Source organism: Coprococcus sp. TM115-187 (assembly GCF_027679115.1).
Classification (GTDB): Bacteria; Bacillota; Clostridia; order Lachnospirales; family Lachnospiraceae; genus Allocoprococcus; species Allocoprococcus comes.
Genome location: NZ_JAQEKS010000016.1, coordinates 1 through 57,671, shown reverse-complemented (window position 1 = coordinate 57,671; position 57,671 = coordinate 1). Strand labels below are relative to the sequence as shown.

At 42.4% G+C, this 57,671-nt stretch carries 49 protein-coding genes; 11 read left to right on the top strand and 38 right to left on the bottom strand.

The genetic code is table 11. The features are described from left to right. Nucleotides 1-47: 47 nt before the first annotated feature. The 7 genes from yihA to PGW42_RS10970 form a co-directional block, all read right to left on the bottom strand. Nucleotides 48-650 (bottom strand): ribosome biogenesis GTP-binding protein YihA/YsxC, encoded by a 603-nt coding sequence (yihA, locus tag PGW42_RS11000; protein WP_008374529.1) that lies wholly within the window; start codon nt 648-650, stop codon nt 48-50. Beyond that, nucleotides 640-2,979 (bottom strand): endopeptidase La, encoded by a 2,340-nt coding sequence (gene lon / locus PGW42_RS10995; RefSeq protein ID WP_270203593.1) that lies wholly within the window; start codon nt 2,977-2,979, stop codon nt 640-642. The genes yihA and lon overlap by 11 nt, the downstream gene beginning before the upstream one ends. A 79-nt stretch (nt 2,980-3,058) precedes the next feature. Continuing rightward, nucleotides 3,059-4,309: an ATP-dependent Clp protease ATP-binding subunit ClpX gene (clpX, locus tag PGW42_RS10990; protein ID WP_008374524.1), complete on the bottom strand. Its 1,251-nt coding sequence runs from the start codon at nt 4,307-4,309 to the stop codon at nt 3,059-3,061. Between the two features lie 64 nt (nt 4,310-4,373). Beyond that, the gene (gene clpP, locus PGW42_RS10985; protein ID WP_008374523.1) at nt 4,374-4,958 is read right to left on the bottom strand and encodes an ATP-dependent Clp endopeptidase proteolytic subunit ClpP; all 585 of its coding nucleotides are present in this window, start codon (nt 4,956-4,958) and stop codon (nt 4,374-4,376) included. Between the two features lie 40 nt (nt 4,959-4,998). Further along, nucleotides 4,999-6,285, bottom strand: coding sequence for a trigger factor (tig, locus tag PGW42_RS10980; RefSeq protein WP_055246719.1), 1,287 nt, complete (start codon nt 6,283-6,285; stop codon nt 4,999-5,001). Nucleotides 6,286-6,368: 83 nt separating this feature from the next. Then, on the bottom strand, nt 6,369-7,049 hold the full coding sequence (locus tag PGW42_RS10975; protein WP_117556967.1) for a hypothetical protein: 681 nt from the start codon (nt 7,047-7,049) through the stop codon (nt 6,369-6,371). Then, nucleotides 7,039-7,590 (bottom strand): DJ-1 family glyoxalase III, encoded by a 552-nt coding sequence (locus PGW42_RS10970; protein WP_117557029.1) that lies wholly within the window; start codon nt 7,588-7,590, stop codon nt 7,039-7,041. The genes PGW42_RS10975 and PGW42_RS10970 overlap by 11 nt, the downstream gene beginning before the upstream one ends. A gap of 132 nt (nt 7,591-7,722) precedes the next feature. On the opposite strand from PGW42_RS10970, the gene PGW42_RS10965 reads away from it, so the two are divergent. Then, entirely contained in the window at nt 7,723-8,172 is a 450-nt protein-coding gene (locus PGW42_RS10965; RefSeq protein ID WP_117556965.1) for a CYTH domain-containing protein, read from the top strand. A 68-nt stretch (nt 8,173-8,240) separates the two neighbouring features. Here the strand turns inward: PGW42_RS10965 and PGW42_RS10960 are convergent, their stop codons facing one another. The 11 genes from PGW42_RS10960 to PGW42_RS10910 form a co-directional block, all read right to left on the bottom strand. Next, nucleotides 8,241-9,449 carry an aspartate kinase gene (locus PGW42_RS10960; protein WP_173687649.1) on the bottom strand — a complete coding sequence of 403 codons (1,209 nt, stop codon included), beginning with the start codon at nt 9,447-9,449 and terminating at the stop codon, nt 8,241-8,243. Between the two features lie 26 nt (nt 9,450-9,475). Then, nucleotides 9,476-10,693 (bottom strand): homoserine dehydrogenase, encoded by a 1,218-nt coding sequence (locus PGW42_RS10955; protein ID WP_117835643.1) that lies wholly within the window; start codon nt 10,691-10,693, stop codon nt 9,476-9,478. Between the two features lie 8 nt (nt 10,694-10,701). After that, nucleotides 10,702-11,142, bottom strand: a complete 441-nt coding sequence (locus PGW42_RS10950) for an ACT domain-containing protein (RefSeq protein ID WP_008374505.1) — start codon at nt 11,140-11,142, stop codon at nt 10,702-10,704. After that, nucleotides 11,135-12,245, bottom strand: a protein-coding gene (prfB, locus tag PGW42_RS10945) for a peptide chain release factor 2 (protein ID WP_117556961.1) whose coding sequence is annotated in 2 segments (ribosomal slippage) — nt 11,135-12,169 and nt 12,171-12,245 — 1,110 coding nt in all. Because the reading frame shifts where the segments join, the coding sequence is not laid out codon by codon here. Before prfB ends, PGW42_RS10950 begins: the two co-directional genes overlap by 8 nt. A gap of 50 nt (nt 12,246-12,295) precedes the next feature. Continuing rightward, nucleotides 12,296-14,863 carry a preprotein translocase subunit SecA gene (secA, locus tag PGW42_RS10940; RefSeq protein ID WP_022220283.1) on the bottom strand — a complete coding sequence of 856 codons (2,568 nt, stop codon included), beginning with the start codon at nt 14,861-14,863 and terminating at the stop codon, nt 12,296-12,298. A 115-nt stretch (nt 14,864-14,978) separates the two neighbouring features. Then, on the bottom strand, nt 14,979-15,752 hold the full coding sequence (gene hisA / locus PGW42_RS10935) for a phosphoribosylformimino-5-aminoimidazole carboxamide ribotide isomerase (protein WP_117824292.1): 774 nt from the start codon (nt 15,750-15,752) through the stop codon (nt 14,979-14,981). Nucleotides 15,753-15,877: 125 nt separating this feature from the next. After that, nucleotides 15,878-16,150 (bottom strand): hypothetical protein, encoded by a 273-nt coding sequence (locus tag PGW42_RS10930; protein ID WP_270203592.1) that lies wholly within the window; start codon nt 16,148-16,150, stop codon nt 15,878-15,880. Nucleotides 16,151-16,312: 162 nt separating this feature from the next. Then, nucleotides 16,313-18,265, bottom strand: a complete 1,953-nt coding sequence (locus PGW42_RS10925; RefSeq protein ID WP_270203591.1) for a fructose-1,6-bisphosphatase — start codon at nt 18,263-18,265, stop codon at nt 16,313-16,315. A gap of 34 nt (nt 18,266-18,299) precedes the next feature. Beyond that, nucleotides 18,300-19,058: a 4-hydroxy-tetrahydrodipicolinate reductase gene (gene dapB / locus PGW42_RS10920; protein WP_022220287.1), complete on the bottom strand. Its 759-nt coding sequence runs from the start codon at nt 19,056-19,058 to the stop codon at nt 18,300-18,302. Between the two features lie 119 nt (nt 19,059-19,177). Continuing rightward, a complete protein-coding gene (dapA, locus tag PGW42_RS10915; protein WP_270203590.1) occupies nt 19,178-20,068 on the bottom strand; it encodes a 4-hydroxy-tetrahydrodipicolinate synthase in 891 nt (296 codons plus the stop codon). 56 nt (nt 20,069-20,124) lie between these two features. Next, nucleotides 20,125-20,769 carry a single-stranded DNA-binding protein gene (locus tag PGW42_RS10910; RefSeq protein WP_117556951.1) on the bottom strand — a complete coding sequence of 215 codons (645 nt, stop codon included), beginning with the start codon at nt 20,767-20,769 and terminating at the stop codon, nt 20,125-20,127. Between the two features lie 218 nt (nt 20,770-20,987). Here PGW42_RS10910 and typA point away from each other — a divergent pair, with 218 nt between their 5' ends. From typA to hpf, 3 genes are all read left to right on the top strand, one after another. Further along, entirely contained in the window at nt 20,988-22,814 is a 1,827-nt protein-coding gene (typA, locus tag PGW42_RS10905) for a translational GTPase TypA (RefSeq protein ID WP_117556949.1), read from the top strand. Between the two features lie 78 nt (nt 22,815-22,892). Next, nucleotides 22,893-23,504 (top strand): transporter, encoded by a 612-nt coding sequence (locus tag PGW42_RS10900; protein WP_008374483.1) that lies wholly within the window; start codon nt 22,893-22,895, stop codon nt 23,502-23,504. 209 nt (nt 23,505-23,713) lie between these two features. Then, nucleotides 23,714-24,250, top strand: coding sequence for a ribosome hibernation-promoting factor, HPF/YfiA family (gene hpf, locus PGW42_RS10895; RefSeq protein WP_270203589.1), 537 nt, complete (start codon nt 23,714-23,716; stop codon nt 24,248-24,250). Nucleotides 24,251-24,364: 114 nt separating this feature from the next. On the opposite strand, the gene PGW42_RS10890 is transcribed toward hpf, so the two are convergent. After that, entirely contained in the window at nt 24,365-25,021 is a 657-nt protein-coding gene (locus tag PGW42_RS10890) for a YigZ family protein (RefSeq protein WP_008374480.1), read from the bottom strand. A gap of 216 nt (nt 25,022-25,237) precedes the next feature. Here PGW42_RS10890 and PGW42_RS10885 point away from each other — a divergent pair, with 216 nt between their 5' ends. Beyond that, nucleotides 25,238-27,874, top strand: coding sequence for a transglycosylase domain-containing protein (locus tag PGW42_RS10885; protein ID WP_270203588.1), 2,637 nt, complete (start codon nt 25,238-25,240; stop codon nt 27,872-27,874). A gap of 85 nt (nt 27,875-27,959) precedes the next feature. On the opposite strand, the gene PGW42_RS10880 is transcribed toward PGW42_RS10885, so the two are convergent. The 12 genes from PGW42_RS10880 to ftsH all read right to left on the bottom strand — a co-directional run bounded on the left by PGW42_RS10880 (nt 27,960) and on the right by ftsH (nt 42,844). After that, nucleotides 27,960-29,117 carry an amidohydrolase family protein gene (locus PGW42_RS10880; protein WP_270203587.1) on the bottom strand — a complete coding sequence of 386 codons (1,158 nt, stop codon included), beginning with the start codon at nt 29,115-29,117 and terminating at the stop codon, nt 27,960-27,962. Then, complete coding sequence (locus tag PGW42_RS10875) at nt 29,117-30,187, bottom strand: amidohydrolase family protein (RefSeq protein WP_270203586.1); 1,071 nt, start codon at nt 30,185-30,187, stop codon at nt 29,117-29,119. Before PGW42_RS10875 ends, PGW42_RS10880 begins: the two co-directional genes overlap by 1 nt. Before the next feature lie 101 nt (nt 30,188-30,288). Beyond that, the gene (locus PGW42_RS10870) at nt 30,289-31,977 is read right to left on the bottom strand and encodes a peptide ABC transporter substrate-binding protein (protein ID WP_270203585.1); all 1,689 of its coding nucleotides are present in this window, start codon (nt 31,975-31,977) and stop codon (nt 30,289-30,291) included. 27 nt (nt 31,978-32,004) lie between these two features. Next, nucleotides 32,005-32,994, bottom strand: a complete 990-nt coding sequence (locus PGW42_RS10865; RefSeq protein ID WP_270203584.1) for an ABC transporter ATP-binding protein — start codon at nt 32,992-32,994, stop codon at nt 32,005-32,007. 2 nt (nt 32,995-32,996) lie between these two features. Continuing rightward, on the bottom strand, nt 32,997-34,022 hold the full coding sequence (locus tag PGW42_RS10860) for an ABC transporter ATP-binding protein (protein WP_270203583.1): 1,026 nt from the start codon (nt 34,020-34,022) through the stop codon (nt 32,997-32,999). Between the two features lie 16 nt (nt 34,023-34,038). Further along, the gene (locus PGW42_RS10855; RefSeq protein WP_270203582.1) at nt 34,039-34,983 is read right to left on the bottom strand and encodes an ABC transporter permease; all 945 of its coding nucleotides are present in this window, start codon (nt 34,981-34,983) and stop codon (nt 34,039-34,041) included. Between the two features lie 11 nt (nt 34,984-34,994). Then, on the bottom strand, nt 34,995-35,930 hold the full coding sequence (locus PGW42_RS10850) for an ABC transporter permease (protein ID WP_270203581.1): 936 nt from the start codon (nt 35,928-35,930) through the stop codon (nt 34,995-34,997). Between the two features lie 4 nt (nt 35,931-35,934). After that, nucleotides 35,935-36,597 carry a GntR family transcriptional regulator gene (locus PGW42_RS10845; protein WP_178413730.1) on the bottom strand — a complete coding sequence of 221 codons (663 nt, stop codon included), beginning with the start codon at nt 36,595-36,597 and terminating at the stop codon, nt 35,935-35,937. A 192-nt stretch (nt 36,598-36,789) separates the two neighbouring features. Continuing rightward, a complete protein-coding gene (locus PGW42_RS10840) occupies nt 36,790-37,728 on the bottom strand; it encodes an ROK family glucokinase (RefSeq protein WP_117556939.1) in 939 nt (312 codons plus the stop codon). 14 nt (nt 37,729-37,742) lie between these two features. Further along, nucleotides 37,743-38,666, bottom strand: coding sequence for an HPr(Ser) kinase/phosphatase (hprK, locus tag PGW42_RS10835; RefSeq protein ID WP_117835624.1), 924 nt, complete (start codon nt 38,664-38,666; stop codon nt 37,743-37,745). A 14-nt stretch (nt 38,667-38,680) separates the two neighbouring features. After that, complete coding sequence (uvrC, locus tag PGW42_RS10830) at nt 38,681-40,576, bottom strand: excinuclease ABC subunit UvrC (RefSeq protein WP_117824783.1); 1,896 nt, start codon at nt 40,574-40,576, stop codon at nt 38,681-38,683. A 120-nt stretch (nt 40,577-40,696) separates the two neighbouring features. Then, the gene (gene ftsH, locus PGW42_RS10825; protein ID WP_270203580.1) at nt 40,697-42,844 is read right to left on the bottom strand and encodes an ATP-dependent zinc metalloprotease FtsH; all 2,148 of its coding nucleotides are present in this window, start codon (nt 42,842-42,844) and stop codon (nt 40,697-40,699) included. 159 nt (nt 42,845-43,003) lie between these two features. Here ftsH and PGW42_RS10820 point away from each other — a divergent pair, with 159 nt between their 5' ends. Further along, complete coding sequence (locus PGW42_RS10820) at nt 43,004-44,482, top strand: DUF1846 domain-containing protein (RefSeq protein ID WP_270203579.1); 1,479 nt, start codon at nt 43,004-43,006, stop codon at nt 44,480-44,482. A gap of 292 nt (nt 44,483-44,774) precedes the next feature. Next, complete coding sequence (locus PGW42_RS10815; RefSeq protein ID WP_270203578.1) at nt 44,775-46,385, top strand: CTP synthase; 1,611 nt, start codon at nt 44,775-44,777, stop codon at nt 46,383-46,385. A 279-nt stretch (nt 46,386-46,664) separates the two neighbouring features. Here the strand turns inward: PGW42_RS10815 and PGW42_RS10810 are convergent, their stop codons facing one another. The 5 genes from PGW42_RS10810 to PGW42_RS10790 all read right to left on the bottom strand — a co-directional run bounded on the left by PGW42_RS10810 (nt 46,665) and on the right by PGW42_RS10790 (nt 51,284). Beyond that, nucleotides 46,665-47,705, bottom strand: coding sequence for a D-alanine--D-alanine ligase family protein (locus tag PGW42_RS10810; RefSeq protein ID WP_270203577.1), 1,041 nt, complete (start codon nt 47,703-47,705; stop codon nt 46,665-46,667). Between the two features lie 119 nt (nt 47,706-47,824). Next, nucleotides 47,825-48,547 carry an HAD family hydrolase gene (locus tag PGW42_RS10805; protein ID WP_055156476.1) on the bottom strand — a complete coding sequence of 241 codons (723 nt, stop codon included), beginning with the start codon at nt 48,545-48,547 and terminating at the stop codon, nt 47,825-47,827. Then, nucleotides 48,547-49,212 carry a DUF1847 domain-containing protein gene (locus tag PGW42_RS10800; RefSeq protein WP_055156474.1) on the bottom strand — a complete coding sequence of 222 codons (666 nt, stop codon included), beginning with the start codon at nt 49,210-49,212 and terminating at the stop codon, nt 48,547-48,549. Before PGW42_RS10800 ends, PGW42_RS10805 begins: the two co-directional genes overlap by 1 nt. 171 nt (nt 49,213-49,383) lie before the next feature. Next, the gene (locus PGW42_RS10795) at nt 49,384-50,019 is read right to left on the bottom strand and encodes a DUF5052 family protein (protein ID WP_008374432.1); all 636 of its coding nucleotides are present in this window, start codon (nt 50,017-50,019) and stop codon (nt 49,384-49,386) included. Between the two features lie 47 nt (nt 50,020-50,066). Next, entirely contained in the window at nt 50,067-51,284 is a 1,218-nt protein-coding gene (locus tag PGW42_RS10790) for a hypothetical protein (protein WP_055156470.1), read from the bottom strand. A gap of 234 nt (nt 51,285-51,518) precedes the next feature. On the opposite strand from PGW42_RS10790, the gene PGW42_RS10785 reads away from it, so the two are divergent. Genes PGW42_RS10785 through PGW42_RS10770 form a run of 4 tightly spaced genes read left to right on the top strand, consistent with a single transcriptional unit; the run spans nt 51,519 to nt 55,119 of the window. Beyond that, nucleotides 51,519-52,784, top strand: coding sequence for an extracellular solute-binding protein (locus PGW42_RS10785; protein ID WP_008374424.1), 1,266 nt, complete (start codon nt 51,519-51,521; stop codon nt 52,782-52,784). Nucleotides 52,785-52,810: 26 nt separating this feature from the next. Beyond that, entirely contained in the window at nt 52,811-53,668 is an 858-nt protein-coding gene (locus PGW42_RS10780; RefSeq protein WP_008374422.1) for a carbohydrate ABC transporter permease, read from the top strand. Next, on the top strand, nt 53,661-54,437 hold the full coding sequence (locus PGW42_RS10775; RefSeq protein WP_022220100.1) for a carbohydrate ABC transporter permease: 777 nt from the start codon (nt 53,661-53,663) through the stop codon (nt 54,435-54,437). The genes PGW42_RS10780 and PGW42_RS10775 overlap by 8 nt, the downstream gene beginning before the upstream one ends. 4 nt (nt 54,438-54,441) lie before the next feature. Next, a complete protein-coding gene (locus tag PGW42_RS10770; protein ID WP_008374417.1) occupies nt 54,442-55,119 on the top strand; it encodes a hypothetical protein in 678 nt (225 codons plus the stop codon). Nucleotides 55,120-55,193: 74 nt separating this feature from the next. On the opposite strand, the gene PGW42_RS10765 is transcribed toward PGW42_RS10770, so the two are convergent. Together PGW42_RS10765 and PGW42_RS10760 are read right to left on the bottom strand one after the other, a co-directional pair. Further along, a complete protein-coding gene (locus PGW42_RS10765; RefSeq protein ID WP_270203576.1) occupies nt 55,194-56,726 on the bottom strand; it encodes an AAA family ATPase in 1,533 nt (510 codons plus the stop codon). A 78-nt stretch (nt 56,727-56,804) separates the two neighbouring features. Further along, complete coding sequence (locus tag PGW42_RS10760; protein WP_270203575.1) at nt 56,805-57,275, bottom strand: hypothetical protein; 471 nt, start codon at nt 57,273-57,275, stop codon at nt 56,805-56,807. Nucleotides 57,276-57,671: the final 396 nt, after the last annotated feature.

Below are 57,671 nucleotides of genomic sequence, written 5' to 3'. Positions count from 1 at the left end.
TCCACAATCATAATCCGAAAACTGATAATGCAATGGATTTTTCAAGGTTATTCCTCTGTTCCTTTTCCCAGGAATTCTGTGTCTACAAGATTCCAGATCTCATCCCGTCCCTGCTTTGTCTCTGCTGAGAAAGGAATCACAACAGTTCCCGGAAGCAGCTTCAGTCCGGTCTTAATTGCCTTTACCTGCTTCTGTACCTGACTTCTCTTCAGCTTATCAAGCTTTGTCGCGATAATGATCGGATTGAATCCCTGATCCACGATCCAATCATACATCATCTTATCATTCGCAGATGGATCATGACGGATATCGATCAGAAGGAAGACGGCTCGCAGCTGTTTAGAGCCATGAAGATAACGCTCGATCAGCTTTCCCCACTGTGCCTTCTCCTGCTCGGAAACCTTTGCATAACCGTATCCCGGAAGGTCCACCAGATACATTTCTTCGTTGATATTGTAAAAGTTGATGGTCTGTGTTTTTCCAGGTTTTGCCGAAGTTCTGGCAAGCGCCTTCCGGTTCATCAGTGCATTGATCAGAGAAGATTTACCGACATTGGATTTTCCGGCAAATGCGATCTCCGGCAAAGTGTGATCCGGCAATTTACTTGTAATTCCACAGACTGTTTCCAGATTTACATTCTTAATTACCATCTTTTTTCCTCCGTGTGCGTATAAGTGCGATTTTCAGAACCTCTTCCATCTGCGATACCGGAATAATCTCCAGTCCCTTTGTGATCTCAGAAGAAAGTTCATCCACATCTTTTTTGTTCTCCCGCGGTACAAGTACCGTCCTGATTCCGGCATTCTTTGCCGCCAGGAGCTTCTCTTTCAGTCCTCCGATCGGAAGTACTCTTCCCCGCAGCGTAATCTCACCCGTCATGGCAAGATCGGCACGCACTTTCTTGTCTGTAATTGCAGAGAGCATCGCAGTCGCCATCGTAATACCGGCTGAAGGTCCATCTTTCGGAACTGCCCCTTCCGGAATATGGATATGGATATCATGTTTTTCAAAGAAATCTTCAGCAACCTTATATTTACTGCTGATTGACCGGATATAACTGATTCCTGCCTGCGCAGATTCTTTCATCACATCGCCAAGCTGTCCCGTCAGAATAATCTCACCCTTTCCTGGCATTACATTCACTTCAATCTGCAGGGTATCTCCTCCTACACTGGTCCATGCCAGACCACGGACGATTCCCACCTCATCCTCGGCATTTGCCATCTGATAGGTGTACTTTTCTTTTCCAAGATACTTTTCAATATTCCGCTCTGTTACCTGAACTCTCTTTTTATCATGTTCATAGATCTCTCTGGCAGCCTTCCTGCAGATATTACCGATTTCACGCTCCATCTGACGCACACCGGCTTCCTTGGTGTAGTTCTGCGCAATTTTCCAGATCACGCCCTTACTGATCGTAAGCTGTTCTTTTGTTAGTCCATGTCTTTCCAACTGCTTTGGAATCAGATGTTCTGTCGCAATATGCAGCTTTTCGTTCTCCGTATAACTGCTGACCTCAATTACTTCCATACGGTCAAGAAGTGGTCGGGGGATTGTCTGCAGCGAGTTAGCCGTCGTTACAAATGTCACCTCAGACAGATCGACCGGAACTTCCAGATAATGATCACGGAAACGATTGTTCTGTTCACTGTCCAACACCTCCAGAAGCGCAGAAAAAGTATCTCCCTTATAGTCTGTGCTGACTTTATCAATCTCATCCAGAAGGAGCAGTGGGTTCTTTACCCCGGCGCTCTTAATACCGTTTGCGATCCGTCCCGGCATTGCACCAACATAAGTTTTTCTGTGTCCACGGATTTCAGCCTCATCACGGACACCGCCAAGAGAAATTCTCACATACGGTTTTTTCAGTGCTTTTGCAAGTGATCTTGCAATGGATGTCTTTCCAGTTCCCGGAGGACCTACCAGACACAGGATCGGGCTGTCACCCTTTTTCGTAAGAGCACGTACTGCCAGAAACTCCAGCACACGTTCTTTCACCTCTTCCAGTCCGTAATGTTCTGCTTCCAGAAGCTCTTTCGCATATGCAATGTCTGTAAAATCCTCAGCCCGCTTATTCCATGGCATTTCCAGCATGGTTTCAATATATGTACGGATCACGCCCGCTTCTGCCGGACTCTGCATGGAATTTTTAAATCTGCTGATCTCTTTTTTCAGCTTTTCTTTTACCTCATCCGGTGCATCCAGCGCTTCTGTCTTCTGTGCAAATTCCTCCGCATCGGAAATTGTAGTATCCTCACCAAGCTCTTCTCGGATCAGCTTCAACTGTTCGCGCAGGATATATTCTCTCTGATGCTTATCCACACGCTCTTTCACCTTCATCTGGATCTCATCGCGGATGTTCATGATCTGCATCTCATTGACCAACTTAAAGGAAATAAGCTCATAACGTCTGTCAAAATCAAGTTCTTCCAGGATTTCCTGCAATTCCCGGTAATCCAGAGGCATATTCGCTGCCACCTGATTCACCATCTTTTTCAATTCCGTGATCTCTTTGATCTGGTTTACCATATCTTTTGTGATCTTCGGCATTCTCGCCGCATAATCCAGATACAGATCCCGAAGTCCCCGCATCATCGCTTCCCGGTTGATCTCGCCTGCGATATCCGGATCACTCTCTTCCGGGATCGTAATATTTGCCCGAAGATACGGATCTGCAAATTCTATTGTATTTAAAACCGCCCGCTCTTCTGCAGATACAAGCACCCGCAGAATCTGCTTTGGCAGTTTGATGATCTGTTTTACTGTCGCAACTGTTCCCACACGGTAGAGATCTGCTTCTCCCGGATTTTCCACTTCCACATCTTTCTGTGTCAGCAAAAAAATCTTCTGGTCGCTTGCCATCGCTTCCTGAACCGCTTCAATCGAGCGTTCCCGGCTGATGTCAAAATGTGCCACCATCTCCGGCAGAATTGTCATTCCCCGCAGGGCAACCATTGGCAGACTTTCTGTTCTGTTCATATAGTTTTTTCTCCTGTTAAATAAAAATGGATGCTTCTGGCCTTAACCGTCAGCACCCATTTCCATACGTCTGATTTTCTTATGCACTTTCCGGTCTTGCTTCGATCTTTTCTGTACTCGGTGCTTTCTCCCCAAGTACTGCCTCTTTTGTCACAAGACAGTATTTCAGATTCTCATCAGACGGTGCTTTATACATGATATCCATCATTACATTTTCCATGATCGCACGGAGTCCTCTGGCTCCTGTCTTACGCTTCAGGGAAGTCTCAGCAATCGCCTCCAGCGCCTCTTTGTCGAATTCCAGTTCCACATCATCCAGCTCCAGAAGCTTCTGGTACTGTTTTACGATCGCATTCTTCGGTTCCGTCAGAATGCGGATCAGGTCTTCTTTATCCAGAAGTTCCAGGGATACAGTTACCGGCACACGTCCTACAAGTTCCGGGATCAGTCCGAACTTCACAAGATCCTGTGGAAGGATCTGCTGCAGAAGCCGGTCGATATCTTCCTCATGCCGCTGCGCGATCTGTGCCTCAAATCCAATGGATTTCTTATCTATTCTGTTCTCTATGATCTTATCTATTCCCTCAAACGCTCCACCGCAGATAAATAAAATATTGGTGGTATCGATCTGGATCATCTCCTGCTGCGGATGCTTACGTCCACCCTGTGGCGGTACATTTGCGATTGTACCTTCCAGGATCTTCAGAAGTGCCTGCTGAACACCTTCTCCTGATACATCACGGGTAATCGACGGATTCTCAGATTTTCTTGTGATTTTGTCAATCTCATCGATATAAATGATTCCGTGCTCTGCACGTTCAATATCACCATCTGCTGCCTGAATGATCTTAAGAAGAATATTCTCTACATCTTCTCCGACATATCCTGCCTCTGTAAGCGCAGTTGCATCTGCAATTGCAAACGGTACATTCAGAATTTTTGCGAGAGACTGTGCCAGAAAAGTCTTACCACATCCTGTCGGTCCTACCATCAGGATATTACTCTTCTGAAGCTCCACGCCCAGATCTTTTTCTGCCATAATACGCTTATAGTGATTATATACCGCAACAGAAAGTACTTTCTTTGCTTCGTCCTGTCCGATCACATAATCATCCAGAAATGCCTTGATTTCTTCCGGTTTCAGAAGATTGATATCATCATATGCATTTTCTTCTTCATAACCAAGTTCATCTTCAATGATCTCAGTACATACATCCACACACTGGTCACAGATAAACACCCCATTTGGTCCGGCGATCATCTTGCGTACCTGACTCTGTGGTTTATTGCAAAAAGAACATCTTACGATTTCTTCATATTTTCCTGCCATATTCTTACCTCGCACTTTTTTACACGTAAAGGGAATGTCCCAATAAGGACATTCCCTTTTCCCGTTAACGGCTTGTAATAACCTTATCAATCAATCCATATGCCAAAGCTTCTTCGGCAGTCTTCCAGTTATCTCTTTCCGTATCTGCACAAATTGTCTCATAACTCTGACCTGTATTTGCAGCCATCAATCTGTTCATTCTTTCTCTGATCTTCAGAATATGCTGTGCATTGATCTCAATCTCGGTTGCCTGACCCTGTGCACCGCCTGAAGGCTGGTGAATCATAATCTCTGCATTCGGAAGGGCATATCTCTTTCCCTTTGCTCCGCCTGCGAGAAGGAAGGCTCCCATACTTGCAGCCATTCCCATACACATCGTAGAGACGTCACATTTGATGTAATTCATAGTGTCGTAGATCGACATACCTGCTGAAATTGATCCGCCAGGACTGTTAATATAAAACTGGATATCCTTTTCCGGATCTTCTGCTTCCAGAAACAGCAGCTGCGCTACGATCAGGCTCGCTGATGCATCATTCACTTCAGTATCCAGGAAAATGATTCTGTCTTTTAAAAGTCTTGAATAAATGTCGTAAGAGCGTTCTCCACGGCTTGTCTGTTCAACGACATAAGGTACTAAACTACTCATGTAACACTCCTCCTGCTATATTAAAGTATGAAACAGATACTTATTTTTCTACGGCATTGTCAACTACAAATGTAATTGCTTCCTGAACTGCCATATCCTGCTTCATCTGTTCTTTTTCTTTGTCGCCCATAAAGCTCTTAAGCTTGTCAGCTTCCATCTGGTAAGCTTCTGCCATCTTAGCGATCTCTTCGTCTAATTTTTCATCTGTGATTTCGATGTTTTCTGCTTTTGCAATTGCTTCAAGAACAAGTCTTGTCTTGATTCTCTTCTCAGCCTGCGGACGAAGTTCATCCATCATCTTGTCAGCTGTCATGCCTGTGAACTGCATGTACTGGTCAAGAGTCAGTCCCTGCTGCTGCATTCTCTGAGCGAATTCATCAAGCATCTGTCTTGCCTGTGTATCAACCATAGCTTCCGGAAGATCCATCTTAGCTGATTCGATGATCGCATCTACAGCTGCATCTTCCTGTGCTCTCTTGCCATCGTTTACTTTCTGCTCTTTGATCTTAGCTTTGATATCAGCTTTTAATTCATCAAGAGTATCGAATTCTGATACTTCTGAAGCAAATTCATCATCAAGCTCCGGAAGTTCTTTTGCTTTGATTTCATGAACTGTGCATTTGAATACAGCTTCTTTTCCTTTGAGGTCTTCTGCATGGTAATCTTCCGGGAATGTAACCTTAACTTCAACTTCTTTTTCTGGTTCTGCACCGATCAGCTGTTCTTCAAATCCCGGAATGAAAGATCCTGAACCGATCGTCAGCGGATAGTTTTCTCCCTTTCCGCCTTCAAAAGCTTCTCCATCTACAAATCCTTCAAAATCAAGGACAACTTCGTCTTTATCCTGTACCGGACGTCCTTCTACTGTGATTGTTCTTGCGTTCTTAAGCTGTTCTTCCTCAAGCTTAGCGTCGATTTCTTTCTGTGTTACGCGGTTAGAATATTTCGGAACTTCGATTCCTTTGTATTCGCCAAGTTCTACTTCCGGCTTTGTAGCTACTTCAGCTGTGAAGATGAACGGTTTTCCTTTTTCGATCTGTGTTACATCGATCTTCGGCTGAGATACGATCTCAAGTCCGCTTTCATCGTATGCTTTTGAATATGCTTCCGGAATCAGAGCGTTTGCTGCATCATCATAGAAGATTTCCGGTCCGTACATCTTTTCGATGAGTTGGCGCGGAACTTTTCCTTTACGGAATCCAGGAACATTAATTCTGCTTTTCTGTTTCTGATATGCTTTCTGAAGTGCTCCTTCTAATTCTTCTGCTGAAACTTCGATTGTGAGTTTCGCCATATTGTGTTCTAACTGTTCAACTTGTAAACTCATTACCATTTCCTCCTAAATTTACATATGCAAAAAGTCGACAGACTTATCTACATTACAATCATTTTACAAGTATAGCACAACTTCTACAGTTTATCAAGCTCTAAAATTCGTTCTATAAAGCCATTTAATTCCTCATCACCGATCGACCAGGTATTCCGCCCTTTTTGCGTCACGGTAAAGGTATATTCCTGCTTCTCTCCATACTGCATATCAAGATAAGAACTTCTTAAAAGGCTGTATGCACCGGTCATGTAATCCAACACCATTGCCTCTTTGATTTCTTCATCTGTTCCGCTGTACTTTCCTGCATCTTTGTCTGCCTGGATCTTCTCGGACTCTTCCTTCAGCTTCGGCATGAAGCGGGTAAATACATCCACCGGCTGGTACTTTACCGTCACCTCACAGGTCTTACTCCCTGTCTTTTTTACACCACTTACCTGATAACGGACAGAACTAAAGATCTCTTTGATCAATACACCATATGTCTCAGAAAAGTCATTTTCCGTCTCCACACCATTTAGCAGACAGTCCTGGACAAAAGCATTGATCCCGTTCTCATAGACCTTTTTCAGATCACTGTCTGATGCTCCGAGGATTTCTTTTGCTTCCTGGGTTTGTCCCTGAAAAGTCAGATCCAGGTTCGCCTGCACATATTTTTCCGCCTTTCCTTCATTGATCCCACATCCGGCAAGCAGTGTAGTCAAAAGCAACACTGCCAGAAACACACTGCCTGCTTTTCTCTTTTTCCAGAAACTACCGTTCATAGACTACCTGCTTTGAAATGGTATCTGCGCTTTCTTTATCCCGCAGCTCGCTGATCAGCGCAAGTGCAAAATCGATCGCGGTTCCAAGTCCCCGGCTGGTTGTGATATGTCCATCTGTCACTGCCGGCTGACAGGTAACTTCCGCTCCGGTAAGTCCTTCTTCCATTCCCGGATAGCAGATTGCCTTCTTTCCTTTCAGGATTCCCATTCCGCCAAATACGGTCGGTGCCGCACAGATTGCAGCCAGATATTTTTTTTCTTCATTATGTTTTAAGATCAGCTTTTCAAGACCTTTGTGTTCTTTTAAATGGATTGTTCCCGGCATCCCCCCCGGAAGCACCAGCATCTTCACCTCTGAAAAATCTGTATTTTCAAACAAGCTGTCTGCTTTTACTATAATTCCGTGTGCCCCCTGGATCTCTTCCTGTCCCATGATGGAAACGGTTCTGGTCTCGATCCCGGCTCTTCTTAAAAGATCAACGACCGTAAGACCTTCAATTTCTTCAAATCCATCTGCAAGAAATACACATACTTCACTCATAATCTTGTCCATCCTTTCTTTTTCCTGATGTTCCCCATTGTAACAGAAGCCTGCAAAAATGGCAACTTTCTGCCTTGTCTCCCCCGAAAAACTCCGCTATACTGTTAATGAATGTATAAGGAGGGCTTTCCCATGGAAATTGAACGCAAATATCTGATTCATAAGCTTCCAGATCACCTTGAAGCTTATCCGCACCGCACACTTGAGCAGGCTTATCTCTGCACCGAACCGGTTGTCCGTGTCCGCAGGGATGCTGATGACTACATCCTGACCTACAAATCCAAAGGTCTGATGATTCGTGAAGAACATAATCTTCCTCTTACCGAGGAAGCCTACTGCCATCTGCGCGAAAAGGCAGACGGGCGCATTATCACAAAAGAACGCTACTGCATCCCTTACGGAGATCATCTCACGATCGAGCTTGATGTCTTCGCCGGTGATCTCGCCCCACTTCTCCTTGCCGAAGTCGAATTCTCTTCCGAAGAAGAGGCAAATTCCTTTACCCCGCCGGATTGGTTTGGTGAGGATGTCACCTTTTCCAGCAAATATCATAACAGTACACTGAGTCAGAAAAAGGATTGAGAAATTTCCCAATCCTTTTTTCTTCCGCAAATGCGCCATCCGGTACATTTGCGACCACATTCTTTTTATTAGTCTTCCAGACCAAATCCGTCATGGATTGCAACCAGTGCACGGTCTGCATCTTTTTCATCGATCAGAACCGTGATACGGATCTCTGATGTAGAAATCATATTGATATTGATATTGGAATTGCTAAGTGATTCAAACATGGTCGCAGCAACGCCCGGATTGCTGAGCATTCCGGCTCCTACGATCGATACCTTTGCTACTTTTTCGTTGTAATTCATCTCTCTGATCGTAAGGGCTTCTTTTCTGGCTTCCAGAACTTCCATTGCCTCTTTAAGATCATCCTGTGATACAGTAAATGTAATGTCTTTTGTTCCGTCACGTCCAACTGACTGAAGAATAATATCTACGTTGATATTATGCTTTGCAAGTGTATTGAAAATCTTAAACGCAGTACCTGGTTTGTCTTCTACACCCATTACTGAAATTCTCGCTGTATTTTTATCTGCCGCAACGCCGGTAATTAACATTTTTTCCACCTTTGCTACCTCCTTGACCAGGGTTCCTTCTTCTGTGTTCAGGCTGGAACGTACAACCAGCTCAACCCCGTATTTTTTCGCCATCTCTACAGAACGATTATGTAAAACCTTTGCCCCTGATGTTGCAAGCTCCAGCATCTCATCATAGGTGATCTCTTCGATCTTGCGCGCATTCGGTACCACTCTCGGGTCTGCAGTGTAAACACCGTCTACGTCTGTATAGATCTCGCATTTGTCTGCATGCATTGCAGCCGCAAGTGCCACAGCTGTCGTATCGGATCCACCTCTTCCAAGTGTGGTATAGTCTCCATAATGGTTGACTCCCTGGAATCCGGTTACGATCACGACCTTACGGTTCTCCAGTTCGTGGGTGATACGGTCTGTATCCACTCTTTTAAATCTTGCATTTCCGTTCCGCGCCGTAGAATGCATCTTTACCTGGAATGCATTCAGCGAGATTGCCGGAACATTCAAAAACTGAAGTGCCATTGCCATCAGTGCCACAGATACCTGTTCTCCCGTGGTAAGGAGCATATCAAGTTCTCGTTTCGATGGATACGGATTGATCTCGGCTGCCTTCTCAAGCAGTTCATCTGTTGTATCTCCCATTGCAGAGAGAACAACGATCACATCATTCCCCATCTGATACTCTTCTGCGCAGCGTCTTGCCACATTAAAGATCCTCTCTTTATCTGCAACCGAACTGCCGCCAAATTTCTTAACTACCAGCATAATTTCCTCCTACAGTTCCTGCATTTTTATACTTCTTCTTCTACTCTTATCATATGCAGAATTTCCGGATAAGCTTTTGCTTTTTCCTCATATTCTCCCTCGGTCATCACCGGTGTGACAAAACCGAATTCTCCATTGACTCCTGCCTCTACAAATCTTACTTCACCAAAATCATTGCCGATTCGTTCTTTGAGCGCATCCTCATTTCCACGGATTCGCACCAGGAACTTCTTGCTGGTCTTGCTTCTGTCTTCCAATGTAAGCTTTTCTTCGCTCCAGAAATTCATGATATCTCTGCCCTGATTCTGTACAACTGCCACAATGTCAGCCACAACCGCACTTGCAGTCGGAAGCTTTCCTGCCCCACTTCCGTAGAACATCGCATCTCCCAGCATATTCCCCTTTACAAATACGGCATTAAATACACCATTCACACTGTAAAGCGGATGTTCTGCATGAAGAAGCACCGGTGCAACTCCCGCATAAAGAGTTCCGTCCACATGCTTACACTCAGCAAGAAGTTTGATATTCATTCCCAGAGCCTTTGCATACTGCATATCTTCTGTTGTGATCTTTGTAATACCTTCGGTATAAATTTCTTCAAAATCCACATATTTTCCTGAGATGATCGATGCAAGGATCGCGATCTTCCGGCATGCATCCTGTCCTTCCACATCAGCAGTCGGATCTGCCTCTGCAAATCCATTCTTCTGTGCTTCACGGAGAACCTCTTCATAGTTCGCTCCCTCGTAGAACATCCTGGTCATCATGTAATTGGTTGTTCCGTTCAGGATTCCTGCGATTTCTTCGATCTCATCACCTGTCAGGGATGATCCAAGTGCCCGGAGGATTGGAATCCCCCCTCCCACACTTGCTTCAAAAAGGAAATTCACATTCTTTTCCCGTGCTGTTTTAAGAAGTGCGGATCCATGCTTGGCAACCAACGCCTTATTGGATGTCACAACACTTTTTCCTGCTTCCAGTGCTTTTCTGACAAAGGTATTCGCCGGTTCCACACCGCCCATCACTTCTACTACAATTCCAATCTCCGGATCATTCAGGATAATCTCATAATCATGAACAATCTTTTCCTGGATCTTATCTCCCGGGAAATTTCTCAGATCCAACACATATTTTACTTCAATTTTTTCTTTTGCCCGTGACGCGATCAGCTTCTGATTTACATCCAGAACTTCTACCACACCAGAACCTACGGTACCATAACCCAATACTGCAATCTTCATCTTTTTGTCTACTCCCTGCCTACGATTTTCAAATAATGCACACCTGAATGCTGTTCAATCTCTTCCACCATCTCCGACAGATTCTTCGTTGTCTGCAGCACCTCCACACTGAGTGTCAGTGTTGCCACCCCGTTGATCGGAATACTCTGGTGAATAGTCAGGATATTCGCCTGATACCTTGCCACCGCGTTTAAAAGCTCTGCCATAACCCCCGGTGTATCATCAAGCTGAATAACCATCGTAACAGTCCTTCCTTTTTCATTTTCGTGAAATGGGAAAATGTCATCCTTATATTTATAGAAAGAACTTCTGCTGATACCGATCTCTTCTGTCGCTTCCTGAATAGTCATTCCACGTCTGGTTGCGAGCAGTCTCTTTGTCTCGACAACCTTTATGAGTACCTCCGGCACTGCTTTTTTCTTTACCACATAGTACTTTGTATTATCCATTGTTACTCCTCTGTTTCAGATAAGCATTGATAAATGGATCCAGCTCCCCATCCAGAACTGCACTTACATTTCCGGTCTCTTCACCGGTACGGTGATCCTTGACCAGATTGTAGGGATGTAAAATATAGGATCGGATCTGGCTTCCAAAATTGATATCCTGAACTTCCCCCCGGATACCGGATACCTTTTCTTCCTGCTCCTGCTTTTTCAAAAGATACAGCTTGGCTTTCAACATCTGCATCGCTTTGTCCTTATTAAAAAGCTGCGAACGTTCATTCTGGCACTGCACTACGATTCCTGTCGGAAGATGCGTGATCCGCACCGCAGACGAAGTCTTGTTGATATGCTGTCCTCCGGCTCCGCTCGAACGGTAGGTATCGATCCGCAGGTCGTCGTCATTCAGCTCAATGTCAATATCATCTTCAATATCCGGTATCACATCACAGGATGCAAAAGATGTCTGCCTCTTGCCTGCTGAATTGAACGGAGAAATACGCACCAGACGGTGCACTCCCTTTTCTGACTGAAAATAGCCATATGCATTATCTCCCGTTACTTCAAACGTGATTCCTTTCAGTCCGGTAATATCTCCGTCCTGATAGTCCAACACGGTTATCTGAAATCCTTTTGACTGTGCATATCTTGTATACATACGATACAGCATATTTGCCCAGTCACAGCTGTCTGTTCCTCCGGCTCCTGCATGCAGTGTCACGATTGCATTGCAGGAATCATATTCTCCCGAAAGAAGCGTCCGGATCCTGAGATCTTCAAATTCTTTTTCAAATTTAGCGATCTCACGCTGGATCTCTTTGATCATCTCCCGGTCTTCTTCCTCTTCCGTAAGTTCGATCAGTGCATTGATATCTTCATATGAACTTTCCAGATCCCGGACCTCCTTCACACAGTCCTGCATTTTCCGGAGTTCTTTCATGATCCTCTGCGAAAGCTCTGTCTTGTCCCAGAACCCCGGTTCTTCTATCTTTCTTTCCAGCTCTTCAATCCGTTTTTCTTTGCCTGCCAGGTCAAAGTGAATCCCTCATTTCCTTCAGGGGTTCTTCATACGCATTTAATGTCTGCTTAAATCCGTCTAATTCAACCACTGTATCACCTCAAATCTCATAAAATTATATAAAAATCCAAACAGTCGTATTTATTTTCTTCCACAGCACTGTTTGTATTTCTTGCCGCTTCCACACGGGCATGGATCATTTGGATATATCTTTTTCTCGGCACGTACCTTTGGTCCCTTCGCAACGCTGTCATCTTTATTGGTACCGGTTACCTTTGCAACCTGTTCTCTTTCAACCTTCTGTTCTACATTGACATGGAAGAGAAGTCTGACTGTATCCACTTCGATTGCACGTGTCATTTCACCGAACATATCATATCCGATCATCTTGTATTCAACCAAAGGATCTCTCTGTCCGTAAGCCTGCAGACCGATTCCCTGACGTAACTGATCCATATCATCAATGTGATCCATCCATTTTGCATCGATCACACGCAGAAGGAACACACGCTCCACCTCACGCAGATGCTCTGCTTCCGGGAACTGTGCTTCTTTTTCTTCGTATGCTTTTGCAGCACGTTCTTTCAGGAGATGCTTGATCTCTTTTGGCTCTTTATCCTTTGCATCCTCCTCCGTAACCGGCGGAAGCGTTGGAATCACATCCAGAAGGTCACGGTTCATTGCTCCAAGATCCCATTCTTCAAAATCCTGTTCCTCAGAAAGATTGGCATCGACAGTATTTTCCACAAAGTCTGTGATCATATGGAAGATAGAATCTCTCATATTCTCACCGTCAAGGACTCTGCGTCTTTCATCGTAGATGATCTCTCTCTGTTCGTTCATTACCTGGTCATATTCAAGCAGGTTCTTACGAATACCAAAGTTATTGCTCTCAATCTTCTTCTGAGCCTTCTCAATCGCACTTGAAAGCATCTTGTGCTCGATCTGTTCTCCTTCTTCTACTCCAAGCTTGGTAAATACATCCATCAGTCTCTCGGAACCGAACAGACGCATCAGGTCATCCTCCAGAGAAATATAGAATCTGGATTCTCCCGGATCGCCCTGACGTCCGGCACGTCCACGCAACTGGTTGTCAATACGACGGGACTCATGACGTTCTGTACCGATGATCTTCAGTCCGCCGGCTGCTCTTGATTCTTCATCAAGCTTGATATCCGTACCACGGCCTGCCATGTTGGTTGCGATCGTAACAGCCCCATGCTGTCCTGCCTGTGCAACGATCTCAGCCTCCAATTCATGGAACTTGGCATTCAGTACATTATGTTTTACGCCGCGTTTACTGAGCATCTTACTGAGGAGCTCGGAAGTTTCGATCGTGATCGTACCAACCAGAACCGGCTGTTCTTTTTCATGCGCTTCACAGATTGCATCAATAACTGCGTTAAATTTCTCTTTCTTTGATTTGTAAACGGCATCCTCCAGGTCAATTCTCTGTACCGGAACATTCGTCGGAATCTCAATAACGTCCATTCCGTAAATATCACGGAACTCCTGTTCCTCTGTGAGGGCTGTACCTGTCATACCGGATTTCTTCTCATATTTATTAAACAAATTCTGGAATGTAATGGTAGCCAGAGTCTTGCTTTCTCTCTTGACCTTTACATGCTCTTTTGCTTCGATTGCCTGATGAAGTCCGTCAGAATAACGGCGTCCCGGCATGATACGTCCGGTAAATTCATCAACGATCAGGACCTCATCATCTTTTACTACATAATCCTGGTCACGGAACATCAGATTATGTGCACGCAGTGCCAGAATGATGTTGTGCTGGATCTCCAGGTTCTCCGGGTCAGCAAGGTTCTCAATATGGAAGAACTTCTCAACCTTCTTCACACCCTCTTCGGTCAGGTTGATATTCTTTTCTTTTTCATTGACAATGAAGTCTCCGGTCTCTTCGATCTCTTCTCCCATAATGGCATTCATCTTAGAGAATTCCCCGCTTGCTTCACCTCTCTCCAGCTGTCTTGCCAGAACATCACATGCTTCGTAAAGTCTGGTTGACTTTCCGCTCTGTCCGGAAATGATAAGCGGTGTTCTCGCTTCATCGATCAGAACTGAGTCAACCTCATCGATAAGTGCATATTTCATACCGCGCTGTACCAGCTGTTCTTTATAGATAACCATGTTATCACGGAGGTAATCGAAACCAAGTTCATTATTCGTCACATAAGTGATATCGCAATTATACGCTGCACGTCGTTCATCATTATCCATCTGGTTCAGAACAACTCCAACAGTCAGTCCCAGGAATTCATGAACCTTTCCCATCCACTCAGCATCACGCTTTGCCAGATAGTCGTTGACTGTTACAATATGCACCCCTTCTCCGGTCAGTGCATTTAAGTATGCCGGCAGTGTAGATACAAGTGTTTTACCTTCACCGGTCTTCATCTCGGCAATACGGCCCTGATGCAGGATGATACCACCGATCATCTGTACACGGTAGTGGCGCATTCCAAGTACACGGACAGCTGCCTCTCTTACAACAGCAAACGCTTCCGGAAGAAGATCGTCCAGTGTCTCTCCTTTTGCAAGCCTCTCCTTGAATTCTTTCGTCTTTTCTTTCAATTCCTCATCGGAGAGCTTCTGCATCTCCGGCTCCAGCGCATCAATATGATCCACGATCGGGTAGATTCGCTTCAATTCATGTTCGCTGTGCGTTCCAAATATCTTTTCAATAATTCCCATTTTATTAAGCTCCTTATATTCCTTGCTTATCACTTCTGTCTGAAGTGTTTTGCTTTTTTCCGCTATAGATAGACAGTATCCATTGTAGCACCATTTCTTTTATTCTTCAATCAGTTTATTTCACCGGTTCTGTCAGCTCGGCATACGGAATCTTACCGCCAAAAAGATCCAGTGCACTGCCGATCGTATAGTCCAGCTTTTCCCCGCTGATCCGTGCAAACTCCCGCAGATCCTCCATGCTTCCAATTCCACCGGCATAGGTGATCGGAAGTCCGTCCCACGCCGCAAGCATCCTGACCAGATCCTCCTCTGTACCAGATGCTTTTCCTTCTACATCAACCCCGTGAACCAGAAATTCATCACACCATCCGGACAGCTCTTCCAGGACCTCCGGTATCAGTCTGAGCTCAGTAAATGTCTGCCATCTGTTGGTTACAATATAATAACTGTTCTCGCGCCTCCGGCAGCTGAGATCCAGTACCAGATGCTCTTTCCCTACTGCCTTTTTCAGCCGATCCAGCCGGTCATACCGCACCTGTCCATTCTGAAATACATAGGATGTAACGATCACATGACTTGCCCCTTCCTCCAGATACTCTGCAGCATTTTCTGCAGTAATTCCTCCGCCGATCTGCATTCCGCCCGGATAGGCATGTAGTGCTTTCAGTGCCTGTGCCTTTGTCGCATCATAGTATTCCGATGCCGGCGGATTCAGCAAAATAATGTGTCCTCCGGTAAGTCCATCTTTCTTATACATTGTCGCATAATAATCTGCATCCTGTCTGGATATGTAATTTTCTACCGCTGCATTTCCCGCATCTTTCAGGCTACCACCCACAATCTGCTTGACTGCACCGTTATGAATATCTATACATGGTCGAAATTTCATGAAGTCCTCCGCTTTTTCTGTTGATCTCGTCTTTGCATACCGTCATATTGTATCACACCCACGGACATTTTACTACCTTTTGTCTGTAAAAAGGCAAGACTTTTCCGCAAAGTCTTGCCTTTTCCCTATTCCTGACCATCTATTGTATGATTATCATTTACATTCCGGTCCTCTGTCCCGTTTCTGGTCATATCATCGACTCCGTCTTTCACATCATCTACTGCATCCTCAACGCCATCTCCGATATCGTTTGTGACATCATTTACCGTTCCATTCTGATTCGTCCCACCGGTATTCGTATCCGGATTTGCAGCGTTATCACCATTTCCACACGCCGTAATTCCTCCCATCAGCATCACACAGGTAAAAACCAGAACCATTCTTCTTAGATATTGCATGTTGTAATTCTCCTTTTTCTGTAAAATACTTGTACTATTACTATCCGCAGAAAAAGGATTTTTATACGTATTTTTAATTTTTTTCGTAACTGTTCAGAGCCAACCTCCAAAATGCTACGCATTTTACACCTGTTTTATGAAATTTTGCTTGGCTCTGAACAGTTACATTTTTTCGATGATCTGACCACTTCTGTAAGCGTCCAGCAATGCCTCCAGATCCGCGATCCGTTCCTTCAGTACTTTTCCAACATCAGTATCTCCTACCGTCTTGCGTTCGAGTGTCCGTTTTACGATCACACTGTCCGAATGGATATCTCTTTCTTTTTCAATAGCTGCCTCCGTCGATTCAAACGGATCATGCGCCGCAAGGATCAGTCCATAGGAATTATAGATCAGCGTGTATCCTGCAATTCCGGTTTCTTTCTGGTACGCTTTTGAAAATCCGCCATCAATAACAAGCACTTTTCCACCACATTTGACCGGATTCTCTCCATTTTTCGTTTTCACCGGAACATGTCCGTTGATGATATGGGAAATTTCTCTGTCCAGGCCAAATTCATCCAGAATTCCGTTCATCACATTTTCATCTTCAAGAAGAAGATAATACGCATTCTTTTTCTCTTTCCACAGCTCCTTTTCTGCAAGGAAATAACGCTCAAAGGTCGCCATTTTATCTTTGCCGAAAAGAGGAGAATTCGCACCCTGCCAGATATACCACATCAGGTCACGCCCTTTTTTCTTTTCATTCGGATCTACCGCAAAAAATCCTTTTCTCACATAGGACTCCATCACATCATAAAGTGCCCTTCCCTGATAGCTTTTACCGTATATCTTTACCTTTCTGAGTGATCCGTCATCATTCAGTGGAACACAGCCGTGATACAGCAGATTGGAATTGTAAATCTTATAAAGACTTCCTTTGTTCAACAGGAAACGCATATGCCGCTGCAGTTTTTCACAGTTCTGGAACGCTTTCACCAGGCGGTTCATGATCTCTTCTTCCTCAGCTGAAAGCTGATATGGATTCTTCGGATCTATGGTCGGAAAATAATCATCCAGAAGCTGATAGATTTTTCCTCCTATCGTTATGGTCCCTTCCTCGTAGTTGATCTTATCCAGAAAGTTTCTTTTTTGGAAACCAAATTCCGGATAAAGCTCTGCTGCCTGTCCTTCTACTTTGAACTGGATAACAGAAATTGCCTTGTGCATTTTCATATTCAGTTCCAGCTCCTGTGGTTTGCAATTGTCCTGCCCTTTTAATAAAAAGCATTCACAGGGATCTTTTGCATACTGTTTCCATGCGAAAGTTGCAAGCGGAAGCAGATTGATCCCATATCCATCCTCCAGAATATCCAGATTCCCATAGCGGGCACAGATACGGATTACATTCGCAATACAGCATTTCTGCCCCGCTGCCGCTCCCATCCACAGGATATCATGATTCCCCCACTGGATGTCCACCGAATGATACTCCATCAGCTTGTCCATAATCAGATGCGGTCCCGGACCTCTGTCGTAAATATCACCGACAATATGCAGGTGATCCACAACCAGACGCTGGATCAGTTCACACAAGGCTACAATAAATTCCTCCGCTCTTCCGATCTGGATAATTGTACTGATGATCGAATTATAATATGATTCCTTATCTGTCATTCCTGACTTTTCTGTGATCAGTTCCTCGATCACATATGCAAAATCCTTCGGGAGTGCTTTTCTGACCTTCGATCTGGTATATTTGCTCGCCGAACGTTTTGCTACCTCGATCAGACGGTACAGCATGATCTTGTACCAGTCATCCATATTCTGTTCTTCTTCCCGGATCCGCTCCATCTTCTCCCGCGGATAGTAGATCAAGGTTGCCAGTGTCTGCTTGTCCCGGCTGCTCATTGTGTTTGCAAATACATCATCGACCTTGCGCTTTACCGAACCCGATCCGTTCTTCAGCACATGTGCAAACGCTTCATATTCTCCGTGAATATCCGTCAGAAAATGTTCCGTTCCTTTTGGAAGATTCACGATTGCCTGTAAGTTAATAATTTCTGTGGACGCAGCTGCGATTGATGGAAATAATTCCGACAGCCCTTCCAGATATTTCTCCTCTAATGCTTTCATAACTTCCTCCCTCTTGTATAAAAGCTTTTTCTGCTTACAGTCCGATCACATCACTCATATCGTACATTCCTGCCGGTTTTCCAGCCAGGAATTTGGCAGCTTCAACTGCACCTTTTCCAAAAATTGCTTTTGAATATGCAGTGTGGTGGAATTCGATCACTTCATCTGCCCCCGCAAAGATGACGTCATGCTGTCCAACGATCGTACCTCCACGTACTGCAACGATCCCGATTTCGTTTTTCTCACGTTTTTTTCGTTCATGGCTGCGGTCATAATTGTATACATACTGGTCAGCCATCGCTTCATTAATCGAATCTGCAAGTGCGATCGCTGTTCCACTTGGAGCATCAACTTTCTGATTATGATGTTTTTCTACAATTTCAATATCAAAGCCTGCCGGAGCAAGAACCTTTGCTGCATCCTTTAAAAGCTTCATCAAAAGATTGACTCCCAGTGACATGTTTGCAGAACGGAGAACCGCAACTTTTTCTCCTGCTTCTTTCACCTTTGCAAGCTGTTCCTCAGAAAGTCCTGTTGTGCAAAGAACAACCGGAAGAGTTTTCTCCACACATACATCCAGAAGCTCATCAACTGCTGCTGCGTTTGAGAAATCAATCACAACATCTGCCTGCACATCACACTCTGCGAGGCTTGTAAATACCGGGTACGGATTCTCAATTCCGGTGAATTTATCAATACCTGCCACGATCTCGATCACATCATCCTCCTTTACAAGTCCCGAGATCACCTGTCCCATTTTTCCGTTACATCCATGCATAATTGCCTTAACCATTTTGTATTCCTCCTTGTTATCTCCATTTTCTTGTGTATCTTTTCACAAATTCCTGTATAGCACAAAAGGAACTGATGGATACTCCAGTCAGTCCCTTTTCTCTATAATCTGACCCTTTATTATGCCAGTTTAATTCCAAATGCTTCCAGTTCTTTTGCAAGCTGTGCTGTATGTGCTTCTGTCATCTCTGTCAAAGGCATACGCAAAGGACCTGCCTGCCATCCCATCAGATTTAAAGCCTTTTTAACCGGAATCGGATTCACTTCACAGAATAACTTCTCGATCAGCGGAATCGCATCCAGCTGCATCTTACAGCTTCCCTTGACATCTCCTTCAAAGAACTTTGCACAGATGTCATGTGTATACTGCGGAGCCACGTTCGCAAGAACTGAGATGACACCCTTTCCTCCAACAGAAAGGAGCGGTACGATCTGGTCATCATTGCCTGAATACAGATCGATCTTGCCATCTGTCAGCTGCATGATCTTTGAAATCTGGGAAATATTGCCTGATGCTTCTTTTACCGCAACAATATTCTCTATACTTTTATGTAAAGCTGCAACTGTCTCCGGAGCAATATTCACACCGGTACGGCTCGCCACACTGTAAAGGATGATTGGTGCTTTTGCTTCTTTTGCAACAGCGGTATAATGTGCGATCAGTCCGTCCTGTGTACATTTGTTATAATATGGTGTTACAAGCAGCAGTCCGTCTGCACCGTCTTCTACTGCCTCTTTTGACATCTGGATCGTTGTGTAGGTACTGTTGGAACCGGTACCTGCGATCACCGGGATTCTTCCCTTGACACGCTCGATTGCAAATTTGATGCATTCCATGTGCTCTTCTTCTGATAAAGTAGAGGATTCACCTGTTGTTCCGCAGATGATAATACTGTCGGTCCCATGTGTACAATGGTAGTCCAGCATTTCATCCAGTTTGTCATAATTTATACTCTCGTCTTCATGAAACGGCGTTACAAGTGCCACTCCTGATCCTGTAAATATAGCCATAATATTCCTCCTGACATGTTGCTTTATGATACTAAACAATCAAATTAAGTTTAGCATTAAATACAGGCACTGTCAATCAGAGTCTTTTCCAGCTTACTGACCGAAACTTCATAGGCAATCCTCTTTTCTGTCTCGGTATCTGAGATCCGTTTTACATATTCCCTGCTCTGGATCCTTCCCAAAAGCTGTACATGCTCTCCCACTTCAAAGCCGGAGGCATATCTTGCATTTCTCCCCCAGCAGATGCATGGAATATAATCAGATTTTCCATACGGGCGGTTAACCGCAAGCAAAAGATCTGCGATCTCCCTTCCAAGCGGTGTCTTTCGGTAGATCGGTTCCTTGCAGATATAGCCATCCAGCCAGATACTGTTGGTCTTTGTCCCGTCAGGTTCTTCTTCCATAAAGGAAATCTCCCGTACAAACACGGATAATACCAGACGGTTTTTCTGCTCTTCATGCCGGTTGTAAGAGCGGAACTGCCCGTGCACCATAATATACTCTCCGGTATAATCCTGTGTCACATCGATCAGTCTCTCTGAGATCATCAGCGGAATACGGTCTTCTGAATTGCTCAGTCTTTTCACTTCTACCTCTACCATATAAAAGCCTTCTCCGAAGACCTCATGGCTGAACGAAAATTCAGTTGCTACCTTTCCCATGATCGTTACCTGGTTATTTTCAATAATCTTATCTGACATAATAATGTAAATCTCCTTCCTCTTCGCAGGCGTATTTTACCGCGTTCTTACTCTTGATCACTATCTAATCTATGAAGCTTTTCCAGTTTTTAGAACAAAAAGTAAACTCTTTTTTTGCAGAAAGTCAAATTTTTTTCTTTCTACTTGTAAATTTTTCAAAATGTGATAAACTATACGGGTTGTAACTTTAAATAGGTAATAAGAAGGGTTTTGAGAATATGAAGACAAAACGTGAAGACATTAGAAATATCGCTATCATCGCCCATGTTGACCATGGTAAAACAACATTAGTAGATGAACTTTTAAAACAGAGCGGTGTTTTCCGTGAAAATCAGGAAGTAGCCGAACGAGTAATGGATTCCAACGATATCGAACGTGAACGTGGAATTACCATTCTTTCCAAAAACACTGCAGTTGTTTATAAAAATACAAAGATCAATATCATTGACACTCCTGGACATGCCGATTTCGGTGGAGAAGTAGAACGTGTCCTTAAGATGGTCAATGGAGTGGTTCTTCTGGTTGACGCTTTTGAAGGTGCCATGCCACAGACCAAATTCGTTTTGAAAAAAGCTCTTGCACTGAAGCTCCCGGTTATTGTATGTATCAACAAGATCGACCGTCCGGAAGCACGTCCGGATGAAGTTATCGATGAAGTTCTTGAACTTCTCATCGATCTTGGCGCATCCGACGAACAGCTTGACTGCCCGTTCCTTTTTGCTTCTGCAAGAGACGGATATGCAACTTACAATATCGACGATGAACCGAAAGACATGGTTCCTCTGTTTGAGACCATCCTGGATTACATCCCGGCTCCGGAAGGAGATCCTGATGCAGGTACACAGATGCTGATCAGCACCATCGATTACAATGAATACGTTGGCCGTATCGGTGTTGGAAAAGTCGATAACGGAACGATTTCTGTCAACCAGGATGTAGTTGTTGTAAACCATCATGATCCGGACAAACAGAAAAAAGTAAAGATCAGCAAATTATATGAATTTGACGGTCTGAATAAAGTAGAAGTAAAAGAAGCAGGCATCGGTTCTATCGTTGCAATCTCCGGTATTGCAGATATTTCCATCGGTGATACGATCTGTTCGCCGGACAATCCGGTTCCGATCGAATTCCAGAAGATTTCCGAGCCTACGATCGCAATGCAGTTCGTTGTCAACGACAGTCCGTTTGCAGGACAGGAGGGTAAATTCGTCACTTCCCGTCACCTCCGTGACCGTCTGTTCCGTGAACTGAATACAGACGTCAGCCTTCGTGTTGAAGAGACAGACAACACAGACAGCTTCAAGGTATCCGGACGTGGAGAGCTTCATCTTTCCGTCCTCGTTGAAAACATGCGTCGTGAAGGTTATGAATTCGCAGTCAGCAAAGCCGAAGTTCTTTACAAAAAAGACGAAAACGGCAAGCAGCTCGAGCCAATGGAAACCGTATACATTGATGTACCGGATGAATTTACAGGTACAGTTATCGATAAATTAAGCCAGAGAAAAGGCGAACTCCGCAACATGGGAATGTCTAATGGCGGATACACCCGTCTTGAATTCTCCATCCCGTCAAGAGGTCTGATCGGTTATCGTGGAGAATTCCTGACCGATACAAAAGGTAACGGTATCATGAACACAGCCTTTGACTGCTACGCTCCGTATAAAGGAGATATCCAGTACAGAAGCCAGGGATCCCTGATCGCCTTCGAGACAGGTGAAGCTGTAGCTTACGGTCTGTTCAACGCACAGGATCGTGGAACACTCTTCATCGGACCTGGTGAAAAGGTTTACTCCGGTATGGTAATCGGTCAGAATGCGAAGACAGATGATATCGAACTGAATGTATGTAAGACCAAACACCTTACCAATACCCGTTCTTCAAGCGCTGATGAAGCCTTAAAGCTTACTCCGCCGAGAATCCTCAGTCTGGAAGAAGCACTTGATTTCATCGATACCGATGAACTTCTGGAAGTCACACCGAAGAGCCTGCGTATCCGTAAAAAGATTCTGGATCCGAAACTCCGTAAGAGAAGCAATTTCCAGTAAAAAACTATAGATTTTTCTTTACACTTCCCCCTTGTATCCGTTACAATCTTTGTATACAACGAACAAGGGGGATTTTTTATGAAAAAATACTTAAACGCAGCACTCCATAAGCTGACCGTACTTCTGGAATTTATCATTTCATTCGTTCTGGCTGCCGGAATCATCATTCTGCTTGTCCAGCTGATCCTGTCCATGCCAAATGTTCCGGATCTGAATATTTATCCAAATTACGAAGACCTGGTAGAAACCTGTTTCAATCTGATCATTGGTGTCGAGCTGATCCGTATGCTTTATCAGCACAAGCCTTCCACTGTGTTTGAGGTGCTGTTATTTGCCATCGCCAGACAGGTGATCATGGCACATAATAATCCGGTATCCAGCCTGATCGGTGTGATCTCCATCGCACTTTTATTTGCAACCAGAAAATTCCTTTTTATTGAATTTGATGAATCTGAAAAAATCATTTTCCGTGCTACTACAAAAGCACGGATTGTAAACAGCATCCTGCACGTCCATATTCCATATGAAGATGAACAAACCTTATATGACGTGATCACTAAAAGATTTGAACAGGAAAAAACAGAAATTGGTGTTGGTGCAAGTACATTCTTCGATAATTTTGGTCTGCGCGTTGCCAAAATGCATAATGGCAAGATCAGTCGTATCGAAGTAATCCGCTCCATACATTGACAGAATTTTCTGATAATTCAGTTTTCTTTACAGAATTTTAATAATTTTTTTGCATTTACCATTGCATCTCTCCCCTATGATAGAGTATAATGTAGCTATAGCCGGAAGGATATAAAAACTATCTATACATCCTGCCGGTCAAGCTCTTATAGATGCACTTATCTCCGTACATACTATGAGAAATATGAGAAAAAAAGGAGTTGAGCTGTATGAATTTTATCATTAGCGGAAGAAACATTGACATCACACCTGGTCTCAGACAGGCTGTAGAACAGAAATTAGGAAAACTGGAAAAGTATTTTACTCCTGAAACTGACATTATCGTTACACTCAGTGTAGAAAAAGAACGTCAGAAAATCGAAGTTACGATCCCTGTAAAAGGAAACATTATCCGTTCCGAGCAGGAAAGCAGCGATATGTATGTATCCATTGATCTCGTAGAAGAAATTATCGAGCGTCAGCTCAGAAAGTATAAAACCAAACTGATTGCAAAACAGCAGGGCGGACATGATTTCCGTCAGGAATTTATTGAATCCGATACTTCGGCAACAGAGTCAGACGAGATTGAGATCGTCCGTACCAAACGTTTCGGCATCAAACCAATGTTCCCGGAGGATGCCTGCATTCAGATGGAACTTCTCGGACATAACTTCTACGTATTCAGCAATGCTGAGACAGACGAAGTCAATGTTGTATATAAGAGAAAGAATGGAACCTACGGTCTGATCGAACCGGAATTCCAGTAAACCAATAAGCTCATACAGAGAACCTGCTGTCTGCAGTTCCTCCTGTATACTAAGACATTAAAACCCCTATACAGAACGGATTCTCCGTTCTGTATAGGGGTTCTTTTTCCTGTTCTATTCCTCAAAAACCAGGATTTCTTTTCCATCCTCCGCAAAATAGCAGCTGTCTCCTTTTTCGATCACAGCCTGTCCATTTGTTCCCTCTGTAATCTCGGAAACCACACATTGCTCCTGATCATAAGGAAGAATCACCTTCATCAGCACTTTATCCGTATACTGTGTATCCTGCACACTGATCTGCCGTTGTCCGAGGATATACTGGATCTTCCCAAGTCCGGTATAATCCGTTCCAATCTCATACCGGTAACCCAGGCGCTTTGTGATCACAGTACTTGCCTGAAGACCTTCCTTTACTGCTCCCTGATAAGCCCGCACCAGGCCACCTGTTCCCAGAAGCGTCCCGCCAAAATACCTGGTCACAACAACCGCCGTATCGTGAAGACCTTCCCCTGTAAGCACATCCAGCATCGGTTTTCCTGCTGTACCTGCAGGCTCCCCGTCATCACTACATCTCAGAGTTGGATTTGTTACACCGATCACATAAGCAAAACAGTTATGTCTTGCGTCCCAGTATTTTTTCTTCACTTCTTCTATAAATGCCAGTACTTCTTCTTCTGAGTGTACCGGTCTTACCGTTGCGATAAAACGGGATTTCTTTTCAACAATTTCCCCTTCTCCTCCCCGGTATACTGTTTTGTATTCTTCCTGCATGTCTGCGTTTTTCCCTTCATTTTCCTTATATTTTCACTATTTCCAGTATACAAATCTATTTCTTCAGATGCAAGAAAATTACAAAAATGTTACAATTTCCCTATATTTCCGAAATTTTTCTTAATTTTGTAAAATGGAACATTGAAGTTTTCAAGTTTTCCTTTATTTAAATTATCAAGTTTGATATAATATTGCAATATGAAGGAGGAAGCATTCATGAATTATGGAAAGCGAAAAGCTTCTAAAAAACAAAAACGCATAACATCGAAAAAGAATATGCACAAAAAGAAACTGGGCGTTCGCCTTTTTAAAGGTTTTCTATTATGTATCTTTGTCTGCTGTATCCTCGCAGCGATCGGAGGTGGCTTTATCATCAGGCATGTGATTGATAATGCACCTGAGATTACAGCTGACAGCATCAAACCACAGGGTTATACGTCCACCGCACTTGCAGATGACGGCACGACAACAATAGCCGAATTCACCGGTGCAGGTGCCAACCGTGTATATAAGACGATTGATCAGATCCCGGAGGATCTGCAGCATGCATTCGTCGCAATCGAAGACTCCCGTTTTTACAAGCATAACGGTGTTGATATCCAAGGTATTATCCGTGCTTTTGTTGTTGGTATCACTCATGGTGGCAACTTCTCTGAAGGAGCCAGTACCATTACCCAGCAGCTGATCAAGAACAATGTCTTCCCTGACTTTGTAAATGAAAGCACTTTTGAAGAAAAGCTGGAACGTAAGATCCAGGAACAGTATCTCGCAATTCAGGTTGAAAAGCAGCTTGATAAAGATTCAATCCTTGAAAGCTACCTGAACACGATCAACCTTGGTCAGGACTGTCTGGGAGTACAGTCAGCCGCACAGAGATATTTTAATAAGGATGTCAATGAACTTAACCTTTCCGAATCTGCAACCATCGCTGCAATCACACAGAATCCGGGAAGATACAATCCGATCACCAATCCGGAAGACAACGCAACCCGCCGCAAAAAAGTTCTGGATAATATGCTCGATCAGGGCTGGATCGACCAGGCTGCCCATGATGAAGCACTGGCAGATGACGTATATTCCAGAATTCAGAACGTAAATACACGGATCGAAGAGACCAACACCGTCAACTCTTATTTTGTTGATGCCCTGTCTGAGCAGCTGATCGAAGATCTCACCTCAGAAGACGGACTTGGATATTCCCAGACACAGGCAGAGAACGCACTGTACAGCGGTGGTCTCACCATTTATTCAACTCAGAATCTTACGATGCAGAACATCTGTGATGAAGAATTGAATGATGACAACAATTATCCGGCCAATATTGACTGGGGTGTTGATTATGCCCTCACAGTCTATCATACTGATGGCTCGGTAGATAACTACAGTGCCGGACACCTGAAACAATTCGGGGCAGATCAGTACGGTGATGATGAAGGACTTCTCTTCGGATCACAGGAAGCTGCACAGGAAAGAATTGACGCATTCCGTAACAGTCTTCTCCAGGATGGCGAGACCTATGATGAGTACGTCAACCTCTCTCCACAGCCGCAGACTTCACTTACCATCATCGATCAGAAAACAGGGCAGATCAAAGCTCTTGTCGGTGGCCGTGGACAAAAAACAACCAACCGTGGACTGAACCGCGCATACAAGGGTTCTACCCGTAACGCAGGTTCTACATTCAAGATTCTTGCCGTATACGCTCCGGCATTGGACAGCGCAGATCTTACACTTGCTACCACCGAAGTTGATGAAGAATACTACTATCAGCACGACCTTGAACATCATCAGGTTCATAACTGGTGGGGCGATTACTATAAAGGTACCGTAACATACCGTCAGGCGATCGAACAGTCCATGAACATCATTGCGGTAAAGACATTGAATAAGATTGGTATCAATCTTGGTTTTGAATACTGCGAGAAATTTGGGCTTTCCACACTTACCGAAGACGATGCTGTAGAGTCTCTTGCTCTTGGTGGTATTTCCCATGGTGTTTACAACTATGAACTGACAGCAGCCTATGCATCCATTGCAAACGGCGGTGTATATAACAAACCATCCCTGTACACAAAGGTATTGGATCATGATGGTAATGTCCTGATCGACAACTCCAATCCGGAAAGCCACACTGTGATCAAAGATACAACTGCAGCACTTCTTACCAACGCCATGCAGGATGTTGTCACAAAGGGTACTGCAACCGATGCACAGCTCAATAATATGCCTGCATCCGGTAAATCCGGTACAACCTCCGACAACCGTGATTTCTGGTTCGAAGGATTTACACCGTATTATACCTGTGGTATCTGGATGGGTTACGATGGTAACCAGGAAATGTCTGAAGGAAGCTGGAACTATCATTTCAAGATCTGGGCTAAGATCATGAACCGGATCGATGAAGCTTTGGGACTTACCTACAAAGACTTCGAGATGCCAGGTTCTCTCGTTCAGAAGAGCGTATGTACAATTTCCGGTAAACTTGCCGGTTCCGGCTGTCCGTCACAGACCGAATGGTTTGATCCGGATACTGTCCCGACCGAGACATGTTCCGGACATGCAAGCAAGTCAACTACCACAAACAGTACAAAAAATTCGAATGACAAATCCGATTCTAATAGTACAACAGGTGGAAACTCCTCCGGTAACTCTACCGGCACTAATGGGGATACTACCGGTGGTACCGGCGGTGATTCCGGCAATACTGGCGGCGGCACTGATTCCGGTAATAATAGTGGCAATTCTGGTAATACCGGTGGCGATTCTGGTAATACCGGTGGCGATTCCGGTAATACCGGTGGCGGCACTGATTCCGGCAATACCGGTGGCTCAGATTCTGGCAATGGACAGTAAGAATCCATCATTTGATTAGAGCAAAAAGAGATCAGTGAATATTGAAATTCACTGATCTCTCTTTTTTATCTATCGCTCTGGTCCTCTATTTCTGATATACGATCTCACCTTCAATCATCGTATAATATACCATTGCATCGGTATCAAGTCCGAGTTTTCCTTTCATTACAATAATATCTGCATCTTTTCCTTCTTCCAGGCTTCCCAGACGGTCTTCTACACCCAGCACCTTTGCAGCATTGATCGTAACCGTTCTTACTGCTCTCTCCTGTGCAAGTCCTTCACGCACTGCTTCTCCCACATGATGATACAGGGATTCTTCACTCAGAATCGGTGAATCAGTGATCATCGCCACATTCACCCCTCTGTCATCCAGCATTTTTACAGCTTCCACATCGATTTTTCTACGTTCTCCAGGACTACGGTAAGTTGCAATCGGTCCGTAGCATATATCGCATCCGCTTTCCACGATTTCATCCAGATAATCGGTTGCTCCCCATGCATGTTCTAATGAGAAGTGTACGTTGTATTTTTTCGCTATCTCAATTGCTGTGAGCATATCATACTGTGTACAGTGGATCTTACATGGAATTTCTCCTTTTAAAGCCAGGCAAAGAGCTTCCATATCCGGATCATACTCCACTTCTTTATTCTGTTCTTTGTCTTCCATGTATTTCTTTGCTTTTGCAAAGGTATCATCCAGAACCTTAGCGATTCCCATTCTTGTCATCGGAAGTCTTTTCTGATCTCCGTATGTATTTTTCGGATTACCGCCAAGAGCAATCTTTACAGCACATGGTGATTTGATTGTCATATCAAACACATTGTTTCCATAAGTTTTAAGTGCAAACGGAAGTCCGCAGAATACATTTCCGCTTCCCGGAGTCAGAAGCATGGTTGTGATTCCGTGCTCATAAGCTACTTTAAATTCTCTTGCTTTTGGATTTGTTCCAAAACGTGCATCAGCAGAAAGAGTAACCGGATTTGTCATCTCATTGGCATCGTCTACACCCGGATCCACATTGAAATCAAATAATCCGATGTGAGAATGTGCATCGATAAGTCCCGGAAGAACATAATATCCTTCTGCCTCAATGAGCTTATCTCCATCCTCTAAGCAGTCTTCACTGATATGTTCTGCCACTTCTTTGATCTTTGTTCCTTCGACGAGAATATCACCCTGAAAGATGCCCTTATCCTCTGTCATTGTATACAAAATACCATTTTTGATTAATGTCTGCATTACGATAATACCACCTTTCCATTTATCATACAAAACTGTACGTGTGCCGCATAAGATTTTACAGGATGATCACTGTAAATTGTGATGTCCGCATCTTTTCCAACTTCGATACTTCCGATCCGATCTGCAACACCAAGCATCTCGGCTGGCTGGATCGTCATCATTTTTACTACATCCTCGGCATCGATTCCTGCACGATATACTTCGATCGCACTCCAGATGAATACTTCTCTACCTTCAGAAGCACCTTTGCATGTGTTTGTAAATGCGATGCGGTTTCCGTTTTCTACCAGTTCTTTTAATCTGGAAAGGTCGATTTCATGTTTTGAAATCTGTGACAGATTGCTGAAATTACCAAAGATAATTCCAACTTTCTTTTCTTTCAGTTCTTCGATCGCATCGCCGAATTCAAATCCATCTACGATTGTAAGCTGGATATCTTCATCTTTCAGAAGCTCCATAAGACACTGAATCTCACCTGCAGTTTCTGCAGCGATGACAAATGGCATCTGATATTTCTTCAAAAGGTCATCTTTTCTGATTGCTTCTTTGAGCAAATGGAAAATTCCCATTCTTGTTTTCGGCATCTGGTTACTTGCACCATATACATCCTTAACGGTTGAGCATACGCTTCCCTTCATTGCTGCGTGCTCTTTTACAATACGGTTTGCCATATGATCCGGAGCTGTCTTACATACTGTAATCTGTCCTCCGATCACATTGCAGTGATCCGGTGAAAATCCAACAGATGTAATTCCTGATTTATAGAATTCCTGTGCATTCACTTCATCTGGATCGATGGCATACTTCACGCTCAGATCCGGATTAATTACATTTGTAGTTTCTGCATTATCTCTGTAACGAGTCGGAATCCCCATAGCTCCGATAGAAGAATGTGGATCGATGAAACCAGGGAAAACCTGTTTTCCTGTTGCATCGATAATTTCTGCATCTGCTTCACAGATATTCTTTTCGATTTTCTTAATCTTTTCCCCCTCGATTAAGATATCATAGTTTTCAAGCACTTCACCTGTTCCGGTATGAATGGTTCCATTTTTAATTACATACATAATCATTTCTCCATTTACTTTTATTTTTTAAACCTAAAGTGCCATAGAGGTTTTATAACCTCTATGACATTTCAATTTAGTTTACTCTGTAAGTCAATATACTATTTTTCAATATAAACCTGAGAGAAATCAACCTGACCATTTGTAGAAACGAAGTAGTTCTTCACATATTTCTTAACAAATGTAGGTGCCTCTTCAACATAAGTAGGTTCGATCAGTCCTGACTTAACAACCAGTTCTTCTGCCTGCAGATAAAGCTCTGCCTTCTTCTGGTCATCAACTTCAAATTTTGCTTCATTTAAAAGTTCCTGGTATTTCTTAGGATCTTCTCCTGACCATCCTGTCTTTTCTGCGTTGAAGTATCCATTATCAGGATCGAATAACTGAAGAAGAGCACTTGGTTCATTGTAGTATGGTCCCCATCCGCCTGTTGCGATATCGTAATCACCGGCGTCAATCTTATCCCACATGATGTTCCATTCCATCATATCGATTTCGACATTGATTCCAAGAACGCTTTCCCACTGCTGCTTCATCCATTCAGCAATCTTTTTAGATACTTCAGCTGTACCACGGCTTGCATAACGGATTGTTACCTTTGACGGGTCTGGATCTTTACCAAGTTCTTTTAATCCTTCAATAAGTAAAGCTTTCGGATCTTTGATTTCTTCCTGAAGTTCCTGAACGAAATGATTCTTTCCGCCAACTAATTCTGTGTAAGTTTTTTCTCCAACCTGGACAGTATCTGGCATCATAGAATAAATCGGAACACCTTTTCCATTACGAAGAGTATCGATCATTTCCTGACGGTCATAAGCTACAGTTAAAGCCTGTCTGATCTTTTCATTACACAGATATTCGTTTGCTGCATTCAGCATGAAGAATTCCGGTGAACTATTCGGAACCTGATAAGATTCAGATTCTCCCTGTTCTTCGATAGTCTTTCCCCAGTTTGCATCCGTTGTACCGATCACATCCAACTCACCGTTGATGTAAGACTGAACTGCAGTACCTGATTCCTGAATGACCTTGCAATTGATCTTGTCAAGCTTCACATCGTCAGCTCCCCAGTATTGGTCATTTCTTACCACTACCATTTCTGTATTCTGGCTCCAGCTTTCAATCTTGAATGGTCCGTTAAATACAGTCTTTGTTTCAGATGTTGCATAATCACTTCCAAGCTCTTCATACATTGCTTTGTTTACCGGATAAGCTGATGAAGAAACCAGTTCCAGGAAGTAAGATGCCGGGTGGATAATTTTGATTTCCAATGTATCTTCATCAATGGCGTGTACACCGATATCTTCCGGTTTCTTTCCCTGATCATAAAGAGCTTCTGAGAAGTTCTCGATAACTCCGTCAAACAGCCATGCGTTTGTTGCTGCAACGGAAGGAGTTGCCATCTTCTGGAAAGTAAATTCAAAGTCATTTGCTGTTACTTTCGTTCCATCACTCCACTTTGCATCTTTGTTCATGTGGAAGGTATAAGTAAGTCCGTCTTCACTTATATCCCAGCTTTCTGCTGCAGCAGGAATGATCTCATAAGTATTTCCAGCCCGAGTTACTCTTTTAACGAGTGGGTCTAACACCATATTAAATGCTTCGTTATCAGGACCAGTTGTGTTGATCAGCGGGTTCAGTCCGACAACCACACTGTTGTTGGAGATGTTCAGAACCTGTTCTGTTTTTCCGTCAGAACTTGCTTTTTTGTCATCTCCGCCGCAGCCTGCCAGACAGCTGACAGCCATTGCTACTGCAAGCCCCATTGCTAATGTTTTTCTTTTTTTCATAGTCTTCCTCCTTTATATCCAGCAAGATTACGCTTGCGGGTGATCTTCCATCAACTCTTTTGCTCTGTGACAAGCTACGAAGTGTTCCGGTGCGAGTTCCTCAAGCTTCGGTGTTTCCTGATGACATTTTTCTGTTGCATATCTGCATCTCGTCACAAATCTACATCCAGGTTTTGGATTAACCGGGCTTGGAATCTCTCCTTCCAGTCGAATTCTCGTCTTCTGTTCTTCTGTATCCGGATCCGGAATCGGAATCGCTGCCATCAACGCCTTTGTATATGGATGAAATGGTTTCTGATATAACTCATCACTCTCTGCAAATTCAACCATATTTCCCAGATACATTACACCGACACGGTCTGAAATATGTTTTACCATAGACAGATCATGTGCGATAAAGAGATAGGTCAGATTTTTCTTCTGCTGAAGTTCGATCAGCAGGTTAACAACCTGTGCCTGAATGGAAACGTCAAGTGCAGAGATTGGCTCATCACAGACAATAAATTCCGGTTCGATTGCAAGTGCTCTTGCAATTCCGATACGCTGTCTTTGTCCACCCGAAAACTCATGAGGGAAACGAAGTGCATGCTCTCTGTTAAGTCCGACCAGTTCCAGTAATTCATAAATCTTTTCTTGACGTTCTTTACCAGTGTAAAGCTTATGGATATCAATTCCTTCCCCAATGATGTCACCGACTGTCATTCTTGGATTCAGTGAAGAATACGGATCCTGGAAAATAATTTGAGCTCTTTTTGTAAACTCTTTCTTTTCTTTTTTATTCAGTTTATTAATATCGACTCCGTCAAAAAGAACCTCACCGTCTGTTGCCTTATAAAGCCCCATAACTGTCTTTCCACAGGTTGTTTTTCCACAGCCGGATTCACCTACAATTCCAAGAGTCTCACCTTTATAGATCTTAAAGTTTACTCTATCCACTGCCTTCAGTGTCTGGTTTCTTCCAACCTGAAAATACTTCTTCAAATCTTTTACTTCGATCAATACTTCTTTCTTATCCATGGTTACTGTCTCCTCCTTATCATATTCTCAGGAAGATTGCTCACATCCGCTCTTGGATCGTGAAGCCAGCAGTTACATTCCTGTGTATCACTGAATTTTGTAAGCTCCGGATATTTCTTTCTGCAGATCTTCATTCCATACTCGCAACGTGGAGCAAAAGAACATCCAACCGGTGGATTAATAAGATCCGGCGGCGTTCCTTTTAAGGAATACAATGTTTCTTTATTTGTAGAATGGATCTTCGGAACGGAATCCAGAAGAGCTCTCGTGTAAGGATGTGTAGACTGATAGAAAATTTCTCGTACATCACCACGTTCTACAATTTTTCCTGCATACATAACCTGAATCTTATCTGCAACGCTCGCTACAACACCTAAGTCGTGTGTTACAAGGATCATCGCCATATCCAGTTCTTTTTGCAATTCTCCGATCAGCTCCATGATCTGTGCCTGGATCGTTACGTCCAGAGCAGTGGTCGGCTCGTCTGCGATCAGGATTTCCGGTTTACATGCAAGCGCAATTGCGATCATCGCTCTCTGTCTCATACCGCCGGAAAACTCAAATGGATACTGTTTCATTCGTTTTTCTGCATTTGGTATTTTAACCAGCTGCAACATTTCTAAAGCTTCTTTATGTGCTTCTTCTTTAGAAATCTGTCTATGGATCAGAATACTTTCCGCAATCTGATCTCCGATCTTCATGGTCGGATTCAGTGAAGTCATTGGATCCTGGAAAATCATTGAAATTTTGCTTCCTCGAATAGAAACCATTTCATTTTCTGACTTTTTCAGAAGATCTTCCCCATGAAACAATACTTCAGAATTTTCATTTAATAATGTGTTTGATTCTGGAAGCAATCGCATGATTGCTTTTGAAGATACCGTCTTACCACAACCAGACTCTCCTACTATCGCAAGAGTTTCTCCCTTATGCAGATCAAAATCTATTCCTCTTACTGCGTGTGAGATTCCGGCGTAGGTCTTAAAAGATACCTCCAGATTTTTCACTTCCAGTATTTTTTCTTTCATCTTGTAGTTCCCCCTTTTATTTTCTCAGCTTCGGATCCAATGCATCTGAAAGTCCATCACCGATCAGATGGAAAGTCAGCATTGTAAGTACGATCATCAGACATGGGAAGAACAATTCATGTGGGTAAAACATAAGCTGCTGCTGTCCTGCTGATGCAAGTGCTCCCCAGCTGGTTTCCGGTGGTCTTACTCCAAGTCCGATATAACTTAAGAAAGCCTCACTGAAAATAAATCCCGGAACTGACATCGTAATATCAACCATAATAATTCCAAGTGTATTCGGAAGAAGATGTTTGATAATAATACGTCCCGTTGACGCGCCAAGTGCTGTTGCTGCCTGCACATAATCCTGTTCCTTGATCTGAAGGATCTGTCCTCTTACCATACGCGCAGTTCCTACCCACGCGGTAAGGCTCATTGCAAAAACAAGGGAGAACATACTTCTTCCAAGTACCATGGATAAAATTACTACAATGATCAGATATGGCAGGTTTCCGATAAATTCGCAGATACGCATGATGATGTCATCTACCAGGCCGCCTTTTAATCCTGCCAGTGCTCCAAGGAGTGCTCCGATCACAAACATTACCAATGTACAACATAAACCAATATAGATTGAAATACGTCCGCCTACACAGACACGGGTAAAGAGATCTCTTCCCATATCATCTGTGCCAAACCAGTGTGCACTGCTTGGTCCCTGATTCTTGATCGACGCATCGATCAACTGATAATCCTGTCCTGTGATCAGCGGTCCGACAAACAGGATCACTACGATCACGCCTAATAATATAAGACCAAATATTGCAAGTTTGTTTTCCCTAAATCTTCTCCAGACATCCGCCCAATAGGTCAGGGATTTCTGTCCGATATCTTCACCAGATAATCCTTCCGTCCCAACACGTTTAAAATCATCTGATTCATTCCATTCTTCTGTCATTACTACCTCTTTTGTACTCATCAGAATCCCTCCTATTTCTTACCTTTTGCAACTCGGATTCTCGGATCGACGATTCCGTACAGAATGTCTACGACAATCAGCGAGCCAACGAACAAAATAGCAAAGAAAATTGTAAGACCGATTACCATCGTATAATCATTATCCGAAACTGCTTTTACATAGTAGAATCCAAGTCCCGGAATCGCAAACATACGTTCAAGGATGAATGATCCTGCAAAAATTCCTGCCAGAGAAGGTCCGATCATTGTAATGATCGGAAGCATTGCATTTCTCAAAATATGTTTCCGTACCACTCTTTTTTTCGTACATCCCTTTGCTTTCGCTGTGATAATATAATCTTCCCCAATTACAGACAGTGTACTGCTCCTCATATATTTTGTATAAGATGCAATTCCTCCGATTGCATAGGCGGCAACAGGAAGAATATAGTGTTTTAATTCTCCCCAGCCAAATACCGGCACCAGTTTCCATTTGAATGCAAGAAAATACTGCAATACCGATGCAAATACAAAACTAGGAACACAAATTGCCAATACAACGAGTACCCTTATGACATGATCCACCGGTTTTCCCCGGTTCAGTGCTGCAACCATTCCAAGACTGATACCAATCGTCACCTGGAACAGCAATCCCAATAACCCAATCTTCGCCGATACCAACGTATTATTTTTTATAATATCATTTGCTGACTGTCCGGTATAAATAATTGATTCCCCAAAATCTCCTGTCGTCAGAAGATTCTTCATATACGTTGTATACCGCTTTACTACCGGCTGGTCCAGTCCGTATTTCTCACGGATGATTTCCTGTGCCTGTTCCGGCATCTGTCCGACTTTTGCAGCGATCGGATCTCCCGGAGCACCTGCTACCAGAAAAAATGTTGCTGTGGCAATCAAGAACAATGTCAACACAGCATATGTCAGCCTTTTCCCAATAAATTTAACCATACCTTCAGTTCCTTTCTCCTTTTTTCTTTTGATTTTCATACAGAACATGCGGGACAACCATGTAGTGGATTTCTATCTCTTTACAGATATCTTCGACTGTCCCTTTATGAAACAGATCCAAAATTCTCTGATGATTGATGTGGACCACATCAAATGGTACCAGAGTTTTTGTATCCATCGTATAATATGCCGCCGTATTCCCTCCTTCCAGTATTTTCCAGATTCTATGAAGTTTTTCACTGTGTGCGGTCTTCACAATACATTCATGGAACTGTTCATCGAATTTTATAACATCATACAGATTTTTCTGATTGGCCGCTTTCTCCATGGAAAGAACAAGCTTCTGCATCTCTTCATCCTGTTCTTTGCTGATCTCTCCCCCGCACATCTGCACTGCCAGTTTCTCAAGCGTAGACTGGATCAGGTATGTTTCCTGCATCTCTTCATAAGTCATCGTCTTTACTACACAGCCTTTCTGTGCTTCATATACAACCAGCCCTTCTTCTTCGATCTGCCTGAGAGCTTCTCTTAAAGGACCTCTGCTGACTTTCAGCTCTTCTGCTACTTTTGCCTCTATAATTCGTTCTCCCGGTTTGATCTCTCCTGATAAAATCTTGTGTCTTAAAATTTCAACTACTTGCTCTCTTAATGTTTTACGTATTATCATTTTGTCTTCCTTTTCACAATTATTTAGAGTTTATAGACTTATTTAACAATGTTACTACGATAAGTTTACATCATTTTGTGAAGAATGTCAAATGTAAACATTTCTCATTCTTCATTTTCTTCTGCAAAAAAAATCTTGCAAGAATGTTAAATATTTCTCACAAGATTTTTGTTTTTTTATAATATCTTTCACTTATTTCAGTACCAGTTTTGCTGCTCCGCAGATTCCTGCATCATTTGCAAGCTCTGCAAGTGCAAATTCTGTATCTTTATCTGCAAAGAATGCCATTTCTTTAAATGGTCCTTTGATGTAATCCAGCAGAACCTCTCCGGCTTTTGATACCCCTCCGCCGATTACGATAACCGCCGGATCACATGCAGCTGCAAGGTTCGCCAGCGCATGTCCCAGATACTTTCCAAATTCAGTTGCGATTTCGATTGCAACTTCGTCTCCGGCTTTCACTGCATCAAACACTTCTTTCGCAGACATCTCTGCCACATTTCTGAGGGTACTTGGTTTCTCATCTTTTGCAAGACGCATATTGGCAAGTCTTGTGATCCCTGTTGCAGAAGCATACTGTTCCAGACAGCCTTTCTTTCCACATCCACAGGTTTCTGTCTCCTGGTAGTTTACACACAGATGACCGATCTCTCCGCCAGCACCGTGTGCCCCTACAAGGCACTTTCCATCCACGATGATTCCACCGCCAACACCGGTTCCAAGGGTAACCATAATAACATTCTTGTGGCCTTTTCCGCCACCTTTCCACATCTCACCAAGCGCAGCTACATTTGCATCATTCCCCGGAATCACTTTCATTCCGTCAAGAAGTTCTTCCAGTTCACGTGTGACTTCTTTGTATCCCCATCCGAGATTTGCTGTATTCTGAACAATTCCATCCTCGTTTACCGGTGCCGGGAGCCCCATTCCAAGTCCGATGATCTGTTCTTTCACCAGGTCCTTCTCTGCCATCTTCGCTTTCACTGCCTGTGCAATATCCGGGAGGATTGCTTCTCCCTGGTTCTCCGTACGTGTCTTGATCTCCCATTTGTCAAGAAGCTCTCCGTCTTCCTGAAAAAGTCCCATCTTTACTGTCGTTCCGCCTATATCGATACCAAAACAATATTTCATCTGTCTCCTGCTCCTTACATATTCTTTTTTAGATTTTCCTGTACCCGGCGGTACAGCTCCTGAGCTGCGTTATAGCCCATTTGTTTCTGTCTGTGGTTGACTGCCGCTGATTCTACGATAATGGCAACATTACGTCCCGGACGGATTGGAATACTGTGGCATACAACCTTATTACCAAGAAATTCTGTATACTCCTCAGTAAGTCCAAGCCTGTCGTACTCACGATCCTTGTTCCAGTCCTCAAGCGTGATGACGAGATCAATATTTTGTGTCTCTCTTACACTCTGCACACCAAACAGCGTCTTTACGTCAATGATACCAATTCCGCGAAGTTCAATAAAATGGCGGGTAATATCCGGTGCTGTACCAACAAGAGTATCATCACTCACCTTCCGGATCTCCACCACGTCATCTGTTACCAGACGATGGCCTCGCTTGATCAGCTCCAGTGCCGCCTCACTTTTACCGATACCGCTGTCTCCCATGATCAGAACACCGACTCCATAACAGTCCACCAGTACCCCGTGAATTGAAATACACGGTGCCAGTTCCACTTTCATCCAGCGGATCAGTTCTGCTGAAAAGGAAGAGGTCTGTTTATCCGTAATAAATACCGGAATATTGTTCTTCACTGCTTTCTCCAGAAATTCCGGATCCGGCTGCAGATTTCTGCAGAAAATAAAGCATGGAATCCCATAATCAAGCAGTGTATCATATATTTTCATCTTATGCTCATATTCCAGTGTCTGCAGATAAGTGTACTCTACATATCCGATAAGCTGAATCCGTTCGCAATCAAAATGATCAAAAAATCCGGCGAGCTGAAGTGCCGGACGGTTAATATCCGGAATTTTTACTTCCCGCTGTGTCATATCGACATCCGGAGTAAGATTTCTAAGTTCCATCTTCTCTACGATTTTTGTTAATGTTACTCCCATAGTCCTGTCTCCTTTTATTGTTCTTCCATCCGAGTAGCTTCTGTATCTTCCATTTCGCTTCCTCTGAAAAAATTATACACGCTTTTGGCTGATTTTTCATCCATTGATGGAATTTTTTTCAAATCTTCCACCTCTGCATTCTTAATCTCATCCAGACTGGCAAATGTCCGCATCAGTGCTTTTCTTCTCGCAGGTCCGATTCCCGGAATATCATCCAGGATCGAATGCACTTGTCCCTGACTACGCAGTTTCCGGTGAAATTCTATAGCAAATCTGTGCGCCTCATCCTGCACTCTTGTGATCAGTCGAAACCCTTCGGAATTGCGGTCGATCGGAATCTCGATATTCTGATAGTAGAGTCCTCTCGTCCGATGGTGGTCATCTTTGACCATACCGCATACCGGAATGGATATATGAAGTTCATCCAGTACTTCCAGTGCTATATTAACCTGTCCTTTTCCACCATCCATCATGATCAGATCCGGAAAAACATTAAAACTTCCCAGCTCTTTCCCGCTTTTCTGTTCCTCCAGACCATGCCGGAATCTTCTGGTGAGGACCTCACGCATACTTGCATAATCATCCGCCCCCTGCACACCCTTAATGTGGAACTTACGATAATCGTTTCGTTTCGGTTTTCCCCTCTCATAAACGATCATCGACCCTACCGAGGCAAATCCATTGGTATTGGAAATATCATACGCCTCCATACGCACCAGGTTATTAAGATCAAGCAACTTTTCTATTTCTTTTACTGCACCGATCGTTCTTCCTTCTTCACGCTTGATACGCTCCTTATCTTTTTCCAGTACCATCTTTGCATTTTTCGCCGCAAGCTCAACAAGCTTTTCTTTTTCCCCTTTTTTCGGGATACGGAAATGAACCTTATGCCCACGTTTTTCTCCAAGCCATGCTTCCAGGATCTCCCGCTCTTCCGGTTCTACCGGAAGCATCAGTTCGCCCGGAATATATGGCGTTCCGGCATAAAACTGCTTAATAAAGCTGGAGAGGATCTCTGCATTTTCATCTCCCTGGGCAATCCGCAGATAAAAATGATCTCTGCCGATCAGACGACCATTGCGGATAAAGAATACCTGTACCACCGCATCCTCATGCTCTCTTGCAAGAGCCACAATATCCCGGTCCTCGCCCCCTGTATCGGTAATCTTCTGCTTCTGTGCAATCTGCTTCACGCTGTGCAGAAGCTCCCGGTATTCAATTGCTTTCTCAAATTCCAGATCATCCGATGCCTCCTGCATCTTTTTCTCCAGATCCTTTAAGATTTTATCATAATTTCCTCCCAGGAATTTGAGTACTTCATCAACCGACTCTCTGTATTTTTCCTGCGAAATATACCCCTGACACGGTGCATCGCACTGCTTGATATGATGATAGAGACAGCATCTTTCTTTCCCGATATCGCGCGGAAGGATGCGGTTACAGCTACGCAGACGGTAAAGCTTCCGGATCAGTTCGATCGTATCTTTTACCGCCGTCACACTGGTATAAGGGCCGAAATACTTTGACTTGTCCTTCTTCATCTGCCTTGCCATCATAATCCTTGGATATGCTTCGCCGGTTGTCACTTTGATAAATGGATAACTCTTATCATCCATCAGCATCGTATTGTACTTTGGCCGGTGTTCCTTGATCAGATTGCATTCCAGAACCAGTGCTTCCAGTTCCGAATCCGTCACGATATACTCAAACCGGGTGATATGCGTCACCATCTGGTCAATCTTGGCTCCCCTGTTCCTGCTCGGCTGAAAATACTGTCTGACACGGTTCTTCAGGCTGATCGCCTTTCCAACATAAATGATCTCGTCCTTTTCCCCATGCATCAGATAGACTCCCGGTTTCCCAGGAAGTTTTTTAAGTTCGTCTTCAATAATAAATGTCTGATTTTCCATAGTCACATTATACCTTGCTTCCTGCAGACAATACAAGTCATTCTTTCAAAAGAATCTACAGAAAAAAAGAGGCTCCAGAACCTATTGTTCTGAAACCTCTGCATCTTCTGTTATTTTAGACTAGTCACGCTTCTGCGGAAGGATGAATCCGTCTTCGTCTCTTTCTACTTTCTTCTGCGTTTCTTTCTCTTCCTGCTGTGCAGCTTCGGTATCTGCCTCTTTCTTCGGCATCTCGATCGTCTGCTCTTTTACAGAATTCTCTTCTTTCTTTTCTTCCGGTTCCGGAATTCCTTCACATCTGCGGTAAATCTTCATGAATTCTTTTCCGGTGATCGTCTCTTTCTCAATCAGGAATCCGGCGATCTGATCCATCGTTTCACGATGCTCGGAAAGCATTCTCTTCGCTTCTGCATATGCTCCCTTCAGCATCTTCATAACTTCCTGATCGATTTCTGCCGCGGTTGCCTCTCCGCAGTTCATAACAGCTCTTCCGTCCAGATAGCGGTTCTGGATAGATTCCAGTCCGATAAGTCCGAATTTTTCAGACATACCATACTGTGTTACCATCGCTCTTGCAATCTTGGTTGCCTGCTCAATATCGTTCGATGCTCCGGTTGTAACTGTGTCAAACACCAGTTCCTCTGCTGCACGTCCTGCAAGGGCTGTCACCAGCATTGCTTCCAGCTCAGCCTTGGTATTCAGGAACTTCTCTTCCTCCGGTGTCTGCATCACATAACCGAGTGCACCCATGGTTCTCGGAACGATTGTAATCTTCTGTACCGGTTCTGCGTCCTTCTGAAGGGCAGTTACCAGTGCATGACCGACTTCATGGTATGATACGATACGGCGTTCTTTCTGGCTCATGATACGGTCTTTCTTCTCTTTACCCACAAGAACGACCTCAACAGCCTCAAAAAGGTCTGCCTGGGATACAACATTTCTTCCTTTTTTTACTGCATTGATCGCAGCCTCGTTGATCATATTGGCAAGATCAGAACCGACTGCCCCGGAAGTTGCAAGTGCAATCTCTTCCAGATTGACTGTTTCATCCATCTTAACATCTTTGGCATGTACTTTCAGGACATCAATACGTCCCTTGAGATCTGGCTTATCTACGATGATACGTCTGTCAAATCTTCCCGGACGGAGAAGCGCCGGATCCAGGATCTCCGGACGGTTCGTTGCCGCAAGAAGCAGAAGACCTTTATTACTGTCAAATCCATCCATCTCTGCAAGGAGCTGATTCAGTGTCTGTTCTCTTTCATCATTACCACCAAGCTGTGAATCTCTGCTTTTTCCGATCGCATCGATCTCATCGATAAAAATAATACACGGCGCCATCTGCTGTGCCTGCTTAAAGAGGTCACGTACTCTTGACGCTCCGACACCGACATACATCTCAACAAATGCAGAACCCGAAAGAGAGAAGAACGGTACTTTTGCTTCTCCGGCAACTGCTTTTGCAAGAAGTGTCTTACCGGTTCCGGGAGGACCTACAAGAAGTGCTCCTTTCGGAAGCTTCGCTCCGATTCCGGTGTATTTGCCAGGGTTATGCAGGAAATCGACTACTTCCTGCAAGGATTCTTTTGCTTCATCCTGACCGGCTACATCCTTAAATGTGACTCCGGTAGATTTTTCCACATACATCTTGGCATTGCTCTTTCCAACGCCCATCATGCCGCCACCCTTTGTCATACGGCGCATCAGCATCACGCCCAGACCGATCATGATCACAAGCGGAACAATGTTGACCAGAAGATTCATCACCATATAAGATGTAGAATCCGGTATCTTCTGTTCATACTCAACACCTGCTTTATACAGTCTGTCCGAAAGGGTATCATCCTTCACAATACCGGTATAATACTGCTTCCTTGTCACATTACTGAACAGACCTGTACTGTCATCGCTGCTGTCCTTACTGCTGCTGTCGTTGTTATCTGCTACAGAACCTTCGACCACATCGCTCTCCGAAGCGCCTTTTTTCTTGCTGTTCTTCATCTCAGCTTCTGTCTTCGCTGTGATCACAATCTTGTCATCCTCGATCACAACTTTCTTAATTTCCCCGGAATCTACCATGTTCAGGAACTGATCATAGGTAATCTCCCGGGCATCTGTGTCTTCCCGGAACTGATACAACGCAAATACGATAAACGAGATCAGCATAACGGTAAATAATATAATATTCCATCTTTGGCGGTTATTTTTATTATTCGGGTTATTATTTCCCGGAAGGTTTTGCTTATTTCTATTATTCTGGTTATCCATACCTACCTCCTAAGTGTCGTCCTCTCTATTATAAGTAGGCGTTTTTTAGAAATCAATGAAAAATTTATGAAAAGATTGTAAAAAAGTCATATTTTATAGTATACTAGGTTTGAATTGCTTCTATGAAAGTAAAATTATGGACAAAAAGGATGGAACTTTATGAAAATTGGGTTTGATAATGAAAAATACCTGCAAATGCAGTCTTCTCACATTCGTGAGCGAATCAATCAGTTTGACAACAAACTGTATCTCGAATTCGGTGGAAAGCTTTTCGATGACTATCATGCTTCCCGCGTGCTTCCTGGATTTCAGCCGGACAGCAAATTACATTTACTAAAAGAATTATCGGATACCGCAGAGATTGTGATCGTTATCAGTGCAGCCGATATTGAGGCCAACAAAGTCCGCGGTGATCTTGGGATCACTTATGACACTGACGTTCTCCGTCTGAAAGACGAATTTGAAGCCAATGGTCTCTTTGTCGGAAGTGTTGTTATCACACAGTACTCCGGACAGAACAGTGCCGATCTTTTCAAAGGACGTCTGGAAAAGCTTGGCATTAAAGTTTATATCCATTATGTAATAGAAGGTTATCCTTCCAACATCCCGCTGATCGTAAGTGACGAAGGATACGGAAGGAACGAATATATTGAGACAAGCAGACCTCTGGTTGTCATCACCGCACCTGGACCTGGAAGTGGAAAGATGGCTACCTGCCTTTCCCAGCTCTATCATGAGCACAAGCACGGAGTCCGTGCAGGATATGCCAAATTCGAAACCTTCCCGATCTGGAATATCCCGTTAAAGCATCCGGTCAACTTAGCATATGAAGCAGCTACTGCTGACCTTAACGATGTAAATATGATCGACCCGTTCCATCTGGAAGCTTACGGTGTTACTACCGTCAACTACAACCGTGACGTAGAGATCTTCCCTGTACTGAGTGCAATTTTTGAGCGCATTTACGGAGAAAATCCATACAAATCACCAACAGACATGGGTGTTAACATGGCTGGTAACTGCATCTGTGACGATGAAGTCTGCAAAGAAGCTTCCCGTCAGGAGATCATTCGCCGCTACTACCGCACCATGGACCGTTTCCTTTCCGGTGAATGCCCGAAGGAAGAGACTTATAAGGTCGAGCTTCTGATGAATCAGGCAGGAGTTACCGTACATGACCGTAAGGTTGTTGATGCCGCTCTTGCACGCGCTGAAGAAACCGGTGCACCGGCTGCCGCTCTGGAGCTTCCGGACGGACGCATCGTAACAGGAAAAACCTCTGACCTGCTTGGCGCATCTGCTGCCCTGATCCTGAACGCCTTAAAAGAACTCGCCGGAATCGATCATGATATGCACCTGATCTCACCGACTGCCCTGGAACCGATCCAGAAAGTTAAAACCGAATTCCTTGGAAGCAAGAACCCAAGACTTCACATCGATGAAGCTCTGATTGCACTTTCTATCAGTGCCTCTTCCAATCCGGTTGCTGAACAGGCACTCAGACAAGTCCCGAATTTAAAAGGCTGCCAGGCTCATGTATCCGTTATGCTTGCAAATGTAGATATCCGTCTGTTCCAGAAGTTATCCATCCAGGTTACATCTGAACCGAGATACGAGAAAAAACCGATCTATCAGTAGACAAATATTATATTTTTGATTTTTATACACCCATTTCAAAAAAAATTGTTGTATTTTTTTCTGGAATGGGTGTATACTTTTAAAGTATTTTATAGGGGAATTGATTTCAAGGGGAAATCAAAGTAGCGAGGGAGCCACATAAATTTGTTTTTATGGGGTTTTTTTCTATTTTTATCTGTCAGAAGGTTATACCGGACTTTTCTGATGAATAGAAATCGCATTCTATCTTATTTTTTACAGAACACAATGAGTAGTAGACAAAAAAAATTACCATAAGGAGGGAACTGGAACTATGGCAGTTAAGTATGTATTTGTTACCGGAGGCGTTGTCTCAGGTCTTGGAAAAGGAATCACAGCAGCTTCTCTTGGGCGTCTGCTCAAGGCACGCGGGTACACAGTTACAATGCAGAAATTTGATCCGTACATCAACATTGACCCGGGTACAATGAATCCGGTACAACACGGTGAAGTTTTTGTAACAGACGATGGAGCGGAGACAGACCTTGACCTTGGACATTATGAAAGATTTATCGATGAAAGTCTTACCAAGAACTCGAATGTAACGACAGGAAAGATTTACTGGTCCGTTCTTCAGAAAGAACGTCGTGGAGATTTTGGTGGAGGAACCGTACAGGTCATCCCGCATATCACGAATGAGATCAAGAGCCGTTTCTATCGCAACCCTGCAGCTACAGATACCGAGATTGCGATCATCGAAGTCGGTGGAACCGTCGGAGACATCGAAAGCCAGCCTTTCCTGGAATCTATCCGCCAGTTCCAACATGATATGGGACATGACAATGTTGCGCTGATCCACGTCACACTGATCCCATATCTGCATGCTTCCCAGGAGATGAAGACCAAACCGACTCAGGCAAGCGTAAAAGAATTACAGGGAATGGGAATCCAGCCGGATATTCTGGTCTGCCGTTCTGAGCATCCACTGGATCAGGGAATCAAAGACAAGATCGCCCTCTTCTGTAACGTGCCATCTGATCACGTTCTTCAGAACCTGGATGTAGAATATCTTTACGAAGCACCACTCGCCATGGAAGAAGAACATCTCGCTTCCGTTGTATGCGAATGCCTGAAGCTTGACTGTCCGGAACCGGATCTGAAAGACTGGAAAGAGATGGTCGAATGCCTGAAGCATCCGACACAAGATGTAACAGTCGCCCTGGTCGGCAAATATATCCAGCTCCATGACGCATATATCAGTGTTGTTGAAGCATTAAAACATGGCGGCATCTACAGCCACACAACCGTAAATATCAAATGGGTTGACTCTGAAACCGTCACACCAGAAAATGTCGATGAACTTCTCGGTGATGTAAGTGGTATCCTCGTACCTGGTGGATTCGGTGACCGTGGTATCGAAGGTAAGATCGAAGCCATCAAATATGCAAGAACACACAAGATTCCTTTCCTCGGTCTCTGCCTCGGTATGCAGCTTGCTATCGTAGAATTTGCAAGAGATGTTGTTGGATATCATGATGCACACAGCGTAGAACTGAATCCAAACACTACACATCCGGTCATCCACATCATGCCTGACCAAATCGGTATTGAAGATATCGGTGGAACCCTTCGTCTTGGTTCTTATCCTTGTGTTCTTAACAAAGAATCAAAAGCTTATAAATTATATGGAAAAGAAGAAATCCACGAACGTCATCGTCATCGTTATGAAGTCAACAATGACTACCGTGATGCTCTTACCCAGAACGGTATGCTCTTATCCGGACTTTCTCCGGACGGCAGAATCGTAGAGATGGTGGAAATTCCGGAACATCCTTGGTTCATCGGAACACAGGCACATCCGGAACTCAAATCCCGTCCGAACAAACCACATCCGCTGTTTAAGGGATTTGTGGAAGCTTCTCTGGAATATAGTAAAGAGAAGTAACAAAGTGAAATTATATCGTTTCTAAGTAAAAGAAACTCCAGAATCAGCAGTATAAAATTGATTCTGGAGTTTTTCTTTATTCATTCTTTTTTAACTATTTTAGAATTCCGTATATACATATGATTGATAAGATCGGTCCAAACCATTTCACTATGAAAAGAAATGTGTTTTGAATGGAAAATATCCATTCACTATTTGCTGTTGAAATACCATTTCCTGTTGTAATTTGAAACTGCCGCCAATTACGGCGGCAGCAAAACATTCTTCTATTATCTGTAATTAATTTTCATCAGCAATCTCAATCAGTTTATCCAGCAGTTCAGAATAACTATATCCCAAATCTTCCATCAGCTGTGGATACATGGAAATACTTGTAAATCCCGGAAGAGTATTGATCTCATTCAGATAAATGTTATTGGTCTTCTTATCCAGGAAGAAATCCACACGGCTCAGTCCGTGTCCGTCAATTGCCTTAAAGGCACGAACAGCATACTTACGGATCTGTTCCTGAATCTCTTCATCTACTTTTGCAGGGATACATGTCTTGCTCTCTGCATCTTCATATTTGGATTCAAAGGTATAGAATTCACCGTGTGGCATGATCTGTCCGACTCTGGATACGATAATGTCATCATTTCCAAGAACGGCTGTCTCAAGCTCGATACAGTCTACACATTCTTCTACAACGATGTGTGTATCATACTTCGCAGCTTCTTCCAGCTTTGCCATCAGATCTTCCTCTTTATCGCAGCGGTAACATCCAACACTGGATCCGGAACGGCTTGCCTTGATAAAGCACGGCATTCCAAGTTCTTTCATAATAGAAGCTTCGACTTCTTTTGTCTCTTCCATGTTTTTTTCCACTACAACCAGCTTTCCATCATTGCGCTTCTTTACATATACAGATTTGACCTGTGGGATTCCTGCACTTTCAAATACTTTCTTTGCAAAAATCTTATCCATACATGCACTGGATGCAAATACACGGCATCCTACATACGGAAGCTGTGCCAGTTCAAATAATCCCTGGATAGTTCCATCTTCTCCGTAAAGTCCGTGAAGTACCGGGAATGCAACATCCTGACTTCTCAGAAGATCGAATACACCTTCTACCACTTCTGCTCCGTCAAGCCAGGTATCTTTTGACAGGTCATTATCTTCCTGCTTTAAGATGTACCATTTCCCATCTTTTGCAATGCCGACAAGTGTAATCTCATATTTATCTTTATCCAGATGCTTCATCACTGAATTACAGGAAATTCGTGAAATTGAATGCTCACTGGACTGTCCGCCACAAACAACAAGTAACTTTTTCTTCATATCAGTTTCCCTCTGTTTCTTATCATATACTCTTCTCCGGTTCCCTCCGGATACTACTTAGAATAATTTACCACGTCCGCCATGCATTTACAATAAAAGTTTGGAATTTCAATAAATTTTTAAGCATTTTCCAGGCTTTCCACAAATGCAAACAGCTCTTCCATCGATCCCTGGTAATCGCTTTCGATTGGAAGATCCTTTTTATTTTCCTTCGTATCTGTAACAAGGAATGTCTTTACGCCGAGTTTCCGAATTGCAAGATCCTCTTCCACGTCATTTCCTACCATCAAACACTCTTCCGGTCTAAGATGAAACTGTTCAAGAATTGTTCGGTAATAGTCCACATTTGGCTTGCAGTAACAATTATCCTCATAAGTTGTGATCAGCTCAAAATCCTCTGCATCCAATCCCGCCCATTTGATCCGGTTCATCGTTGCCACCTTTGGAAATACCGGATTGGTTGCAAGGTAGGTGCGGATTCCTTTTTCCTTTGCCTTTTTCACAACCTTGTCCGACAGACTGTTTGGCTGCGTCACCGCAATTGCCTGGTTAAATTCATTTGCATAGAAATCAAGGGCAATCCGTTCAGAATTCTCCGAATCCGTCGGAAGCAGTTCGTCCATATACTGCCAGAATGCTTCCCGGTTGGTACAACTTCCGTCATTATTCACCATCGCTCCATAGCCCTTCCACACGGATGCAATAAATGCTTTCGGATCAAAGGAAATCCCCTCGGATATATATTTTTTTGCCAGAAGCGGCATATAAAAGGTAACAAATTCGTCCTGGTTCATCGGAAGCAGCGTTCCGTCAAGATCAAATAAAATATGTCGAATGTGCATTATTCTTCCTCCAGATTCAGATGATGTAACTTTTTGTAATAAGAGTCCAGCGTATACAAAGCAGCCACCGGATTATTTCCAAGCACCCGATCCTTTACAACCAGCGTTGTACTCGGCGCCTCGGCATATTTGTAAAAGAGGCTGTCATGTCCCACGCAAAGTCCCATCACGATATTGATGTCCGTCTTCTCTTTGTTCAGCATCTGCGCCTGCAGGATTGGGTTACACATATGAACTCCGACCTCCTCGCAGCGTTCCGGAATGCCGACCTCGGTCTTTGGAACTTCTCCGATCTTACAGCCCACACCGTACACTTCAAAGCCGTATTCTCTCAAAAGTCCTGCCAGCAGGTGGCTTTCCTTTAAGAGTCCCACACAGCTTGCAATTCCGATCTTCTTGGCACCCAGTTTTTTTGCCCAGCGGATCGTCTCCTCCACACGGGTTGCCTGGCAGTAAAAATCGTGCTCGATCTCGGCACTTGCACGCATGATCTTCAGATCTTTTTCATCTCCCAGATAGGTATCAAGCGCCCTCTGCCGGTCTTTCAAGTCCATATTATGTGACACGCAAAATCCCGGATATGGTTTGTTGTTCTCTATATTCTGCTTTGCATTGCATTTCTTAACATTACAGTCTATACATGATAACTTTTTTGTTTCTTCCATGTTTTTGTGCCTCCTCCTGATATACTGATAAGGATAACTGGTATTTTTGGGAAATGCAAGTTAAAATACCTCTGCTTTACCAGTCCCTCTGAAGAAAGACTAACCACCACCGTTATGATAGCACCCATGCTTTGATTATATCAGCCGTGAAATTTCACCACATTAAATTTATCAGTTGGATTCCAACAAACTCTTATCAATGATCTGGAAATTCGCCCGGTGTATGTACAACGCTTTCCCATCGATCATCAACTTCGTAAATTTCGGCAGATCATCCGGGATTTCCCAGTACACATCTTCTCCGCTATACGCTACGATTGGCTGTCCAAGCTGGGATTTGATAACAACCACTCTGGCTTTTCCAAACATATTTTTATACTTATTCAGGACACCTGCGATCGCAGTATTGTCTGTAATCTTACCGCTTGCATTGCTTTCAATATCCTCCTGCGTAAAATCCACATCCGCTTTCAACGCGTCCTGCGCAAAAATACAGGTATCACCACAACTCTCGATTTCCTTTCCATCGATTGTAATCGTAATGACAGAGGAAAGCTCATATCCCGTGATAACATTACCGTCTGAATCATAGCTTGAAGTTTCCACTGCATTTCCCTGCACATTGATCTTGTCTCCTGTGGTTGTCATTACACGATTCCCGTAATTATCATAGGTCGTGATCGTGTACGAATTCCCCACTAATTTTCCTGTAATATCGTTCAATTTGGAGCTGAGCATACTGCATCCCGCAAGCGCTATAGTCATGACTGCGCATACTGCTGCCATTGCAAATCTTTTCTTTTTCATAAATTTTCTCCTTCGTCCTTTCGCAGAATCATCTTTTTGCCATTACCTTACTTTATCTTAAGTATCCCTGTATAATTATGTAAAATGTCGTCCGGCTGCATCGCATCCGATACCATGGCAATCTCAAGCTTATACTCTGTATCCTCATCACCAATTGATCCCTGAACCGGCACATACCGGTCAAAGCAAACATTTTGTTTCTTTTTTGTTGTGACAATTATCGTGACATAATCCTCCGTTGTCTGAAGCTTGTAGTAGATATCTTCTTCCGGGAATGTATCCCTTGCCCGGTCGATCATGTCCGCATAATTGTAATATTCCGATTTTTCACCAAGACCTGTCGTTTTTTCATCGATCGCATTCTGCAGCTTTTCTAAAACTGCTGCTGTCCTTGCCTCATTTTGCCTGCACTCGATCGCTGACGTAATATTCACATACAGTGAAATAACAAGTATAATCCCAGCCATAACCGCTATTGATGTTAGCCAGACCATGGCAAGCTTTGATTTCTTTTTCTTTACTTCCTCTTTTGTGAGATGGATATTCGAAAATTCGTTTACAAAATATATCGGATTTTCATTTCCGTAAGCAATAATCGCATCGACCGTGTCATAACCTCTTTCAACACTGTATTTCTGCCATACACCATATTCTGAGTAAAACTTTTCCAGCCTGTAATAGAACGATAAAAACCATCCTGTATATCGTTTTCTCCGGATAAAAAACGCACAAATCCCGCCAATAAGAATTGCAAAATATCCGACTCCCATTACGCCATAATAAAGACCTTCTATTTTCGATACCTGCTTTTCCGGCAATACCGCAAGTAACTGATATTCCCCATTCTTTTCTTTTTCCCAGTATGTCTGAAACCGACTGCCATAAGAATATTTGATCGGATCCATTCCAAGTTCTGCAAGTGTGTAACTTACATGCTCACCTTTATTCGGATTTTTCAAGCGCAATGACTCGCCATCCTCCTGCACAACTCCAATTACGCTCTTTTTTCCTATGAGAGAATATCCTGTTACACTTTCAAACGGATCATACTGACCGGCTCCGAAAAACCATACCAGTGAAAGGATCATATAAACGACAAAGAGCTTTATGAGTTCTTTCCACACGTTATATTTTAAAGACCTTTCTATGATCTCTTTTTCATGTGCCGGGATTCCGGGCAGTGTGCTGTACCAGGAAGCGAACCGCTCTCTTTTGGTTTCCTCATCCATTGCTTTTCTTAGATTCATTGCTGTTGCAAGCTGCATCTTCTTTTCCTCCTTTGTACATCTTCTTAAGGATAACTTGTATTTTTTTGAAATGCAAGCGTCCTCTGGTATTCTTCGAAAATCAACAAAATCATACGAACTACTTCGTTTTCAAAAAATTCCTTTATTTTTTGACATCGTTTTATTTTTGTGTTAAAATTTAGATACTAAGACATATACATCATTTAAATTCAATCAATTATACTTTGTAATTTTTAAGGATGGATCATACCAATGTTCAATTTTAAATTTTATCTTCTTCCACTCCTCATCCTTTCAATTGGATTATCCGGATGTACAAAGCTAAATAAAGATGTCTCCAAAACACTCTCTATTGTTATAGAACCTGCTTTTAAGGAGCAGGTCCTTGATGCTGTAAAATATGCCACATCCAAAAATAACTCTCTGGAATTTGAAATTAAAATATTATCTCCTGATCCTGATAAAAGATCTGCAGAAATTCAGAAACTCCGTACACAGATCATGTCTGGAAAAGGTCCTGACTTATATCTTGTTAACTGTTCCACCGATGGAGCTGCGCAGATGAACGAACCTCTTTTTGAAAATCCTTATAAGGCAATGCAAAGTGGTGTATTCGCCTCATTGGATAAATATATGAAAAAAGATTCTTATTGGCAAAAGGAAAACTATAATCCGTCTTTTCTTCTCCCCGGTCAATATCAGGAAAGACAATATATTCTTCCTCTTTCCTGCCACTATAATATGTTAATCTCCGATACTGTACTTGATTATACACAGGAAAATGATACCTTAGAAGATTGGATTTCAAATATAAAAAGTTCTTCTGACCACGCTCTGAAAAATGCACTATTCGAATTAGATAATATCAGTGGTAACTGGTTTCAACCTGCTGCGGATTACAATTCCGGTCAGATTTTCTTTGATAAGGAAAAGTGGAGTAATTTCGCATTAGAATACTTATTATTTAAACAAGATTATTTAGAAAATGAAAAGACAAATAATACTGATACTAGCTCTTCGCATATTTTAATCTCATCTTTGGATGACATAAACGAACACACAACGCAAATAGACATAATCCCTGATATTCAGGGAAAAAAAATGGCTGCCATTCGTTGCTTTGGTGCTGTAAGTATGGCATCTGATTATAAAGAAGAAGCTTATCACTTCTTAATGTATTTTTTAAATAACGTAATTCAGGAATCAACTAGTACTAATGGAATGTCACTAAGCGCAAATGGTGTTCTTGGAACAGATTATCCGGTACAAGTATCTGCCATCCGTACAAAACTGTCATTCTTAGATCAGTCAAAACAGGATTTAGCTATAAAAGCATTTCAGTCCTTAGAAGGAGCATATTTTCCGACAGAAGTTGAACATTTTATTTATGAAGAGATTATAGAAAATAGTAGTTTATTATATGGTCCGCAAACTGATTTTAAAAAGATATGGCAAGATAAGCTTTCGGCTTTAGCAGACAAAGCATGGAATGATTATCATACACAGGTGACAGAATAGTTTTAAGTGAAAGCGAGCGTGATGCAATGAAAAAAAAGAAGAAGGGATTCTTACTGGCTTTCCCTGCAATATCAGGATTTCTTTTCTTTTATCTGATCCCATTTTTGATTGTTTTGTGGTATTCTGTTTCTTTTGGTATCGGAAAACGCGAATTTGTAGGTCTTGATAATTATAAAGAACTATTTAAAAATACAATGTTTTTACTGGCAGTAAAAAACACTTGTAAATATATGCTTGTTACAATACCAGTTACTTTAGGGACAGCTCTCTGTATTTCTGTAATTTTACAACAGATTACGAAAGGTCAGAAAATTTTCCGACTCTCTTTTCTTTATCCAATCATCATGCCAATCGCATCTATAGTTTTAGTCATCCAGTTTTTTTTCAAAAATAATGGTTTTTTGAATCTGATACTAAACTTTTTTTATCTTCCTGAAAAAGACTGGCTTCATACATCAAGCGCTTTTTGGATCATCTGTATTTTATATTTCTGGAAATTTGTTGGATATTATATTTTCATTTATTCTTCCAGACTTCAGATGATTCCGAAAGAATATTATGAATATGCCAGTCTTCACGGAGCCGGAAAATGGCAGAGCTTTTATTATATTACCTGTCCTATATTGTTTCCGGTTATCCTTTTTACATTAATACTCTCCATAATGAATGCATTTAAATGCTACAGAGAAGCCTTTTTACTTGGCGGAACTCATCCAGACAACAGTATTTATTTTTTACAACATTTTATGAATAATAATTTACAAAATCTGAATTACCAAAAGGTTTCCGCCAGTGCAACTATTATTACCGTATTTATTCTTTTTCTAAGTGGTCTTATCTATATGATATACTATTTTCTAAAGAGGAGGACTGCCGATGCATAAGTACAAACAGTACACCCGGCTCTTTGTTTTTTCGATCATAGCCTTTATTTTTTTATTTCCAATTATCTATCTGATTGTATTTTCAGTTTTTCATTCAGATACCGGATTTTCTCTGATGAATTATTATAAAGTTTTTCTGGCAAAACCTGATTATCTGATAAAATTTTGGAGAAGCCTTGCCATGTGTCTGATGATTGCGGCAGGACAAACTCTTTTTTCCTGTATGTCAGGAACAGCATTTGCAAAATATTCTTTTCCTCTGAAAAAATTCTGGTTTATACTATTTGCACTATTTATGATTTTACCGATTCAGGTAACACTGCTGCCGAATTATATTTTATTAGAAAAACTAAAACTTTTAAACAGTTGGAAAGCTTTGATAATCCCTGCAATATTTTCACCTTTTGGAACTGTATGGCTTACTTTCGTTTTCCAGGCAATCCCAGATTCTACACTTGATGCCGCAAGAATGGATGGCGTAAATCAGCTACAAATGATTCGCTACATTATAGTTCCAAATTCAAAACCTGCCGTTATCACATTATTTATATTAGTATTTACAGAAAGCTGGAATATGGTTGAACAGCCTATCCTTTTTCTCGAAAAAGAAACCGACTATCCCCTTTCTGTTTTTCTCGCATCACTCAATCAAAATGCTGTTGGAATTCAATCCGTCTGTGGTCTACTATGTTTACTTCCAGTGACATTTTTCTTTTTATATTACAATACAGAATTGACGGATGGACTAAAAGATATTTTATGGAGTTGATAAAATGATGAAAAAGAAAACCTGGAATGCCGGATGTATGATCCTGATTTCTTTAATGATCTGTACTATTTTATCCATCCGTATAGAAAAATGGATGCAGATACCTGTAGAGATTGCAACGATCAGTCAGACAGAAGAAGAAAAGCTTAATTCTACCATCCGTATTCCCAAAAGTTGCTATAATACCGATACAAATATGATTTTTTATCTGGCAGAGCAAGAAGGAGTATTCGGAACAAAATTTCTCGCCTTTTCAAAGGCTGTCGATCCTCTTTCCATAACCGCAGATAGTATTCTTCTTCCGGAAGAAAAAGATGAAAAAGGACAACTTTTGCAGATCATAAAATGGTCTACATATCCATTAAAAGATGGAGATGAAGTCACCATCGATCAGGAAGGGGAACATAAAAAACAGTCTGGTGAAAACAGACGTATTTTAGAAAAGCAAAAATCTTTTTTCTTTTTGTTTGGAATAACCGTCCTGATTTTAATTTTTATCTTTGCTTTTGGAATTAAAGATTTGTATAAGTTTCCTGCCGGAGATTATAGAAAATGTGTCAGAGGAATGCTACTCATTCTGATTGGATTTGGTATCTTATGGAAAATTACTGCACTTGTGAATATTCCGCGAGAATATCTGCCTCCGGAATGTATATTGGATCTGGGATTTTATTTACATTAATCTATAAAACGGATAAAGTCAAACTGCTATATGAAAAAGTTTTAAATCGCAATAGCAGTTTGACTTTCTTCTTTTTATCCTATCAATACTTTTTTTCCTTCAAATGCAAAACCATAATGATGAATCTCTTCTTTTTTTAGACCTCTGTCATATAGTTCTGCATCATAACATTTTTCTTTAATCTGTGTCAGTGCCGTCTGCACAGTGTCTTCCAACGATTCTTCTCTTTTTATATTTCTCACTTTAAATTCCATAATAATCGCCGGATACTTTTTTGTTTCTTTTATTTTAGGAATCATCATCACGTCATAACGTCCAAAACCACTTTCTCTGTTCGACCGAATCTCATAGATATCAGTCTGATCCGCAATGAGTCCCAGAACAAATCCATGATAAAATCGTTCCGGTTCATTTTGTCCTACATCAAAATAACTGAATGTTGTCATTATAATCTGATTCATATAATAGTTCATAGCATCTATATCATCACTTAATAATGCCTTCATGAACTGATTATAATTGTCAAGCTGCTCAAATACGATTTGTTCATCAAAATTAACTACGATTTCTTTTCCCTGCAGCAATTCTTCCATCTTTTCTTTGATGTCTGTGGAAGCTTTTCGAATCAGTTCATCAATCATACTATTTGAACTGGTATCTGCCCAATAAGGACGGACCTGTTTTTTATCTAAAAAATTAGTAATTGACCAAGGATTATAGATATCATGCGTATTTCCAAATACAAAACCATCATACCAGGACTTTACAAGCTTTTTCTGATTGTTCATCCCACGCTCTTCTAACGCCTGAAATACTTCTTCTTCCGAAAATCCGAAACAGGTTTCATACTCCGTTGATGTCGTTGTTACAACGTTAAGATTATTTAAATCTGAAAATACAGATTCTTTCGACACGCGTGTAATCCCTGTCATCATTGCTCTTTCCAAATATGGATTTGTCTTAAACGTTGCATTAAATAAACTTCTGATAAATGCTGTAAATTCTTTCCAATATCCATAGAGATAAGCTTCCTGCATCGGGGTATCATATTCATCCAGCAAAATAATAACTTTCTTTTTATAATACCGGCTCAGGCAATTTGCCAGATTTTTTACCGCATTACAGATTGTATCATTTGCCACCTGTTTTTTGATTCCTGGATTTTTTGCATAATAATCTAACTCTTCAAAGCATTTCCTCTCACCATCCGTAAGTTCATTACTTTCAAGCAGATACCTATGTTCTGAATAGGCTTCATTGATCGCCATGATAATCCCATCTCTGGCATCTTCATAATTACTGCCTTTAATTGCGGCAAAACTCAGAAAAATTACCGGATAGGTTCCTTGCATTTTACGATACTTTTCCTTTTTCCAGACTGCCAATCCTTTAAAAAGGTCTTCCCGTCCTGTAAATTGATTGGAAAAGAAACAATTCAGCATACTCATATTCAATGTTTTTCCAAATCTACGCGGTCTGGTGATCAAAGTAATTTCATCTTTTGATTCCCACCACTTACAGATCAGATCTGTTTTATCAATATAAAAACAATCATTCTCCCGAAGAGATACAAAATTCTGTTTTCCGATACTGATTACTTTTTGCATGAAAGATTTCCTCCCTTCCTGAATATCTATGGGTTATTACATCCTATTTGTTTCTTATCTTTCAACCGCTTATTTGTGTTAAATTTCTTTTCCTTCTGTGATGGTAAAATAGGTAAACTTTTTATGATCCATTTGAATTTTTATTGTGATGGAATGATTCTTTGATTTTTCTTCTTTTATCAATTCTAAGTCTACTTTTACAAAGTAACTATTAGATTCTTTTGTTATGTTAATGTCTATTAAATTGTAGGAATCGTATTGTTGCAGAATTTTTACTGGTAAATAATAAAATGTCTTTAAGAAAGATTGGAATGCCGCTTCTGTTATGAAGTATTTTTGCAAAGGCTGAGATAAGGATTGATTATCACTTCCGGTTTCCAGAATTTTTTTGTATTCTGTCTCTGCCCTGGAATCGTCATTTATCCATTCATATATGAAAGTAGTAATTACTTCTTTGTCCGGCTGATATTTCTGCAACGATATTATGATTATCGCACAGAGAACAATAATAGTACCAATGGAACTGGATAATCTTTTTTTCATAGGCATTATTTTAAACCTCCTTTGTTCTTTATAAATATCATATATATGATTTTTATTGATGGCAATATTTTTTACAGTTTTTCATATTTATTTTTTGCTTCATTGATACACATTTTTACATGCGTTATACTGAAAAAAATGATTGCAAAACTTAAAAGCCGGAAATGAATCAACGAAATAAGGAACTATTATTGATCTAGATACTATAAAACTCAAAAACAAGTCAACAGAATAAGAATATTTTATTGACTTAGATACTGTAAAATTCAAAGCTAATCAACGAAATATGCAGATATAGTTGATTTAGAATTTCAGAAATTAAAAACAGATCAACAAATTCGTTTTATAATGGACCCTATAGTGTGGACATGAAACTTAGATAATTAGGTCAATTCCTTAGAG

Excerpts from the sequence above, each read along its gene's own strand:
- yihA (WP_008374529.1), bottom strand. The coding sequence starts at position 650 with ATGGTAATTAAGAATGTAAATCTGGAAACAGTCTGTGGAATTACAAGT.
- lon (WP_270203593.1), bottom strand. The coding sequence starts at position 2,979 with ATGAACAGAACAGAAAGTCTGCCAATGGTTGCCCTGCGGGGAATGACA.
- clpX (WP_008374524.1), bottom strand. The coding sequence starts at position 4,309 with ATGGCAGGAAAATATGAAGAAATCGTAAGATGTTCTTTTTGCAATAAA.
- clpP (WP_008374523.1), bottom strand. The coding sequence starts at position 4,958 with ATGAGTAGTTTAGTACCTTATGTCGTTGAACAGACAAGCCGTGGAGAA.
- tig (WP_055246719.1), bottom strand. The coding sequence starts at position 6,285 with ATGAGTTTACAAGTTGAACAGTTAGAACACAATATGGCGAAACTCACA.
- PGW42_RS10975 (WP_117556967.1), bottom strand. The coding sequence starts at position 7,049 with ATGAACGGTAGTTTCTGGAAAAAGAGAAAAGCAGGCAGTGTGTTTCTG.
- PGW42_RS10970 (WP_117557029.1), bottom strand. The coding sequence starts at position 7,590 with ATGAGTGAAGTATGTGTATTTCTTGCAGATGGATTTGAAGAAATTGAA.
- PGW42_RS10965 (WP_117556965.1), top strand. The coding sequence starts at position 7,723 with ATGGAAATTGAACGCAAATATCTGATTCATAAGCTTCCAGATCACCTT.
- PGW42_RS10960 (WP_173687649.1), bottom strand. The coding sequence starts at position 9,449 with ATGCTGGTAGTTAAGAAATTTGGCGGCAGTTCGGTTGCAGATAAAGAG.
- PGW42_RS10955 (WP_117835643.1), bottom strand. The coding sequence starts at position 10,693 with ATGAAGATTGCAGTATTGGGTTATGGTACCGTAGGTTCTGGTGTGGTA.
- PGW42_RS10950 (WP_008374505.1), bottom strand. The coding sequence starts at position 11,142 with ATGGATAATACAAAGTACTATGTGGTAAAGAAAAAAGCAGTGCCGGAG.
- secA (WP_022220283.1), bottom strand. The coding sequence starts at position 14,863 with ATGGGAATTATTGAAAAGATATTTGGAACGCACAGCGAACATGAATTG.
- hisA (WP_117824292.1), bottom strand. The coding sequence starts at position 15,752 with ATGAAATTTCGACCATGTATAGATATTCATAACGGTGCAGTCAAGCAG.
- PGW42_RS10930 (WP_270203592.1), bottom strand. The coding sequence starts at position 16,150 with ATGCAATATCTAAGAAGAATGGTTCTGGTTTTTACCTGTGTGATGCTG.
- PGW42_RS10925 (WP_270203591.1), bottom strand. The coding sequence starts at position 18,265 with ATGAAAGCATTAGAGGAGAAATATCTGGAAGGGCTGTCGGAATTATTT.
- dapB (WP_022220287.1), bottom strand. The coding sequence starts at position 19,058 with ATGGTTAAGGCAATTATGCATGGATGTAACGGAAAAATGGGACAGGTG.
- dapA (WP_270203590.1), bottom strand. The coding sequence starts at position 20,068 with ATGGCTATATTTACAGGATCAGGAGTGGCACTTGTAACGCCGTTTCAT.
- PGW42_RS10910 (WP_117556951.1), bottom strand. The coding sequence starts at position 20,769 with ATGTCAGATAAGATTATTGAAAATAACCAGGTAACGATCATGGGAAAG.
- typA (WP_117556949.1), top strand. The coding sequence starts at position 20,988 with ATGAAGACAAAACGTGAAGACATTAGAAATATCGCTATCATCGCCCAT.
- PGW42_RS10900 (WP_008374483.1), top strand. The coding sequence starts at position 22,893 with ATGAAAAAATACTTAAACGCAGCACTCCATAAGCTGACCGTACTTCTG.
- hpf (WP_270203589.1), top strand. The coding sequence starts at position 23,714 with ATGAATTTTATCATTAGCGGAAGAAACATTGACATCACACCTGGTCTC.
- PGW42_RS10890 (WP_008374480.1), bottom strand. The coding sequence starts at position 25,021 with ATGCAGGAAGAATACAAAACAGTATACCGGGGAGGAGAAGGGGAAATT.
- PGW42_RS10885 (WP_270203588.1), top strand. The coding sequence starts at position 25,238 with ATGAATTATGGAAAGCGAAAAGCTTCTAAAAAACAAAAACGCATAACA.
- PGW42_RS10880 (WP_270203587.1), bottom strand. The coding sequence starts at position 29,117 with ATGCAGACATTAATCAAAAATGGTATTTTGTATACAATGACAGAGGAT.
- PGW42_RS10875 (WP_270203586.1), bottom strand. The coding sequence starts at position 30,187 with ATGTATGTAATTAAAAATGGAACCATTCATACCGGAACAGGTGAAGTG.
- PGW42_RS10870 (WP_270203585.1), bottom strand. The coding sequence starts at position 31,977 with ATGAAAAAAAGAAAAACATTAGCAATGGGGCTTGCAGTAGCAATGGCT.
- PGW42_RS10865 (WP_270203584.1), bottom strand. The coding sequence starts at position 32,994 with ATGGATAAGAAAGAAGTATTGATCGAAGTAAAAGATTTGAAGAAGTAT.
- PGW42_RS10860 (WP_270203583.1), bottom strand. The coding sequence starts at position 34,022 with ATGAAAGAAAAAATACTGGAAGTGAAAAATCTGGAGGTATCTTTTAAG.
- PGW42_RS10855 (WP_270203582.1), bottom strand. The coding sequence starts at position 34,983 with ATGAGTACAAAAGAGGTAGTAATGACAGAAGAATGGAATGAATCAGAT.
- PGW42_RS10850 (WP_270203581.1), bottom strand. The coding sequence starts at position 35,930 with ATGGTTAAATTTATTGGGAAAAGGCTGACATATGCTGTGTTGACATTG.
- PGW42_RS10845 (WP_178413730.1), bottom strand. The coding sequence starts at position 36,597 with ATGATAATACGTAAAACATTAAGAGAGCAAGTAGTTGAAATTTTAAGA.
- PGW42_RS10840 (WP_117556939.1), bottom strand. The coding sequence starts at position 37,728 with ATGAAATATTGTTTTGGTATCGATATAGGCGGAACGACAGTAAAGATG.
- hprK (WP_117835624.1), bottom strand. The coding sequence starts at position 38,666 with ATGGGAGTAACATTAACAAAAATCGTAGAGAAGATGGAACTTAGAAAT.
- uvrC (WP_117824783.1), bottom strand. The coding sequence starts at position 40,576 with ATGGAAAATCAGACATTTATTATTGAAGACGAACTTAAAAAACTTCCT.
- ftsH (WP_270203580.1), bottom strand. The coding sequence starts at position 42,844 with ATGGATAACCAGAATAATAGAAATAAGCAAAACCTTCCGGGAAATAAT.
- PGW42_RS10820 (WP_270203579.1), top strand. The coding sequence starts at position 43,004 with ATGAAAATTGGGTTTGATAATGAAAAATACCTGCAAATGCAGTCTTCT.
- PGW42_RS10815 (WP_270203578.1), top strand. The coding sequence starts at position 44,775 with ATGGCAGTTAAGTATGTATTTGTTACCGGAGGCGTTGTCTCAGGTCTT.
- PGW42_RS10810 (WP_270203577.1), bottom strand. The coding sequence starts at position 47,705 with ATGAAGAAAAAGTTACTTGTTGTTTGTGGCGGACAGTCCAGTGAGCAT.
- PGW42_RS10805 (WP_055156476.1), bottom strand. The coding sequence starts at position 48,547 with ATGCACATTCGACATATTTTATTTGATCTTGACGGAACGCTGCTTCCG.
- PGW42_RS10800 (WP_055156474.1), bottom strand. The coding sequence starts at position 49,212 with ATGGAAGAAACAAAAAAGTTATCATGTATAGACTGTAATGTTAAGAAA.
- PGW42_RS10795 (WP_008374432.1), bottom strand. The coding sequence starts at position 50,019 with ATGAAAAAGAAAAGATTTGCAATGGCAGCAGTATGCGCAGTCATGACT.
- PGW42_RS10790 (WP_055156470.1), bottom strand. The coding sequence starts at position 51,284 with ATGCAGCTTGCAACAGCAATGAATCTAAGAAAAGCAATGGATGAGGAA.
- PGW42_RS10785 (WP_008374424.1), top strand. The coding sequence starts at position 51,519 with ATGTTCAATTTTAAATTTTATCTTCTTCCACTCCTCATCCTTTCAATT.
- PGW42_RS10780 (WP_008374422.1), top strand. The coding sequence starts at position 52,811 with ATGAAAAAAAAGAAGAAGGGATTCTTACTGGCTTTCCCTGCAATATCA.
- PGW42_RS10775 (WP_022220100.1), top strand. The coding sequence starts at position 53,661 with ATGCATAAGTACAAACAGTACACCCGGCTCTTTGTTTTTTCGATCATA.
- PGW42_RS10770 (WP_008374417.1), top strand. The coding sequence starts at position 54,442 with ATGATGAAAAAGAAAACCTGGAATGCCGGATGTATGATCCTGATTTCT.
- PGW42_RS10765 (WP_270203576.1), bottom strand. The coding sequence starts at position 56,726 with ATGCAAAAAGTAATCAGTATCGGAAAACAGAATTTTGTATCTCTTCGG.
- PGW42_RS10760 (WP_270203575.1), bottom strand. The coding sequence starts at position 57,275 with ATGCCTATGAAAAAAAGATTATCCAGTTCCATTGGTACTATTATTGTT.